At 67.4% G+C, this 43588-nt stretch carries 33 protein-coding genes (1 of these 33 running past the window's edge); 21 read left to right on the forward strand and 12 right to left on the reverse strand.

Annotated features, from left to right (window positions below):
- Positions 1-1223, forward strand: the 3' portion of a protein-coding gene (locus J0J10_RS21570; RefSeq protein ID WP_291649048.1) for a metallophosphoesterase family protein. It extends 529 nt beyond the left edge of the window; 1223 of the gene's 1752 nt are visible here — the last part of the coding sequence; its start codon lies off the left edge, out of view; its stop codon occupies positions 1221-1223.
- Here J0J10_RS21570 and J0J10_RS21575 read toward each other — a convergent pair.
- The 11 genes from J0J10_RS21575 to J0J10_RS21625 all read right to left on the reverse strand — a co-directional run bounded on the left by J0J10_RS21575 (position 1213) and on the right by J0J10_RS21625 (position 16461).
- Positions 1213-2274, reverse strand: a complete 1062-nt coding sequence (locus tag J0J10_RS21575) for an AI-2E family transporter (RefSeq protein ID WP_291638052.1) — start codon at positions 2272-2274, stop codon at positions 1213-1215. The two genes, J0J10_RS21570 and J0J10_RS21575, sit on opposite strands and share 11 nt — an antisense overlap.
- Before the next feature lie 64 nt (positions 2275-2338).
- Positions 2339-3406, reverse strand: coding sequence for a patatin-like phospholipase family protein (locus J0J10_RS21580; RefSeq protein WP_291649049.1), 1068 nt, complete (start codon positions 3404-3406; stop codon positions 2339-2341).
- A gap of 37 nt (positions 3407-3443) precedes the next feature.
- Positions 3444-5180, reverse strand: coding sequence for a hypothetical protein (locus J0J10_RS21585; protein WP_291649051.1), 1737 nt, complete (start codon positions 5178-5180; stop codon positions 3444-3446).
- Entirely contained in the window at positions 5177-5695 is a 519-nt protein-coding gene (locus tag J0J10_RS21590; protein WP_291638055.1) for a DUF1269 domain-containing protein, read from the reverse strand. The genes J0J10_RS21585 and J0J10_RS21590 overlap by 4 nt, the downstream gene beginning before the upstream one ends.
- Complete coding sequence (locus tag J0J10_RS21595) at positions 5695-7251, reverse strand: leucyl aminopeptidase (protein ID WP_291649053.1); 1557 nt, start codon at positions 7249-7251, stop codon at positions 5695-5697. The genes J0J10_RS21590 and J0J10_RS21595 overlap by 1 nt, the downstream gene beginning before the upstream one ends.
- Positions 7252-7337: 86 nt before the next feature.
- Positions 7338-8480 carry an efflux RND transporter periplasmic adaptor subunit gene (locus J0J10_RS21600; protein ID WP_291649055.1) on the reverse strand — a complete coding sequence of 381 codons (1143 nt, stop codon included), beginning with the start codon at positions 8478-8480 and terminating at the stop codon, positions 7338-7340.
- Positions 8477-11560 (reverse strand): efflux RND transporter permease subunit, encoded by a 3084-nt coding sequence (locus J0J10_RS21605; RefSeq protein WP_291649056.1) that lies wholly within the window; start codon positions 11558-11560, stop codon positions 8477-8479. The genes J0J10_RS21600 and J0J10_RS21605 overlap by 4 nt, the downstream gene beginning before the upstream one ends.
- Positions 11557-12663 (reverse strand): efflux RND transporter periplasmic adaptor subunit, encoded by a 1107-nt coding sequence (locus tag J0J10_RS21610; protein ID WP_291649057.1) that lies wholly within the window; start codon positions 12661-12663, stop codon positions 11557-11559. Before J0J10_RS21610 ends, J0J10_RS21605 begins: the two co-directional genes overlap by 4 nt.
- A gap of 247 nt (positions 12664-12910) precedes the next feature.
- The gene (locus J0J10_RS21615; protein WP_291649058.1) at positions 12911-14119 is read right to left on the reverse strand and encodes an MFS transporter; all 1209 of its coding nucleotides are present in this window, start codon (positions 14117-14119) and stop codon (positions 12911-12913) included.
- Positions 14116-15156, reverse strand: coding sequence for a helix-turn-helix transcriptional regulator (locus J0J10_RS21620; RefSeq protein ID WP_291649059.1), 1041 nt, complete (start codon positions 15154-15156; stop codon positions 14116-14118). The genes J0J10_RS21615 and J0J10_RS21620 overlap by 4 nt, the downstream gene beginning before the upstream one ends.
- A 192-nt stretch (positions 15157-15348) precedes the next feature.
- Positions 15349-16461 (reverse strand): alpha/beta hydrolase, encoded by a 1113-nt coding sequence (locus tag J0J10_RS21625; RefSeq protein WP_291649061.1) that lies wholly within the window; start codon positions 16459-16461, stop codon positions 15349-15351.
- 418 nt (positions 16462-16879) lie between these two features.
- Between J0J10_RS21625 and J0J10_RS21630 the strand changes: the two genes are divergently transcribed.
- From J0J10_RS21630 to fabI, 19 genes are all read left to right on the forward strand, one after another.
- On the forward strand, positions 16880-18430 hold the full coding sequence (locus J0J10_RS21630) for an AbgT family transporter (protein WP_291649063.1): 1551 nt from the start codon (positions 16880-16882) through the stop codon (positions 18428-18430).
- 47 nt (positions 18431-18477) lie between these two features.
- Positions 18478-19689, forward strand: coding sequence for a M20/M25/M40 family metallo-hydrolase (locus J0J10_RS21635; protein WP_291649064.1), 1212 nt, complete (start codon positions 18478-18480; stop codon positions 19687-19689).
- A 54-nt stretch (positions 19690-19743) separates the two neighbouring features.
- Positions 19744-21582: an SLC13 family permease gene (locus J0J10_RS21640; RefSeq protein WP_291649066.1), complete on the forward strand. Its 1839-nt coding sequence runs from the start codon at positions 19744-19746 to the stop codon at positions 21580-21582.
- Positions 21583-21840: 258 nt separating this feature from the next.
- Positions 21841-22629: an enoyl-CoA hydratase-related protein gene (locus tag J0J10_RS21645; RefSeq protein ID WP_291649068.1), complete on the forward strand. Its 789-nt coding sequence runs from the start codon at positions 21841-21843 to the stop codon at positions 22627-22629.
- Position 22630: 1 nt separating this feature from the next.
- Entirely contained in the window at positions 22631-23470 is an 840-nt protein-coding gene (locus J0J10_RS21650) for an ABC transporter ATP-binding protein (RefSeq protein ID WP_291649070.1), read from the forward strand.
- Positions 23470-24348 carry a branched-chain amino acid ABC transporter permease gene (locus J0J10_RS21655; RefSeq protein ID WP_291649072.1) on the forward strand — a complete coding sequence of 293 codons (879 nt, stop codon included), beginning with the start codon at positions 23470-23472 and terminating at the stop codon, positions 24346-24348. The genes J0J10_RS21650 and J0J10_RS21655 overlap by 1 nt, the downstream gene beginning before the upstream one ends.
- A 4-nt stretch (positions 24349-24352) precedes the next feature.
- Positions 24353-25393, forward strand: a complete 1041-nt coding sequence (locus J0J10_RS21660) for a branched-chain amino acid ABC transporter permease (RefSeq protein WP_291649074.1) — start codon at positions 24353-24355, stop codon at positions 25391-25393.
- A 71-nt stretch (positions 25394-25464) separates the two neighbouring features.
- Positions 25465-26646: an ABC transporter substrate-binding protein gene (locus J0J10_RS21665; protein WP_291638070.1), complete on the forward strand. Its 1182-nt coding sequence runs from the start codon at positions 25465-25467 to the stop codon at positions 26644-26646.
- 30 nt (positions 26647-26676) lie between these two features.
- Positions 26677-27486 carry an ABC transporter ATP-binding protein gene (locus tag J0J10_RS21670; protein WP_291638071.1) on the forward strand — a complete coding sequence of 270 codons (810 nt, stop codon included), beginning with the start codon at positions 26677-26679 and terminating at the stop codon, positions 27484-27486.
- Between the two features lie 11 nt (positions 27487-27497).
- On the forward strand, positions 27498-29321 hold the full coding sequence (locus tag J0J10_RS21675) for an AMP-dependent synthetase/ligase (protein WP_291649076.1): 1824 nt from the start codon (positions 27498-27500) through the stop codon (positions 29319-29321).
- A 12-nt stretch (positions 29322-29333) separates the two neighbouring features.
- Complete coding sequence (bktB, locus tag J0J10_RS21680) at positions 29334-30515, forward strand: beta-ketothiolase BktB (RefSeq protein WP_291649077.1); 1182 nt, start codon at positions 29334-29336, stop codon at positions 30513-30515.
- Positions 30516-30520: 5 nt separating this feature from the next.
- On the forward strand, positions 30521-31189 hold the full coding sequence (locus J0J10_RS21685; RefSeq protein ID WP_291649079.1) for a TetR/AcrR family transcriptional regulator: 669 nt from the start codon (positions 30521-30523) through the stop codon (positions 31187-31189).
- 247 nt (positions 31190-31436) lie between these two features.
- The gene (locus J0J10_RS21690; protein WP_291649081.1) at positions 31437-33737 is read left to right on the forward strand and encodes a DUF3141 domain-containing protein; all 2301 of its coding nucleotides are present in this window, start codon (positions 31437-31439) and stop codon (positions 33735-33737) included.
- Between the two features lie 8 nt (positions 33738-33745).
- On the forward strand, positions 33746-34732 hold the full coding sequence (locus J0J10_RS21695; protein ID WP_291649083.1) for a phosphate acetyltransferase: 987 nt from the start codon (positions 33746-33748) through the stop codon (positions 34730-34732).
- Positions 34733-34735: 3 nt separating this feature from the next.
- A complete protein-coding gene (locus tag J0J10_RS21700; RefSeq protein ID WP_291649085.1) occupies positions 34736-35977 on the forward strand; it encodes an acetate/propionate family kinase in 1242 nt (413 codons plus the stop codon).
- Positions 35977-37023, forward strand: a complete 1047-nt coding sequence (locus J0J10_RS21705) for an HlyD family secretion protein (protein WP_465247235.1) — start codon at positions 35977-35979, stop codon at positions 37021-37023. The genes J0J10_RS21700 and J0J10_RS21705 overlap by 1 nt, the downstream gene beginning before the upstream one ends.
- A complete protein-coding gene (gene rbbA, locus J0J10_RS21710; RefSeq protein WP_291649087.1) occupies positions 37023-39761 on the forward strand; it encodes a ribosome-associated ATPase/putative transporter RbbA in 2739 nt (912 codons plus the stop codon). Before J0J10_RS21705 ends, rbbA begins: the two co-directional genes overlap by 1 nt.
- Position 39762: 1 nt before the next feature.
- A complete protein-coding gene (locus tag J0J10_RS21715; RefSeq protein WP_291649089.1) occupies positions 39763-40947 on the forward strand; it encodes an ABC transporter permease in 1185 nt (394 codons plus the stop codon).
- 4 nt (positions 40948-40951) lie between these two features.
- Positions 40952-41728, forward strand: coding sequence for an enoyl-ACP reductase FabI (fabI, locus tag J0J10_RS21720; protein ID WP_291649091.1), 777 nt, complete (start codon positions 40952-40954; stop codon positions 41726-41728).
- Positions 41729-41745: 17 nt separating this feature from the next.
- Here the strand turns inward: fabI and J0J10_RS21725 are convergent, their stop codons facing one another.
- Positions 41746-43158, reverse strand: coding sequence for a short-chain fatty acyl-CoA regulator family protein (locus tag J0J10_RS21725; protein WP_291649093.1), 1413 nt, complete (start codon positions 43156-43158; stop codon positions 41746-41748).
- Positions 43159-43262: 104 nt separating this feature from the next.
- Here J0J10_RS21725 and J0J10_RS21730 point away from each other — a divergent pair.
- Positions 43263-43588: carboxyl transferase domain-containing protein (locus J0J10_RS21730; protein WP_291649094.1), on the forward strand; the 326-nt coding region annotated here is incomplete at its 3' end.

The raw sequence follows: 43588 nt of genomic DNA on the forward strand, positions 1-43588 counted from the left end.
GCGAGTTCGCCGATCTCGTCCATCCCCTGCGTCTGCTCGTGCCGGCGCTCGCCAATACGGTCGCGGTCATGGCGGCCTATCTCGCGCTCGCCTCGCTCGCCTGGGGCCTGGCCGACGGGCTGATGGACCAGCCGCGCGATCTCGGCGGCTTCGACGAGGCTCCCGAGCAGGCGCGGCGCTGGCGGGTGGTGCACCTGTCCGACATCCATATCGTCGGCGAGCGCTACGGCTTCCGGATCGAGAGCGGCCGCGCGGGGCCGCGCGGCAATGAGCGCCTGGGCCAGGTGCTCGACAGGCTGGACGAGATCCATGCCGCGGAGCCGCTCGACCTCCTGCTGATCACCGGCGACATGACCGATGCCGGGCGCTCGGCCGAATGGGCGGAATTCCTCGATCTGATGGCGCGCCATCCGGCGCTGGCGGAGCGCTGCCTGATCCTCCCCGGCAACCATGATCTCAACATCGTCGATCGGGCCAATCCGGCCCGGCTCGAACTGCCGACGAGCCCGGGCAAGCGTCTGCGCCAGATGCGGACGCTCTCGGCCATGGCGGCGATCCAGGGCGAGCGCGTCCAGGTGCTCGATCGCGAGCGGGCGGGGCTGGCGGGCACCCTGGCGGCGGCGCTGGAGCCGCATCGCGAGGCGATCGGCGTCTTCGCCGATGCCGGCACGCTGCGGCTGTCGGCCGGGCTTTCCACGGTCTGGGCCGATGTCTTCCCGATGGTGCTGCCGCCCGCCGAGGCGGACGGGCTCGGCGTAATCCTGCTCAACTCCAATGCCGAGACGCATTTCTCCTTCACCAATGCGCTCGGCCTGGTGGCGGAGGAGGATCTGCAGGCGATGCTCGCCGTGCTGCGGCGCTTCCCGAAGGCGCGCTGGATCATCGGCCTGCACCATCACCCGGTCGAATACCCGCAGCCCGCCAAGGCCTTCTCAGAGCGGATCGGCACCGCACTGATCAATGGCAGCCGCTTCGTGCGCCAGCTCAAGCCGATGGCGCATCGGCTGGTGGCGATGCACGGGCATCGCCATGTCGACTGGATCGGGCGCTGCGGGCCGCTGAAGATCGTCTCGGCCCCGTCCCCGGTGATGGAGGCGACGGACGACATGCCGACGGGCTTCTACATCCACACTCTGGCGGCCGCCGCCGATGGCGGGCTTGCCTTGCTCGCGCCGGAGCGGATCGAGATCGCGCCCCGGCCGCCGGCCGCTCTCAGTTCCTGAGGGCGGCGGCAGCTTCTTCCGGCACCGCGTCCTTCTCCGGCGATCCGAACAGCTCGGCGAGCCAGAGGCTCGAGGGATGCTGGGCGCAGAAGGTCAGGAAGGCGATGGTGATCGGCACGCCGATGAAGGCGCCGAAGACGCCCCAGAGATAGCTCCAGAAGAACACCGAGAACAGCACCATCGCCGGCGAGATCGAGAGCGCGCTGCCGGCGACGCGCGGCTCGATATAGCTGCCGACGGTGAACTGGATCAGGTTGAGGCAGGCGAAGACGCCGATCATCGCCTGCCAGGAGCCGAACTGCGTCATCGCGAACAGGGTCGGGAAGACCGTGGCGACGAGCGGGCCGAGGAAGGGGATGTAGTTCAGCAGGAAGGCGATGAAGCCCCATTCCTCGGCGAGCTGCAGACCGATGAGCTTGGCGAAGGCCCAGACCAGGACGCCGGTGATCAGGCTCATCCAGGTCCGAACCAGCATGTAGCGGCGGATCTTGCGGGCGGTCGCCATGGCGCCGCCGAGCAGGACCTGGCTGGTTTCGCGGTTGCGCATGCCGCGCAGCTTGCGTCCGAAATCGTCGACCTCGAGCAGGCCGAGGATCACATAGACCATCACGACGATCCAGAAGCTCATCGTGGTGTTGAGGCGCCCGGTGATCGTCTGGGCGGTGCGCAGCATCCAGGAGACGTTGAAGTTCTCCGACCAGACGCCGGCGACCGCGATGCCGTGGCCTTCGAGCCAGACCACGCCCTGGTCGTAGAACATCTGGAAACGCGCGGCGTCGTTGACGATCCAGCGGCCGACGCGGCCGAAGGCCCAGGCGATCAGCCAGCCGAAGGCGAAGAAGACGACGACCATGACGGCGATGCTGATCACCAGCGCCAGCATCCGCGGCAGCACGGATTGCAGGCGCTTCTGCAGCGGCCAGACCAGCGCGATGATGAAGAGCGCGAAGGCGACCGGGGCGAAGACCGAGCTCGCGATCGAGAGCGCGGCGACCGCCAGTATCGTGGCGATCAGGATCTGCGAACCGTGAAAGATCTTGCCGGTCGTCATCTCTTGTCCTGGTCAGGCTGGGCGTTGAGGCGGGAGGGCGGTTCTGTTGGCGAGGCGTGTTGTCTCAGACGCCGTCGGTCAGCTCGTCGAGATCGAGCGTCGAACTCTTGCCGATAGCATCGCGATGCTCGCGATAGAAGGCTTCGGCGGAATGCCGGCCTTCATTGTGGAGCATGGTCAGGAACTCCCATTCGGCGTTCAGCTTGGAGGAGTAGCCGAGCTCCGCCATGGCGGAGCTGGTGATGCGGTGCAGGCGCATCCGGGCCCAGCGCGCGCTCTCGCCGGTCGCGGCCTGGGCGCTCTGGCGCAGCAGCGCCATCATCCGCAGCTCTTTCAGCAGCACGGCGTTGAACGAGACCTCGTTGAGCCGGTTCAGGATGTCGCGGGCGGTGCGCGGCGTGCCGGGACGCTCGACCGGGTTGATCTGGACCAGGATGGTGTCGAGCGCGTCGCTCTCCCTGATCAGCGGAGTCATGGTCGGATTGCCGGAATAGCCGCCGTCCCAATAGCTCTCGCCATCGATCTCGACGGCCTGGAACAGGGTCGGCAGGCAGGCCGAGGCGAGCAATACGTCGGGCGTGATCTCGGCATTGCGGAAGACGCGCCCGCGGCCGGTGCGCACATTGGTGGCGGTGATGAAGAGCTTGATCGGGCTTTTCGCGAGGCCGTCGAAATCGATGACCTCGGCGAGGATGTCGGTCAGCGGATTGGTCCCGGCCGGATTGAGGCTGTAGGGTGAAACCACCCTCGACATCATGTCCATGGCGACGAAGAGCGGCGAATTGTCGAGCGTCCAGCGGCCGAGCAGGATGTCGAGCGGGCTGCGCTGGAAGGGGCTGAAGCGCGCCGCCTCCGAGACCTTGCGCCAGAACAGGTCGAGCGCCTCGCGCGCGCCGGGCCGGCCTCCTCTGGCGAAGCCGGAAGCCAGCACCGCCGCATTCATGGCGCCGGCCGAGGTGCCCGAGATCGCCTCGATCTCGAGCCATTCCTCCTCGAGAATGCGGCAGAGCACGCCCCAGGTGAAGGCGCCATGTGCTCCGCCACCCTGGAGAGCGAGGTCGATGCGCAGCGAGGGGCGCTCCGCGGGCTTGCCGTTCTTGCCGGCGCGTAGCGGTGAAGGGGTGCTGGTCACGTCGTAGCCATCCTGATTGCGAGGCGTGCCGGGGACGTCATGCCGACTTCACCAGGCCGGAGAACCCGGCGACGGCGAGCAGGCTCAACGCCCAGCCGACCAGCGACTGGAAGTAGAAATAGGTGATCGCGACGCGCCCGCCCGGCTTGGCGGGGTTCGGCCGCCAGAAGGTCCGCTGGCCCATGTCGAGCACGGGCAGCAGCGTGTCGAGCGAATACATCCACGGGCTGAAGGCCGGATAGCTCGAGGCCTCCCAGCGTTCGCGGAAACAGGCGAGCTGGGTCTGGCCGGGGGCGGCCAGCCCCTGCGACTGGTTGCTGGCGAGGAGCGTGCGCTGCTCGCTGGTCTCGATGCCGCAGAGCGTCCATTCGGGGGCGCGCAGCACCACGGCGCTGTTCGGCATCACGGCGCCCTGTCGTTCGGCATAGGCGAAGATGCCGACGCCGAGGACCCAGAACAGCAGGAGCCAGACGAAGGCGAGCAGCGGCTGGCGGCCATAGGCCAGGGTCATGCCGAGAATGCCGTCGGTCGCGGTCAGGAGTGCGCGCAGGACCGGCTTTTTGGCGCGCTTGCGCCTGGCCTGGCGCTGCAGGCGCTCCTTGACGATGAGCACGGCGCGAGCGTCCTCGCCATGGCCCATTTCGCGGAAGACCGAGGCCAGTTGCTCATAGGGTTGCGGCCAGAAATCCTCGCCCCAGCGCTCGGGCTCCTGGCGCGCCAGCCAGTCGAGCCGGCTTGCGGCATCGACCGGTCCATCGATGAAGGCGCCGTAGCGGCAGCGATTCAGCAGCAGGTCGCCGGGCGCCGGCCAGCAAGCGGCTTCGTCATGGATGGTGCCGATGGTGGCGCCGGTCAGGGCCAGCGTGCCGTTCACCTTGGCGCCCCGGCGCAGGAAGAAGGCGCCCTTGATCACGCTGCGTGCCAATTCGAGCGCAATGCCGCCGGGCACGCCGAGGACCGCACCGGATGCGTCGACATCGCCGCCGATCTGTGCGGCGCTGAGGCGTGCTTCGCCTTCGAGCCGAGCGCTGCGGAGCACGACGCTGCCGCGAATTTCGGCCTCGCTGGCCTCGATCGCCGTCCCTTCATCACGGGTGATCGCGGCGCCGGCGCAGTCGAGATCGGCCGTCAGGACCGCGCCGGAGAGATTGATCCCGCCGCGCATCGTCGTGCCGCGGGCAAGGACATTGCGGACTTCGAGGCTCGGCGCGAGCAGGGCATAGCCGTCGGAGACGCGCAGGGTCGCGCCATCGCATTCGAGATTGCCGCCGAGGCGCGCCTGGACGAGATTGACCTCGCCGCCGATCTCGGCGCCACGCAGATAGATGCCGCCGCGCGCTTCCAGACGCTCGGCCTGCAGGCCGGGCAGCTGCGAGCCGTCGAGGAACAGCCGGTTGATGATCGCCGCCCTCAGGACCGGCGTTTCCTCGAAATGACAGTCGTTCAGGCCGATGTCGCGGAAGACGCGGCAGGCCTCGAGATCGAGAATGCCGCTGATCCAGGCGCCGCTGATCCGGACGCCCTTCTCATGCGGCCGGCAGCCCTCCTCGCCGCCCAGCATGAGGAAGCGCAGGAAACCGGCGCGGACGACCCGCGCCGGAGCGGGCTCGGGCGGGCGCGAGCCGTCGCCCAGCCGGTCGAAATTGCCGGAAAGCAGCTTGGCGACGACTTCCTCCTCCGCCGGGAGGAGTGGCCGGAAGTCGTCGAGGCGCGCGGTCGGATTGGCCCATTGGGCCAGTTCGCCTCCCGCTCCGGCGCCCCATTCCAGCGTCATGGGGTGGCGGGCGCGGCCGTCTCGGTCGCGGCATGCGCGGACAGCGCCTCGCGCAGCGCCGCTTCCTTGGTCTCGTCGAAGGAGGTGCGCATCAGCGTGCCGCCGACGCCCTTGAGATCGGCGAGGACCTTGTCGGTGGTCATCTTGCGGATCAGGAGGAAGAGCCCGGCCGAGTTCGGCTGCAGCGCGCCGGCGGCATCCTTCATGAACTGGTCGTTGATGCCGACATCGCTGAGCTTGCCGCCGAGCGCGCCCGAGGCGGCGCCGATCGCGGTGCCGAGCAGGGGCGCCAGGAAGATGAAGCCGATCAGCGTGCCCCAGAGCGCGCCCGAAGCGGCGCCCGCGGTGGTGAGGTTGAGCATCTGGTTGAGCTTGACCTGGCCTTTCTCGTCCTTGGTGACGACGACGGCGTCGCCGAGCTCGATCAGATATTCGCGCTGGAGGGAGAGGACCTTCTGGCGGACCTCCTCGGCCTTCTGCTCGGAGGGGAAGGCGATGAAGACGAGATCGCTCATCAGTGCAGCTCCATGTTTGCACGGGGGGCTCGGCCTTGCGTCGCCACTCCGGCGCGGCCAATGAGAAATTCCGCCAGCAGCGGGACGGGGCGACCGGTGGAAGCCTTGGCGGCGCCCGCGGTCGAGGCGGTGCCGGCAATGTCGAGATGCGCCCAGGGATAGGCCCTGGCGAAGCGGGAGAGGAAACAGGCCGCGGTGATCGCGCCCGCCGCGCGTCCGCCGAGACTGCCGGCGTCGGGCAGACTGCCGCCGGGCTGGCCGAAATAATCGTCCCAGAGCGGAAGCTGCCAAGCGCGATCGCCGGACATGCCTCCGCAGTGCAGCAGTTCGGCGGCCAGGGTCTCGTCATTGGCGAACAGGCCGCTCGCATGCGAACCCAGCGCCGCGACGCAGGCCTCGGTCAGGGTGGCGACGTCGATCACGCAGGCCGGCTTGAAGCGCTCGGCATAGGTCAGCACGTCACAGAGCAGCAGCCGGCCTTCGGTGTCATCGGACCCCATCTCGATGGTCTGGCCGGACATCGAAGTCACCACGTCGCCGGGTCTGCCGCCATGGCCGCCGGGCATGTTCTCGGCTGCAGCGATCAGGCCGACGACGTCGAGCGGCAGACCAAGCCGGGCGACCGTGCGCAGCGCGCCGAGCACGCTGCCGGCACCGCTCATGTTGAACCGCGCATCCGCGCCCTCGGCGCCCGGCGGCGGGGAGAGGTGGGCGGGACCAGCACTCATGCCCTTGCCGACGAGCACGATCGGCTTGCGTGAGGCCTTGCGGCCCTGGGGCTGCATCACGATGAGCTTGCAGGGATTGGCGGCGCCCGTGCCGGCCTGGAGGAAGGCTTCCATTCCGAGGGCTTCGAGGGCCTGGCGCTCCAGAACTTCGACCGCGAAGCCGAATTCTTCGCCCATGTCGCGGGCGGTCCTGGCCAGGAAGTCCGGGGTGCAGACATCGCTCGGCAGGTTGCCGAGCTCCTTTGCCAGGGCGACTCCTTCGGCGACGGCGATGCCTTGCCGCAGGGCCAGGACGAGTTCCAGGGTCAGGGTCTGCGGGAGGAGCAGCATGATGCTGCGCATCGGCCGGCTCCGCGCCTTTCGAGCCTGAGCCGAGGCCGGAGGGAAGAAGTTGTAGCTGCCAGAGGCGAGGTGCTGGCCGGCCTGCCGGACGCGCCAGCTCAGCGAGCGTCCGGGCACTTCATTCTCGGCCAGCGTCACGACTGCTTCCGAAACGGCGCCCTCGGCGATGGCTTTCGCCGTCGCGGCCAGAGCCCGCCAATAGGCGCTGTCGGAAAAGGCCTCGCGCTGGCCGAGGCTGACCAGCAGCGTCCGGGGTGCGGGCGAGCCTGGCAGATGATGCAGCAGGACGGTGGCGCCGGGCATCTCGGCGAGCTCGCCATGCGCCATGATCTGGGAGAGTCGGCCTGCGGTGCTGGCATCGAGGCGAGCGGCGGAGCCGCTCACCGGCCCGGTGCTGAACAGGCCGATGACGAGCAACTCGGTCCGGAGTCTTTCGGCATCGCCGACCACCGGCATGATTTCCAGAGAATGTCTCCAGGAAGGCATCGTCGCATCGCTTGGTTGAGGAGGATTCTGCCGGATGGCGGGCGGAATACAGCTCTCCACGAGCCGCGGAGCGAAGGACGCTCCGCTTATGAGGGGGGTAAGGTCGGGCGGCCCTCCGGGCTTCCAAGCGCGGCGGTACGGTCAGGAGCCGTCGGCAACTGGCGGATGCGCTGTCCCGGCAGCAGCGCCTGGATCCCGCCGCTGACCACGATTTCGCCGGGGGTGAGGCCCTGCGAGACGATGACCTGGTTCGGGTCGAAGCGCATCACGTCGATGTTGCGCAGGGAGACGGTCGATTTTGCGGGATCGACGACCCAGACCGCCGGCGAGGAGCCTTGCTGGGTCAGGGCGCTCGCCGGAACGGCGATGATCGCGGCAGACGCGGTCTCGACTGTGCCGACGACGGTCGATCCGAGCCGCATCGCCTCCGGCGGGTCACTCAGCCCGACCCGGATGGCGAAGGTGCGCGTGACGGGGTCGGCCTGCGGCGCAATCTCGCGGACGCGGCCGAGCGCGGTGACACCGGGAGCATCGGCAAGAGCGACGCGGACCATGGTCTCGCCCGACTTCTTCTCGAGCAGGCTGGCGGGAATGTTGAAGACGGCGTCGCGGCCGTCATCGCGGGCGAGCTGGGCGATGACCTGGCCGGGCTGAACGACCTCGCCGGGCTCGACATTGCGGACGGTCACCGTGCCGGCGACTGAGGCCCGCAGCTCGGTGAAGCCGAGCCGGTCCTGCGCCAGTTCGAGCTGGGCCTCGGCATTCTCGAGCTGGGCCTGGGCCGCCTCCTGCGCCTTGAGCGCCTGGTCGAAGCGCGGCCGGGTGGTGAAGCCCTGGGCCATCAGCCGTTCCTGGCGCTCGAAAGTGCTGCGCGCGGTGCTGACCTCGCCCCTGGCCGCATCCAGCGCCGCCTTGGCCGCGGTCAAGGCGTTGCGCTCCAGCGTCGGGTCGAGGCGGGCGACGAGCTGCCCGGCGGCGACGCGATCGCCGACATTGACCGGCCGTTCGGTGACGCGGCCGCCGATGCGGAAGGCGAGGCCGACATTCTTCTCGGCCTGGATCTCGCCGCTGAGCTGGATTTCGTTGGCGAGCTTGCCGGCCTCGACGGTGACGACGCGGACGAAGCGCCCTTCCGCCGGCGCGGCCGGCTCGTTCTGGCAGGCGGCCAGTGCGAGCAGCAGTAGCGCTGCGGCCGCGGGACGAAGGCGAAATGCCGAAGGATGGGTCATGGCGCAGCAGCTCCCGCGACAGCCTTGGCACCGGGCTCGGCCGCCTTGGGCGCGGCGGAGCCACGGGCGAAGACGGTGACATAGAGGACCGGCAGCAGGATCAGGGTCAGCACGGTCGCGACCAGCAGCCCGCCCATGATGGCGAAGGCCATCGGTCCCCAGAACACCGTCGGCGCGATCGGGATCATGCCCAGAACCGTCGAGACGGCGGTCAGCATGATCGGCCGGAAGCGGGTCGAGGCTGCATCGAGCGCCGCATCTGTGATGCTCTTGCCACTCTCGCGCTCGCTCTCGATCTGGCCAATCAGGATAACCGCGTTCTTGGTGATGATGCCGATCAGCGCGAGGATGCCGAGCAGGGCGACGAAGCCGAGCGGCATGCGCGAGAGCAGCAGGGCGCTGACCACGCCGATCATGCCGAGAGGCGCGATGCTGAGCACGATCGCCAACAGGCGGAAGCTGCGGAGCTGCAGCATCAGCACCGTGAACATGATCAGCAGCATCACCGGCACGACCGCGATGACCGAAGCCTGCGAGATCGCGCTTTCCTCGACCGTGCCGCCGAGCGCGATGCCGTAGCCGGCGGGCAGGGTCTTGCGCAGCTCCTCGATGCCGGAGGCGAGCCCGCTGACGACGGTTTCGGGCAGGACGCCCGGCTTGACGTCGGCGGCGACCGTCAGGGTCGGGATGCGATCGCGCCGCCAGATCAGCGGCGAATCGAGCCCGTAGCTAAAGGTCGCGAACTGCGAGAGCGGCACCTGCCGCCCGCTCGGCAGCGCGACCTGCATGGTCCGCAGCGTGTCGAGCGAGAGGCGGTCGGCGTCCTGGGCCCGCACGACCACGTCGACGAGATAGATGCCGTCGCGGATCTGGGTCACCACCGTGCCGGAGACGACCGCGTTGACGATGCTCGCCAGGGCCTGCGAGCTCAGGCCGAGCCGACGGGCCTCGTCCTGGTCGACCCGCAGGCGCAGCTCGCGCATCGGCTCGATCCAGTTGAAGTTGACCATCTCGGTCTTCGGATTGGCGGCGATGACCTGCCCGACCTTCATCGCGATATTGCGAACTTCGGCGAGGTCCGGGCCGCTGACACGGTACTGCACCGGCCAGCCGACGGGGGGGCCGAGCTCGAGCGGATAGACGCGCGAGACGACGTTCGGGAAATCCTTGGCGAGCAGCGCCTCCAGCTTCTTATGCAGGCGTTCGCGTGCGGCGATGTCCTTGGCGACGACGACGGCCTGGCTGAAGAATTCATTCGGCAGCTGGGCGTTGAGCGGCAGGTAGAAGCGGATCGCGCCACGCCCGACATAGGTGCTCCAGCGCTCCACATCGGGATCGCCCTTGAGCGCGGCGTCGAGCCGGTGCGCGATGGTCTCGCTGGCATAGATCGAGGCGTTCTGCGGCGCGGTGAGATCGACCAGAAGCTCGGGCCGGTCCGAAGCGGGGAAAAACTGGCGCGGCACCAGAGCCAGCGCCAGGATCGAGGCGGCGAAGAGCCCGATGGTGACGGCGATGGTGAGCCAGCGCAGGCGGATCGCTCCTGCGAGCAGGCTGCGGAAGCCGCGTTCGACACGGCCGGGCCCCGGGGCCGCGGCCTTTGGTGCCTTCAGCATGGCGAGGCCGAGGACCGGGGCGAAGACGACCGCGATGAAGAATGAGACGATGAGTGCGATCGTCACCACCGCGAAGAGCGAGAAGGTGTACTCGCCGGCCGAGCTCGCGGCGAAGCCGATCGGCACGAAGCCGGCGATCGTGACGAGCGTGCCCGCCGCCATGGCGGTGGCGTAGCGCTCGAAGGCGAAGGTCGCCGCCTTCGCTTTGTCCTCGCCGGCTGCGAGCCGTGTCACCATCGCGTCGGTCGTCGTCATGGCGTCGTCGACGAGGAGTGCCAGCGCGATGATCAGCGCGCCCAGCGAGATGCGCTGCATGTCGATGCCGATGATCAGCATGCAGGCGAAGACGACGGCGAGGGTCAGCGGAATCGAAAGCGCGACGACGAGGCCCGGCCTGACGCCGAGGCTGATGAAGCTCACGACGAGGATGATCGCGATCGACTGCCAGAGCGACGTCATGAAGTCGTGGATGGCCTCGTCGACCGTGACGGCCTGATCTGCGACCAGATGCGGCTCGATGCCGTGCGGTAGGTCGGCGGTGATCTTCGCCATCGCCGTCTTGATGTTGGCGCCCAGCGCCAGGATGTCGCCGCCCTCGCGCATGGCGATGCCCAGGCCGATCGCCTCCTGGCCGTTGACGCGGAACATCGGCTGCGGCGGGTCGGCATGGCCGCGGCGCACGGTCGCTATGTCGGCGAGGCGGACCATGCGGTCGCCGACCGGGAAATTGACCTGGAGCAGGTCGGCCTCTGACTGGAAGGCACCCGAGACGCGCAGCGAAATTCGCTCCTCCGGCGTCTGGATCATGCCCGAGGGACGCACGATGTTCTGGGCCTGCAGCGCGGCCAGGAGCGCGCCGCGGTCGACGCCGAGATTGGCGAGCTCGCGCACCGAGAATTCGACGAAGATGCGCTCGTCCTGCGCGCCGATGATCTCGATCTTGGAGACGTCCGGCACCAAGAGCAGACGCGAGCGCGCCGCCTCGACATGGTCGCGCAATTCACGGCCGGTGAAGCCGTCGGCCGTGAAGCCGTAGATGATGCCGAAAGTGTCGCCGAAACGGTCGTTGAAGACCGGTCCGAGCGTGCCGGCCGGCAGGGTATGGCGCATGTCGGCGACGAGATTGCGCACACGGTACCAGGTGTCCTGCACCTCGTGACCGGGCACGGACTGCTTCAGATTGACGAAGATCGTGGTGACGCCCGGCGTTGTGTAGCTGCGGACGTTGTCGAGCCCGGGGGTCTCCTCGATCTGCCGTTCCAGGCGCTCGGTCACTTGGCTCAGCATGTCTTCCATCGTCGCGCCGGGCCAGGCTGCGGAGACGACCATGGACTTGATGACGAAGGACGGGTCCTCGTTACGGCCGAGGCGGATGAAGGCGAAGATGCCGGCCAGCACCGAGACGATCATGAGGTAGATCACGACCGAGCGGTTCTTGAGCGCCCATTCCGAGAGGTTGAAGCTCATCGCGATTCCGTCCCGGCCAGCCGCACCTGCTGGCCTTCCTTCAACTGGCTCACCCCGGCGGTGACGACGATGTCCCCGAGTGCGAGGCCCTTGCCGACCAGTGCCGTGGCGGGGTCGGCGCTGATCACTTCGAGCTTGCGCAGCGACACGGTGAACTTGGTGGGGTCGACCACCCAGACGCCCGAATCCTGCCCTTGCCGCGCCAGCGCCGTGGCCGGAATGGCGATGGCCGAGGTCTCGGCGCTGCGGATCGCGCCCGAAACCGCCGTGCCCAGCCGGAAGGATTGCGGCGGTTCGGCAAGGCCGACCCTGACCCTGAAGGTCCGCGTCACCGGATCGGCCTGGGGCGCGACCTCGCGGACGCGGCCGGTGGCGGTCACGGCCGGATCGCCGGCGAGCGCGATATGGACGCGCGCATCGGGCGGCAGAGCGCGCACGACATCCGCCGGCACCTCGAAGACGGCATCGCGTCCCTCGCGCCGGGCGAGCTGGACGATCATGCGGGCGGGAGCGACGACCTCGCCGGGCTCCGCGCCGATGCGGGTGACCACGCCCGGCGCATCGGCCTTCAGGTTGGTGAAGCCGACGATGTCCTGCGCCGAGCGGACGCTTGCCTGGGCCGCGTCGACCTGGGCCCGGGCGGCGGTGCGGCCCTGCTCCGCCGCCTCGAAATCGGCGCGCGTGGTGACGTTGCGCTCGAGCAGATGGCTCTGGCGTTCGAACTGGTTCTCGGCCTTGCGCAGCAGGCCCTGGGCCGCGGTGAGGGCGGCGCGGGCCGAGCGCAGCTCGTTGAGCTCGTTCTCCGGATCGAGCCGGGCGACGATCTCGCCCTCGCGCACGGTCGCGCCGACGCCGACGCTCCGCTCGGCCAGTCGCCCGCCGATCCGGAAGGACAGGGCGGCCTGGTCCTGCGCCTCGATATGCCCGGTGAAACTGATGTCACGGGTCTCGCGCGGCGTCTCGACCGTGATTGTGCGCACGGTCCGGACCGGCGGTGCCGGGGCGGCCTCCTCGCTCCGGCAGCCCGCGACGGCGAGCGCGATCGCAGCGAGCGCCGCGCCTTGCAGCGAGCGGGCCGTGCGGAACCTGTCGGGCTTGCCCATGCTAACCACCCGTGTGCCGAAACGGCCGCACGCTGCGCAAGAATCGCATCGGCGTCAGCGCGCAAGCAGACTGGATGTCCTGCAAGCCGTTCAAAGGCATGATCTCAATCCTCTGGCAACCGCAAGGCGACGGCGCGGAACCTTGCGCCGAGCAAAATCCGCCGCACCGTACGCTTCGGGTGACGGCAGGAACGCTACCAACAGACCGGCGGAGGCGGATGAGCTCAGAATCCCAACTCTGCGCTGGTCATCCCAATCTTTGGAGGGGCTGCTCGGCTTCGCTCGCGAGGGCCTGTGCGAGCGAGGACCTGCCCCTGAAGCCGAGCGCGACCGGGATCAGCAGCAGGAAGCCGGCCGCCGAGACGGTGGCCATCAGGCAGTAAACATGTTCGCCCCATTCACCATAGAGATGGCCCGCCAGCGTGGTCAGGACAGCCATGATCCCGGCCCAGCTCGCCGCCAGCCAGGCCTGCCCCTGGGCCAGCAGCCCGGCAGGCGCGATCCGTGCGAGCAGGAAGACGCTGCTCAGATGCGTCGCTCCGAAGGTCAGCCCGTGGGTGAACTGGAGCAGGACCAGGAAGCCGATCTGCGGATCCTGCGCCATCCCGACCCAGCGCAGGGTCGCGATCACCGCGCTGGCGGCGAGCAGAGCGGCGGCGCCGGCAGAGCCCCTCACGACATAGCCGAGCAGGCTGAAGAAGGCCATTTCCGAGACGATGCCCGCGGCCCAGAGCGCGCCCATGGTTCCGCCGGACATGCCGAGGCTCTGCCAGTGCAAGGTGCTGAAGCCGTAGACCGCGGCATGGCTGGCCTGGACGAGCGCGGCGCCGGCGATGGTGAGGACGAGCAGATGCGGCGAAGCGAGCTTCCCGGCCGGTCGCGTGGCGGCGGCGGGGCGTTCCGGGACGCGAATGACCGCCACGGCCCACGCCGCAAGCGTGGTCGCAAGGGCCGACAGAAGCAGCATTCCGATGATCGAGCTGGCAGGGAGCCAGTCCAGCATCCAGCCGGCGGAGAGGTTCGCGATCGCGAAACCCGCCGAGCCCCAGAGGCGGATACGGCCATAGCGCAATTCCGGGGTCCGCAGTTCGTTCAGGCTTCGCAAGGTGACGGCGTCGGTGAGGGCGATCAGCGGCCCCTGGGCGAGCGCGATGGCGACGACCAGCAGGAGGATCGGCAGGAAGCCGCCGGCGAAGGCGAGCAGCCCCGTGCCGATGGTGACCGCGGCCGAGCAGATGACGAGCGCCGCCCTCGCGCCTCCGCTGCGGTCGGCCAGCGCGCCGACGACCGGGTTCGCGATGATGCGGGCCAGGAGCGGCGCGGCCAGTATGATCCCGATGGCTTCGTCGCTGAGCGACTGTGCGCGCAGCCAGAGCGGAAAAAACGGCAGGTTGACGCCGAGCTCGAAGAACAGGGCGGCGTAGAGAAAGGAAAGCCGCCCGGTCGGCGCCTTCATGCCTCATGCCCGGCGTCGGCCGGGCCGGCTTCGGGCGTGCGGAGGTCGAAAGGGGCTGCTGAGAGCTGCGCCAGGCTGCGCTCGCGCGCTTCGCTCGGGCTGTGACCGAATTCGCGCCGGAAGGCCCGGCTGAAGGTGGAGTGGTCGACGAAGCCGACCTCGTTGCCGATGATGTGGATCGACGGGGAAACGCGATGCGAGCTCAGGCGGCGGTAGGCCTCGCGCAATCTTTCGCGGTTGATGAAATGGGCGACGCCGCCAGTGCTCTCGAACAGGCGGTAGAGCTTGGAGCGTGACATCGCCATCAGACGGGCCAGTTGCTCGGGGCCGAATTCGGGGGAGGCCATGTTCTGCCGGACCACCAGGCGGGCCCGGTCGATCAGCAGGGAGGCCAGAGAGGCTTCCGCCGCTTCCGCGCGGGCGGCGCGCGGGACGACGCAGGCGGCGACGAGGGCGCGCGTCGCCGCAGCGAGATCCTGAGCATGGGCCGGCGGGATATGGGGCAGTTGCCGGGCCAGGTTGTCCATATAGCCTGCGAGCAAGGCGCCAAGCTGGGGATTGATGTCGAGCGCATGCGCCTGTTCGAAATCGTCGCGCTCGTTGCGGCAGAAATCCCTCGGCAGGAACAGGGTCAGGACCTCGGTATCCTCGGCCTGGCCTTCGAATGGCAGGGCGAGCGACCGAAAGCTGATGTTCGGCCGCGCGGCCGCGAGATAGTCGCCGCCCCGTCTCGGATAGGAACGTGCGGACACCACGCACCAATGGTCCAGGAAGGAGCGGGGGCGGTGCCGCCAGTGTCGGGCCGGCGTGTTGGAATACAAGGTTCGCGTGAGGATGATGTTGCCGAAGGTCCAGGAGGAGAATTCGACGGCGAAGGATTCCGAGGTTGCGGGTGTCGGCAGGAGGTCGATCGTGTCAGAAAGCAGCGAGCGCCACGCTTCGAACTGATCGCGCGCAGGCAGATCCCTCGTCGAGAAACTCTGGACGAAGACGGGCCCGGTCGGCGCATGCGGAGTGCTGTGAGTGGAAGTTGTCACGCCGCCTTCCTTTTTAATGGTGCCAGTTGGGACTTCCAGGATTGCAGTCAACGTGCGCCCGATTCCAGTTCATCTTGGATGATTTCGTCAACCTGTATTCGGTCTGATTAGATTTCTTTTGTTTTGGATCAATTCTGAATTTCGATCTGAAGGTCTGATCCGGCTTTGCGCTTTCCGGGCCGGACGTTTCCTCTAGCGCAGGGATGCGGCATCGAAGATGCGGATCGGGGCGGTGACGAAGAGGCTGGCCGCCGAACCGAGCGCATCCGCAGCCGCCAGCGGCGGGGATATGTCCGTGTCCGTGATGACCTGGCCCTGCAGCAGCCGGTCTCCGATCAGACGGACGGCATCGGGGCTGGCGGCATAGAGATCGTGGTTGATGCGGTCGCCGGCGTTGATGGCGCTGAGATCTAGCACGGTGATGCCCGACAGTCCGGCAAACTGCTGCTGGTACTCGTCGCGGGTCAGGTCGATGCCGCCGAGGCGCGTCGCCCCCCTGGAGATGAAGCGCGAGAGCTGCAGCGCCCGATCATGCTGGGCGACGAACAGGGTGATCTGCGGCCGGCGCTTGCCCATATCCTCGACCTGGCGCCGGAACACGCCGACATCGAGGTCGGGCGAGGCGAGGATCAGATTGCTGATCTTGCGCGGCACGCCGCCCTGCTCGAGCGCGAGCTGGCGGACAGCCTCGACGGCCGGCCAGCTGCCCATGGAATGGGCGAGGATGACGATGTCGCTGACGGACGGGCTGTTCGCCGCGGCCTTCAAGAGATAGGCGAGGTCCGAGCGCGAATAGGAGGCGTTGTCGAAATCGCGGGCATAGTCGAGCAAATGGCCGCGCGATGGCCAGGAGAACAGGGCCGGCAGCGCATTCGCATCGGCATCGTGTGCGAGTTGCGCAAAGCGGAAGACCGCCCGGTCGAACGGCGTGTTGAAGCCGTGCACGAAGACGAAGACGCGACGCTTCCGGCCATTCGCCTTGTTGAACCAGGACGCCAGCTGCGGCTTGGCGATCGGCGTCACCGAGCTGACGGTGAAATCCGTCTCCGGATTGCCGGGGACAGAACGCGGCAATTGGATGGTGCCGACCTCGCGGTCGCGCGGGATCGAGACGACGATGTTGGAGAAGGAGACGGCGTCTCCGCGATCGCCGCTGAACAGGACGCCCGGCTCGGCCGAAGGCGCGCGCGTCGTCGCGGTGAGCATGTCGACCCGGTCGGTGCCCGGAACAGCGGGCACAATCTGCAGCATGCCGGTCGGTGCGGAGGCGCAGGCGCCGAGGCCGAGCGCGCAGGCCAGCGCCATGACGGCATGTCGCCAAGGACCGCGGTTTCGATTCGCAGTCACCACCGGACTCCAGAATGTGAACGCCGGGCCGCCGGAGCGTGAGATGGACAGCACAAGAGAGATTCGCTTCGATTTCCGCGCAATCGGTGTCACTTTGGCCATCCGCGCTGCGGCTGTGAATCGGAGGCTCACTCAAGGTCATGACAGGATAAAGAAGCCACCCGGTAGCAGCAAGCTCGCGGTCGCCGGGCTTTGATAGGCTTCGGAGGTAACTTTGGGACAGGCGGCCCACTTTTTGGGATTCTGTGCCGATGCCCATTCCGCAAGGCGATCTAAGTTTCCGAGAATACGCACCGGCTCTGTGCCCGGTCATCACATTTGTACCGACGCAGTCCTTCCAGGGTGCGCCAATGCCAGGCTCGGGGGAGAAGGCACTATGACTGTCGAGAGCACGGCGCCGAAGACGACGATGCAGCGATTTCTCGATACCGTCGAGAAAGTCGGGAACATGGTTCCCCATCCGGTCATCATCTTCCTGATCCTGATCGGTATCGTCATCGTCCTTTCCGCCGTGCTGAGCCTGTTCGGCGCAGCCGTCACCTTCGAGCGGATCAATCCCGACACGCACAAGGTCGAGACGGCCTCCACGGCGATCCGGAGCCTTCTGAACGTCGAAGGCATCCGCTTCATGTATTCCTCGCTGATCCCCAACTTCATGAGCTTCACCGCGGTGGGGCTGATGATCGTCGCGATGATCGGCGCCGGCGTCGCCGAGGAATCGGGGCTCGTCACCGCGCTGATCCGCAAGCTCGTGATCGTCTCGCCGGCCTGGGCGCTGACCTATATCCTCGCCTTCGTCGGCATCCTCGCCTCGATCGCCGCCGATGCGGGCTATCTCGTGCTGATTCCGCTCGCCGGCATCGCCTATCTCGCGGTCGGGCGGAATCCGCTGGCGGGCCTGGCACTCGGCTTCGCGGCGGTCGCCGGCGCCTTCACCGTCAACATGCTGATCAAGCCGCTGGACGCGGTGCTGGTCGAGTTCACCAATGACGCTGCGCGCCTCGTCGATCCCAATCGCTCGATCGGCCTCGCCTCCAATCTCTGGTTCTCGATCGCCTCGGTGATCTTCCTTACCGTCGTCGTCGCCTTCATCACCGACAAGATGATCGCGCCGCGCCTGGGCGCCTACGACCCGTCCAAGGCGGCAGAGGGCACCACCACCGAGCAGGGCGCCGTGCTGTCGGAATCGGAGACGCGCGGGCTGCGCTATGCCGGGTTCGGCATGCTCGGGCTGATCGCTGTCTTCCTCGTGCTCACCGTCCCGTCCTGGGCGCCGTTGCGCAATCCGACCACCGGTGAGCTGATCGGCAACTCGCCCTTCATGAACGGGCTGATCGCCCTGATCATGCTGATGTTCCTGGTCAGCGGCTGGTGCTACGGCATCGGCGCCGGGACGCTGCGGACTCTGACCGAGGTGATCGCGGCGATCGAGAAGTCGATCAAGAGCATGGGCGGCACGATCTTCCTGTTCTTCGTGCTCAGCCAGTTCGTCGCCTATTTCACCTATACCAATATCGGCACGGTGATGGCGCTCAGCCTGTCGGGCGTCCTGCAGGCGGCCAATATCGGCGCGCTGCCGCTGCTGCTCGGCTTCATCGTGGTGGTCGCGATCATCGACCTCCTGCTCACCGGCGCCATCGCAAAATGGGCGATCTTCGCCCCGGTCTTCGTGCCGCTGCTGATGAAGCTCGGCGTCGAGCCCGAGGCGGTGCTGGCAGCCTATCGCGTCGGCGATTCCCCGATGAACGCGATCACCCCGCTCAACGCCTATTTCGCCCTCGTCGTCGGCTTCGCCCAGAAATACGACCGCAATGCCGGCGTCGGCACCATCGTCTCGCTGATGCTGCCCTATGTCGTGTGGATGTTCGTGCTGTGGACCGCGCTCTTCGCGGTCTGGAAGATGCTGGGCCTGCCTTGGGGCCTCTGATCGACCGCCGGATCCACATTTAAAATCAATCCAGACCCAACCCTCGGATGGATGTCATGAGCACTGCCAATATCCCCCTCGATGTCGAAGGCGCGATCGACCACCTGATGAACTTCCTCTCGGTCGAGGGCGTCACCGGCGAGGAGGCTGCGATCGCTGCCGCGGTCAGCGAAGCCCTGAAGAAGGCCGGCGTGCCCGCTTCCGCGATCCGCTTCGACGATGCCAATGCGCGCATCCCGGTGCCGACCCAGACCGGCAACCTGATCGTCGACCTGCCCGGCACCAAGCCCGGCCCGCGGCTGATGTTCTCGACCCATCTCGACACGGTGCCGCTTTGCGCCGGCGCCAAGCCGAAGCGCGAGGGCGACCGGATCGTCTCCGACGGCACGACCGCGCTCGGCGGCGATGCCCGCACCGGTGTCGCGCTGCTCGTGGTGCTGGCCGAGACGCTGCTCAAGCACAAGCTGCCGCATCCGCCGATCACGCTGCTCTTCACGGTTCGCGAGGAGAGCGGCCTGCACGGTGCCCGCGAGCTCAACCCGGCCGAACTCGGCAGGCCGGTGATGTGCATCAATGTCGACGGTCAGCTCGCCTCCGAGCTGATCATCGGCGCGGTCGGCCAGGAGAACTGGGAAGTCGAGATCAAGGGCAAGGCCTCCCATGCCGGCGTCGCGCCGGATAGAGGCATCTCGGCGACCCTGGTCGGCGCGCTCGGCCTCGCCGAGGCGAAGCGCACCGGCTGGTTCGGCAAGGTCGTCAAGGGCGACGAGTTCGGCACCAGCAATATCGGCATCTTCGGCGGCAAGAACGGCAAGCCGGCCGGCGACGCCACCAATGTCGTCACCGACTACGCCTTCCTGAAGGGCGAGGCGCGCAGCCCCGAGCTGAGCTTCGCCACCAAGATCGTCGATGGCTACGAGGCGGCCTTCGCCAAGGCCAAGGCCGAGGTCACGGACCATGAGGGCGAGACCGCGGAGGTGACCTTCCGCCGGGCCGCCGCCTATCCGCCCTTCAAGCTCGCCGACGACGCCAAGGTCGTAAAGCGTGCGACCAAGGCGCTCGAGCTGCTCGGCATCAAGCCGACCTATCTGTTCTCGAATGGCGGGCTCGATGCGAACTGGCTCGACAGGGCCGGCATCCCGACCATCACCATCGGCGCCGGCCAGGCCGAGATCCATACGATCAAAGAGTTCGTGAAGCTCGACGAATATGAGAAGGGCTGCCGGCTCGGCATCCTGATGGCGACGCTCGAAGACTAAAGACAAAATCGAGCGGGCGGTGACGGCCCGAGCAGACGCAACAAGGAGCTGAGCGTGAGCCCGATAGCCTATACCGCCCTCATCATCGCAGTCGCGGTCGTCCTGTTCGTCACGAACAAGGTGCCCGTTGTGCTGGTGGCGATGGGCACGGCGCTCTCGCTTTGGGCGACCGGCGTGCTCACTCTGCCGCAATCGCTCGGCGGGCTCGGCGATCCCGCCGTGATCTTCATCGCCTCGCTGTTCATCATCAGCTCGGCGCTCGAGGTCACCGGCGTCACGGCCTGGGCGGGGCAACTGCTGATCAAGGGCGCGGGCGAGGAGAGCCGCACGCGCCTGCTCCTGCTGACCATGACGCTCGTCGCCTTGCTGACCGCCCTGATCAGCGTCAACGGCGCCGTCGCGGCGCTGATGCCTGTCGTCGTGGTGATCGCGGTGCGGCTGCGGCGGAACTCGTCGCAGCTCTTGATGCCGCTGGTCTTCGCGGCCCATGCCGGCTCGCTGCTGGCGCTGACCGGCACGCCCGTCAACGTGCTCGTCTCCGAGGCGGCGGCGGATGCCGGCGTCGGCGGTTTCGGCTTCTTCGAGTTCGCGCTCGCGGGCATTCCGCTGCTGCTCGGCTCGATGGCGATCATGATCCTGTTCGGCGAGAAGCTGCTGCCCCAGCGCAACGGCGCGACCATGCCAGCCGATTTCAGCCGGCATGCGCGAACGCTGGTCGAGCAGTATGGGCTCGCCAGCGGCGTCTTCCAGCTGCGCGTGCGTCCGACCTGTCCTTATATCGGCCAGCCTGCGACCGCGGTCGATGTCAGCGGCTATCCGGGCCTGCAATTCGTCGCGATCCAGGAGGGCGAGAGCGGCGGCCCGCTGCGCCGCGGGACGATCGCCGAGGGCGACTACATCCTCCTGCGTGGCGAGGCCGAGGCGGCCGCGAACCTGTCGGTCAAGATGCATCTCGCCTTCCGCGACGAGGGCGCCGCGGCCGGCGAGGGCGAGGAGACGCTGTTTAACCGCCGCTCCGGTCTCGCCGAGGTGGTGATCCCGCCGCGCTCCGGCCTGATCGGCCAGAGCGTGTTCCCGGGCATGGTCACCGAAAGCGGCGACCTGATCATCCTCGCCGTCCAGCGCGCCGGCAATGAGGTCGCCGCCGCGAGCGCGACCAGCGATGGCGGCGGCATCGTGCTGCAGACCGGCGACACCATGCTGCTGCAGGGCACCTGGAAGGCGCTCGACACGCATCTCGATGATCCCGACGTGCTGGTCGTCAGCTCGCCCGAACTCGTCCGGCGCCAGGCGGTGCCGATGGGGCCGGGGGCGAAGCAGGCGATCGTCATCCTGTTCGCGATGGTGCTGATGCTGGCGACCGGCATCGTGCCGCCGGCGGTGGCCGGGCTGCTCGCGGCGGGCGCCGTCATCCTCTGCGGCATCATGAATGTCGAGCAGTCCTACCGCGCGATCTCGTGGACGACGGTGATCCTGGTCGGCGCGATGATGCCGCTCTCGACCGCGATGGTCGAGACCGGCGCCGCCAAGATGCTGGCTGAGCGGCTGGTCTACATGGTCGGCGATGCCGGGCCGATGGCGCTGCTCGCCGGGCTGTTCGTGCTGACCGCGGTCATGGGCCAGCTGATCAGCAATACCGCGACCGCGCTGATAGTCATCCCGATCGGCGTCGCAGCGGCGGCCAGCATGGGCATCTCGCCGCGTCCGGTGCTGATGAGCACGGCGGTGGCGGCCGCCGGCGCCTTCCTGACGCCGATCGCGACGCCGACCAATCTGATGGTGATGGGGCCGGGCGGCTACGCCTTCAGCGATTACTGGAAGCTCGGTTTGCCGCTGTTGATCTGGTTCTTCGTGGTCGCGGTCTTCATCGTGCCCCTGATCTGGCGCTTCTGACGCGCCGCCACCGCGGCATTCGCGATCTGTTTTCGGTACCGGTCGGCGCGGACCATCGCGCCGGCCTTTTTGCCGTCTGACGTAGGACCATGAAGTTGACCTTCGGCTCGTTCCCATTCGACAATCTTCGTCGTGCGGAAATGCGCATAGCGCATCGCGTATCGCTGTTGCTTACTCGTGAGTAAGGTCATGAACAGCGAGTACGAACGCTGGAGATACCGCGACGATCAATGATCGCGGGCTCGACGGGAGGATCAGATGAACGAAGCCGGGGCTCCTGTGCTCCTGGCGGTCGAGGGGGCCGTTGCGGTCATCACCCTCAATCGCCCGCAAGTGCTCAACGCGATCGACGCGGCGACCGCGCGCGCCTTTGGCGAGGCCGTGGCTGATATCGCCGGCAATCCCGCCGTGCGCTGCGTGTTGTTGCGCGGCGAGGGCCGGGCCTTCTGCGCCGGCGGCGATGTCTCCCGTTTCGTCGATGGTGACCCGCTCGGTGCGGTCGAGGCGATCATCGATCCGCTCCACGCCGCGTTGAAGCAGCTCGATTCCCTCTCCGTGCCCACGGTCGCGGCGGTGCAGGGCGCCGCCGCTGGCGCCGGCTTCAGCCTCGCCCTGGCCTGCGATCTCGCGCTCGCCGCCGACGATGCGGTGTTCACCCTGGCCTATGCCCGCATCGGGGCGAGCCCGGACGGCTCGGCGACCTACCGGTTGCCGCGGTTGGTCGGGCCGCGCAAGGCGCTCGAACTCGCCATGCTGGCCGAGCCGGTCAGGGCGCCCGAGGCGCTCGCGCTCGGTCTGGTCAATCGCGTCGTGCCCGCAGCGGCGCTGCAGGACGAGGCGCTGGTGCTGGCGAAGCGGCTCGCCGCCGGTCCGACCGGAGCCTATGGCCGGATCAAGGACCTGATCGGCCATTCGCTCGACAACGCGCTCCCCGCGCAGCTCGATCGCGAGCGCGAAGCGTTTCTCGCCGGTGTGCGCACCGCCGACTTCAAGGAGGGCGCCAGCGCCTTCCTGGCGAAGCGGCCGGCCCGGTTCGAGGGGCGCTGAGATGGCGGCAGCGATGCCCGCCGGTGTGCCGGCCCGGCCGATCCTGGAGGTCGCGGGTGTCTCGCTCGCCTTTGGCGGCGTGCGCGCTTTGACCGACGTCTCCTTCGAGGTGCCGGAAGGCTCGATCACCGCGGTGATCGGGCCCAATGGCGCCGGCAAGACCTCGCTGTTCAACACGATCTCCGGCTTCTACCGGCCGCAGGCCGGGAAGATCAGCTTTGCCAGCGAGAGCCTGACCGGTGTGCGTGCGCCGGAACGGGCGGCGCGGGGCCTCGCCCGTACCTTCCAGAACATCGCCCTGTTCCGCGGCATGACCGTGCTCGACAACATCAAGCTCGGCCGCCACGCGCATCTGCGCACCGGCGTACTCGACGCTCTGTTTTACTGGGGCAGGGCGCAGAAGGAGGAGCTGGAGCTGCGGGCCGAGATCGAGGAGCGGATCATTGACTTCCTCGAGATCCAGCACATCCGCAACGCCTCGGTCGCGACCCTGTCCTATGGCCTGCAGAAGCGCGTCGAGCTCGCCCGGGCGCTGGCCATGCGCCCGCGCATCCTGATGCTCGACGAACCGGTCGCCGGTATGAACCGCGAAGAGACCGAGGACATGGCCCGCTTCATCCTCGATGTGAAGGAGGAATGGGGCGTCACCATCCTGATGGTCGAGCACGACATGGGCATGGTTATGGACATCTCCGACCATGTCGTCGTGCTGAATTTTGGCCAGGTCATCGCCAGCGGCACGCCGCGGGAGGTCCAGGGCAACGAGGCGGTGATCGCGGCCTATCTCGGTGCCGGCGATGTCGGCGAGCTCTCGCGCCGGATCAAGGCGGAGGCGGTGTGATGGACGCGCTCTTCCTCTTCGAAGTCACCCTGGCCGGGCTCGGTGCCGGCGCGCTCTATTCGCTGACCGGCGTCGCCTTCGTGCTGATCTACAAGGCGACCCGCGTGGTCAATCTCGCCATCGGCGAGATCCTGATGCTGGGCGGTTATGCCTTTCTCGGCTTCGCCGCCGGGCTCGGCCTCTCGCCCTGGCTTGCTTTGCCGCTCGCGGTCGCGGCTGGCGGCGTGCTCGGCTGGCTGGTCGAGCGCACCATGATCCGGCCGATGCTGGGCGAGAGCCCGATCTCGGTGTTCATGGTGACGATCGGGCTCGGCTCGATCCTCGCCGGCGTCGTGCAGCTCGGCTGGGGCGCCGATCCGCTACGCCTGCCCGAATTCATGCCGTCGACACCGGTTTTCATCGGCGAGGCCTATCTCGCGCCGAAGGTCGCGATCGGCTTCGTGGCGGCGGCCGTGGTGATCGGGCTCTTTCTCGCCCTGTTCCGGTTCTCGCGCGGTGGCGTCGCGCTGAAAGCGACGGCGGCCGACCAGGGCGCCGCCTATTCGGTCGGCATCGACGTGCCGCGTGTCTTCTCCGTCGCCTGGATCCTCGCCTGTGCCACCGCCGCGGGCGCGGGCGTTCTGGTCGGGGCGATCGGCGGGATCTCTCCGACCATGGGTGTGTTCGGCCTTTCGGTGCTGGTCGTCGTGATCATCGGCGGGCTCGATTCGATCGCCGGGGCGCTGGTCGGCGGCCTCTTGATCGGGCTGGTTGAGGCGCTGGCCGGGGCCTTTCTCGGCGGCGAGTTCAAGCTCGTCGTCACCTTCGCTTTGCTGCTCGTGCTGCTGATGGTCCGGCCCTACGGCCTGTTCGGCACCCACGAGATCGAGAGGCTTTAGAGCCATGCGGATCGGCACGCTCAAGACCAGCTACGCCGCCGACGAGGCGCTGTTCGATAGCTCCGTGCAGCGCACGCTGCTGGTGCTGCTCGCACTCGCTGCGGTCGCCTTCCCCTTCGTGGCGAGTCCGTACTGGCTCTTCCTCGCCTGCCTCTGTGCCATCAATGTCGCGAGCGCGACGGGGCTGAACCTGCTCACCGGCTATACCGGGCTGGTCAGCCTCGGCCAGGCCGCGTTCATGAGCGTCGGCGCCTATACCGTCGCGGTGCTGGAGATCCGGCTCGGCACGCCCTTCCTGCTCAACCTGCTGAGCGGCGCCGGCCTCGCCGCGATGATCGGCATCCTCGTCGGCATTCCCAGTCTCAAGGTGAAGGGGCTCTATCTCGCCATCGCGACGATCGCGGCCTCGGTCATCCTGCACTTCCTGTTCTCGCACTGGTCGCTGACCGGCGAGGCGCGGGGCCTGTCGATGCCGCCGGCACGGCTGTTCGGGATCAGCCTCGACCAGCCCTTCTCGCTCTACTGGCTGATCATGCCGGTGACCTGCCTGATGGTGCTTGGCGCCGCCAACCTGCTGCGCACCCGCATCGGGCGCGCCTTCATCGCGATCCGCGACCGCGACATCTCGGCCGAGGTGCTCGGCATCCCGCTGCTCCGCTACAAGCTGACCAGCTTTGCGATCTCGTCCTTCTATGCCGGCCTCGCCGGCGGGCTCTGGGCCTATTTCTTCCGAGTCGTGACGCCGGAGAGCTTTCCGCTGGTCAACTCGATCTTCTACCTCGCCGCGATCATCGTCGGCGGCATGGGGACGATCCTCGGCGGCATCCTCGGCGCGGTCTTCATGACACTCGTCCCCGAACTCCTGAAATTCGTCGCGAACTGGGCGACGCCGATCTATCCGGACGCACTCGCGGCGCTGGCGCCGGTACGCACCATCGTCTTCGGTGGGCTGATTGTCGGCTTCCTGATCTTCGAACCGCGCGGCCTCGCCGAGATCTGGCGGCGGGTGCGGCGCTTCTTCCATCTCTGGCCCTTCAGGACATGAAGGCGCACGGGACACGTGCCTTTGACGAAACGGCCGTCGCCAAGAGCGGCCATATCAGCGGGAGGACGAGCATGAGCAAGATGAGGTTGAACCGGCGGGAGCTTCTGGCCGGGACGGCGGCAACCGCCGCGATGGCGTTCGGGATGGGGCCGCTCGCGGCGCAGGAAGGCGGCGACATCGTGCTCGGCGGCTCGATCCCGCTGACCGGCGTCTTCGCCTTCGCGGGCGTCGGCATCCATGCCGGCATCCAGGACTATCTCAAGATCCTGAACGATGGCGGCGGCATCAAGGGCCGCAAGATCAAATATGTCGCCGAGGATACCGCCTACAAGGTCGACGCCTCGGTCGCCGCCTTCAACAAGATCACCAGCCAGGAGAAGGTTTCGCTCTACTATGGCGATTCGACCGGCTTCTCGAAAACGATCAATCCCGAGCTCGAGCGCCGCGGCACCATGATCATGGCCGGCGCCTCCTTCGCGACCGAGCTTAACGACCCCAAGAAGTTCCCGCTGCAGTTCATGGCGGGGCCGGACTATACCGAGATGTTCGGCATCCTCCTGCGCTACATCGCCAAGGAGAAGCCGGGCGCGCGCGTCGCCTTCGTCTATTCCGACACCGAATTTGGCCGCGACCCGATCGTACCGGGCGAGGCGGTCGCCAAGGAGCTGAAGCTCAACGTCGTCGAGAAGATCGTGACCCCGCCCGGCAGCGTCGACGTCTCGACCGAGGTGCTGAAGCTGCGCCGCGCCAATCCCGACTTCACGATCTTCCACGGCTATGTGCTGGCGCCGATCCCGGAATTCGTCACGCAGGCGAAGCAGATGGGCATGAAGAGCCAGTTCATGGGCACGTTCTGGACCATGGACAATTCGACGGTGCAGCGCATGGGCGACGCCGCCGACGGCTTCATGGGCGTGATGCCGTACCGCTACTATTACGACAAGGACGGTACCGCGCCGATGCTGGAGAAGATCCGGCAGATGCGCACCGAGTACCAGTCGACCGGCTACCTGCAAGGCTTCGTCACCGCCATGCTGATGGCCGAGGCGGTGAAGCGGACGCTCGATGCCGGCAAGGAGCTGACCGGCGCCAATCTCAAGGCCGGGCTAAACAGCATCAAGGACTTCGACACCGGCGGCCTGTTCGGCGTGCCGATCTCGATCCCCGGCAATTCCGTGCCGGTCGGCCGGATCTATCGCTTCGACAGCAAGGCCAAGCAGATGCTGCCGGCCTCCGACTGGATCAAGCTTTGATCCTCAGGCGCAGGGCGAGGGGCTGAAGGCATGGCCGGGACCGCGGTGCTCGACGTCAACAATGTCGAGGTCGTCTACAACAGGACGGTGCAGGTGCTGCGCGGCCTGTCGCTGCGCGTGCCGCAGGGGCAGATCGTCGCCCTGCTCGGCTCGAACGGTGCCGGCAAGTCGACGCTGCTCAAGGCCGTCTCGAACCTGCTCGCGCTCGAGGATGGCGCCGTCACTGGCGGCGCCATCCATTTCCAGGGCGACGATATCGCGAGCCTTGCCCCGCACGGCCTCGTCCGGCGCGGCCTGTTCCATGTCATGGAGGGGCGGCGCATCTTCGAGGACCTGACGGTCGAGGAGAACCTGACCGCCGCGACCTTCGCGCTGACCGGGCGCAAGCTGCCGGCGGCGGATTTCGATCTGGTCTACAGCTATTTCCCGCGCCTGCACGAGCGCCGCAAGGGGCTGGCGGGCTATCTCTCCGGCGGAGAGCAGCAGATGCTCGCCATCGGGCGGGCGCTGATCGCGCGACCCTCGTTGATCCTGCTCGACGAGCCCTCGCTCGGCCTCGCGCCGAAGCTGGTCGAGGAGATCTTCACGATCATCGCCAGGATCAATGCCGAGCAGGGCGTCTCGATGCTGCTCGTCGAGCAGAACGCCGCGGTCGCCTTCGCGGTCGCCAATTACGGCTACATCCTCGAAATGGGCAAGGTGGTGATCGACGGCCCGGTCGAGAAGCTGGTCCGCGACCAGGACGTGCGCGAATTCTATCTCGGCCTCGGCGGCGCCGGGGGCGAGCGCAGCTATCGCGACATCAAGCACTACAAGCGCCGCAAGCGCTGGCTTTCGTGAGGTCGGCAACGATGCGCGAGCTTCCCAATCTCACCCTGCCGCAGATGCTGCGCGAGAATGCGCGGACGATGCCCGAGCGCGTCGCCCTGAGGCAGAAGGATTTCGGCATCTGGCTGCCGATCAGCTGGGCCGAGTATGATCGCCGCGCCCGGCATTTCGGCCTCGGTCTGCGGGCGCTCGGCCTCGGCGAAGGCGGGCATGTCGGTATCCTCTCCGAGAACCGCGCCGAATGGGTGGTCGCCCAGCTCGGTGCCGGCATGGTCGGGGCGGTGGCGATCGGCGTCTATGCGACCAGCCCGGCCAATGAGGTCGCCTATGTGCTCGGGCATGCGGAAGTCGAGATCGTGGTCTGCGAGGACCAGGAGCAGGCCGACAAGGTGCTGGAGCGCATCGCCGAACTGCCGCGGCTGAAGCGGATCGTGGTGATCGATCCCAAGGGCCTGCGGCACTACGGTCCGGAGCTGATCATCTCCTTCGCCGATGTGCTGAAGAGCGGCGCCGAATACGAGCTCGCGCATCCCGGCCTGGTCGAGGGCTGCCTCGCCGCCCAGATCCCGGCCGATATCGGCCTGATGGTCTACACCTCCGGCTCGACCGGCAAGCCCAAGGGCGCGATGCTGAGCTATCGCAACATGCGGGCCCAGGCGGCCGGCGTGATCGAACGGCTCGGCTACGACGCCGACACCACCAACCTGTCCTATCTGCCGCTCTGCCATGTCGCCGAGCAGATGCTGAGCACCATGGCGCCGATCTATGTCGGTTCCTGCGTCTCCTTCGGCGAGTCGATCCGCACCGTGCAGGAAGATCTGCGCGAGATCGCGCCGACGCTTTTCCTCGGCGTGCCGCGGATCTGGGAGAAGCTGCACGCCGCGATCCACATCAAGCTGATGGAGGCCGGCGGCTGGCGCCGGCGTCTGTTCGAGGCGGGTCTCGCCGCCTGCGAGCCCTTCGCCACCAAGCCACCGGCGGCGCGCAGCCTGCGCGAGAAGGCAGTCGCCGGCTTCTACCATCTCGTCATCTTCCGGGCGCTGCAGAACTTCATCGGCCTGCGCAAGGTCAAGGTCGCGCTTACCGGTGCAGCCCCGATCCCGCCGCGCATCGTGCAGTTCTTCCGCACGCTCGGCGTGCCTCTCGTCGAGGTCTACGGCCTCACCGAGACCTCCGGAATGTCCGTCGGTCAGCGTCTCCAGCGCCTGCTGCCTGCTTCAGTCGGCGAGGCTGTCGCCGGCGCCGAGCTCAAGCTGGGCGCCCAGGGCGAGCTCCTGCTGCGCGGCGACATCGTCTTCGAGGGCTATTTCCGCAATCCCGAGGCGACGGCGGCCGTGCTGCGCGATGGCTGGCTGCACACCGGCGACGTTGCCGCGATCGAGGATGGTCAGACAAGGATCGTCGACCGGCTGAAGGACATCATGATCACGGCCGGGGGCAAGAATCTCAGCCCCTCCGAGATCGAGAACACGGTGAAGGGCAGCGCCTTCATCAAGGAGTGCATCGTCGTCGCCGATGGCCGGCGCTATCCCTCGGCACTGATCCAGATCGATGCCGAGACCGTCGGCAAATGGGCCGAGGAGAACCGCATCGCCTTCACCCATTTCCGCAGCCTCGCCGAGCACAGCCGCGTGCGCGAGCTGGTCGCCGCCGAGATCGAGCGAGCCAATGCCCAGCTCGCCCCCGTCGCGCAGCTCAAGCGCTTCCACCTCCTCGTCAAGGAACTCGACCATGACGATGACGAGGTCACCGCGACGATGAAGGTGCGCCGGGCCAACATCGCAAAGAAATACGCCGCCGAGATCGAAGGGCTGTACAAGCCCGAGCGGCAGGCCGAATCCGCCTGAAGGAGCAGTTTCATGAGCCGACATGTCGTCATCACCGCGGGCGTCCGCACTGCCATCGGCACCTTTGGCGGGGCGCTGTCCGGCCACGCGCCGTCGGAGCTCGGGGCGCTCGTCGTCGGCGAGGCGCTGAGCCGCGCCGGCTTGCCCGCTGCCGAGGTTGGCCATGTCGTCTTCGGCAATGTCATCCTGACCGAGTCGAAAGATGCCTATCTCGCCCGCGTCGCGGCGATCGAGGCCGGGATTCCGGTTGAGGTGCCCGCGATGACGCTGAACCGGCTCTGCGGTTCCGGCGTGCAGGCGATCGTCTCGGCGGCGCAGGCGATCATGCTCGGCGATTGCGACACCGCGGTCGCCGGCGGCGCCGAGACGATGAGCCGCGCGCCGCATCTGCTCGCCACGGCCCGCTTCGGCCAGCGCATGGGCGATGCCGTCGTCGCCGACCATCTGACCGGCGTACTGACCGACCCGTTCGGCAACGGCATCATGGGCATCACCGCCGAGAACGTCGCCGAGCGCTATGGCATCGACCGCGAGGCGCAGGACGCCTTCGCCGCCGAGAGCCAGCGCCGCGCCGCCGAGGCGATCGCCGCCGGCCGCTTCAAGGAGCAGATTCTGCCGGTCGATGTCCGCAAGGGCCGCGACACCAACAGCTTCGATACCGACGAGCACCCCAAGCCGGCGACGACGGCGGAGACGCTGAAGGGCCTGCGCCCGACCTTCAAGAAGGACGGAACGGTCACGCCCGGCAACGCCTCCGGCATCAATGACGGCGCCGCCGCCATGGTGCTGATGGAGGAAGGCCGTGCCAGCCGCGAGGGCAAGCCGATGCTGGCGCGCCTCGTCGGCTACGCCCATGCCGGCGTCGAGCCCGGCGTGATGGGCATCGGCCCGGTGCCGGCTGTGCAGGCTCTGCTCAAGCGCACCGGGCTCTCGCTCGGCGATTTCGACGTGATCGAGTCGAACGAGGCCTTTGCCGCCCAGGCCTGCGCGGTCGCCAAGGAACTCGGCTTCGATCCGGCCAGGGTCAATCCGAATGGCGGGGCGATCGCGCTCGGCCATCCCGTCGGCGCGACGGGCGCGATCATCACCCTCAAGGCGGCCTATGAGCTTCAGCGCAGCGGTGGCCGCTACGGGCTCATCACGATGTGCATCGGCGGCGGTCAGGGCATCGCGCTCGCGATCGAGCGGGCCTGAGCCGGATGGCGGCGCCACTCTGGAAGACGCAGGCGCAGCGCGAGCAGGAGCGCGCGCTGAAGCGCGAGGCCGTGCTGCGGGCTGCGGCGCGCGCCTTCAGCGAGCAGGGCTTTCACCGGACCTCGCTCGACGATGTCGCGGAACGGCTGAATGTCACCAAGCCGACGATCTACCACTATGTCCGCAGCAAGGACGAGATCCTGTTCGAATGCGTGCGGATCGGACTGGAGCGGCTCGATTCGGCGTCAGCCCAGGCCGAGGCGCAGCGCGGTCGCGGGCGCGGTCTCGAGCGGCTGATCGTGCTCTGGACCGAATATGCGCGGATCGTCACCGAGGATTTCGGGCGCTGCCTCATCCTGGTCGGCGAGGACCCCTTGCCGGCGGAGACGCGCAAGGAGCTGCGTGCCCTCAAGGGCAAGATCGACAAGCGCTTCCGCGGCCTGATCGAGCAGGGCATCGCCGACGGCTCGATCCAGCCCTGCGACCCCAAGCTGCTCGCCTTCGCGGCCGCCGGCGCGCTGAGCTGGATCGCGCGCTGGCATGACCCGGCGGGCTCGCTGCCGGTCGACGAGATCGCCCGGCAGACGATCGGCTTCTTCGTCCACGGCATCGGAGCGAATGGCGCAGGAGCAGGGGACAGTCGCCATGCCGGAGAGCATGTGAGCGCGGTGTAAGCCGGTCCTCCCGCCTGTCGGAATCGCGGATTTTCCGAACCGCGCGCAGGCCGAGGCAGCGACACGCGCGCCCGGCTGCTAAAATTTGCGATTGATTGACATCAATTACGCGTGTTCCCGAACACCGCATTGAGGCGGGCAGCGGCCAGGGTCGTTGCTAAAGCGTCTTACGCTGGCGATAGTGCAGTGCGGCAAGCCGCTGCGACGCTCCGACGTACAAGCCCCGTGGCGTGTAGGGAAAAGCGATATGATCGGTCCCTTCTCGGTGAACCCATCCGCCGGTGCAAAGGCGGAAGCCCTGTTTCGCAGTGATCTCGGCGATTATCTGGTCGATGTCGCGCAGCGCAATCTGCTGATGCTCGACGTGCTGCGCCGGCGCGGCGACAATTATCTTGAGCATATGGCGATGATCGCCCCGCATGTCCTGGGCTTCAGCTTCGAGCCCGTGATGAGCGGCCGCAGCCTGCCGCGCCCGGTGAACTACTGGCTGGTCCGGATCATTCCACCGGAGGGCGTCGTCACCAACGAGGCAGCGCGCCCCTTCATCGTCGTCGATCCGCGCGCCGGCCATGGCCCGGGAATCGGCGGGATGAAGCCGGACAGCGAGATCGGCGCGGCGCTCGCCGCCGGCCATCCCTGCTATTTCATCGGCTTCCTCCCCGATCCGGTGCCGGGGCAGACGATCGAGGATGTCGGCTGTGCCGAGGCCGCCTTCATCGAAGCCGTGATCAAGCGCCATCCCGACTACCCCGGCAAACCCTGCGTGATCGGCAATTGCCAGGCCGGCTGGGCCGTGCTCGGGCTCGCCGCCGCAAGACCCGATCTGATGGGGCCGATCATGGCGGCGGGTGCGCCGCTGGCCTATTGGAACGGCAAGGACGGCCTCAACCCGATGCGCTATTCGGGCGGCATGCTCGGCGGCTCCTGGCTGGCCTCGCTGACGGGCGATCTCGGCGCCGGCATCTTCGACGGGGCCTATCTCGTCCAGAATTTCGAGAAGCTGAACCCGGCCAATACCTGGTGGGGCAAGCTCTACGATGTCTGGTCTCAGGTCGACACGGAAGCCGAGCGCTTCCTCTCCTTCGAGAAATGGTGGGGCGGGCATGTGCTGCTCAACCGCGAGGAGATCGAGTTCATCGTCGAGGAGCTCTTCGTCGGCAACAAGCTGACCAAGGGCGAGGTCAGGCTGTCCTCCGGCAAGGCGATCGATCTGCGCGAGGTCACCTCGCCGATCGTGGTGTTCTGCTCCTGGGGCGACAACATCACCCCGCCGCAGCAGGCGCTGGGCTGGATCACCGATCTCTATGCCAGCGATCTCGCTCTGATCGCGGCCGAGCAGACCATCGTCTACTGCATTCATCCGCAGGCCGGCCATCTCGGCGTGTTCGTCTCGAGTTCGGTGGCAAAGAAGGAGCACACTGAACTCACCGAGAACATGGACCTGATCGACATCCTGCCTCCCGGCCTGTGGGAAGCGGTGATCACGCCGCGCGAGCCGGGGCAGGACTATGCCGACCTCGCCGCCGGCAAGCATGTGCTGCGCTTCGAGCCGCGCAAGCTCGACGACATCCGGGCGCTCGGGCTGAACAGCGCCGAGGACGACCGGCGTTTCGCGACCGTCGCCAGGCTTTCCGAGATCAATTCCGATCTCTACAAGACTTGGCTACGTCCCTGGGTGAACGCCGTCGCCAATGCACCCGTCGCGGAATTGTCGCGCCGGCTCAATCCGCTGCGCTCGCAATTCGAAGCGTTCTCGCACAATAACCCGTTTCTGCGTGGCGTGCCGGTCTTGGCGGAGCAGGTTCGCCGTAACCGCCGCCCGGCAGCCCCGGGCAATCCGTTCCTGGCCTGGCAGCAGATGGCTTCGCAGAACATCGCCGCCTCGCTCGACCTGTTCCGCGACATTCGCGATTCCGCCACCGAACTCCTGTTCAAGCAGGTCTATGGCTCTCCTGCGCTGCAGCAGGCGCTCGGCGTCACCGATGAGACGGCGCGCCCCGTACCCGCCGATCGTGAGCGTGGAGTCGCCGAGCTGGAGGCCGGGCTCGCCGGTCTGCGCCAGCGGGTCAGCGAGATCAACGCGAACATCGCCGTGCTGCGAGCCTTCATGTTCGTCCTGGCAGCAGGCAAGAGCCTCGACGAGCGCATCTTCGCTGCGCTCCGGCGGCTGCAGAAAAAGCATCAGAGCCTCGAAGGCACGACGCTCTGGCAATTCAAGGCCAAGGTCCGGGAGCAGCTCTTCATGCTGCGCTTCGACCGGGACGAGGCCGTCGCCGCGATCGAGCGTGTTCTGCAAACGCAGGCGCCGCCGATCTCGCTGGAGGAGTTCCACGGCATCCTGACCGCGGCCGGCCCGCTCGAAGGCGAGGCGCTCACCCGCTACGAACGCGTCAGCAGGATGTTCCCGGATCATGCGCCGGAGCGCGAGCCGCCGGCGCCGGGCGTCGGGACGTCCGCTGCGACTGTCCGCGCAGCCACGCCCAAGCCGGCAGCGCAGCGGCGCCTGCCCGGCGCCGGAACGCGCCGCCGCACCGCCCCGCAGAAGTGACCCCGAACATGGCTCAGACCTCCACGCTCGCCGCCGAAATCGGCCATCCTCGGCGTACCGCTGCCAATGGCGACAAATATGAGCGCCTGATCGCCAAGGCCCGCGAAATCCCGCCGGCGCTGACGGCGGTCGCGCATCCCTGTGACGAATCCTCGCTGAGGGGCGCGCTCGACGCGGCGGCGCAAGGCTTGATCACGCCGATCCTGGTCGGCCCCAGCGCTCGGATCGTCGCGACGGCGAAGCAGGCCGGGCTCGACATTGCCGGGCTGGAGATCGTCGATACCCCGCACAGCCATGCCTCGGCGGCCAAGGCGGTCGAGCTGGTGCATGCCGGCAAGGCGGCGCTGCTGATGAAGGGCAGCCTGCACACCGACGAATTGCTGGCCGAGGTCACCAACAAGGAGACCGGGCTGCGCACCGGCCGGCGCGTCAGCCATGTCTTCATCATGGACGTGCCGACCTATCCCGAGCCGCTGTTCATCACCGATGCCGCGGTCAACATCTTCCCCGACCTCGAAGCCAAGCGCGACATCATCCAGAATGCGATCGACCTTCATATCGGGCTCGGCCTGGGCACGCCGCGGGTCGCGATCCTCTCGGCGGTCGAGACCGTGACGACCAAGATCCCGAGCACATTGGAGGCGGCGGCGCTCTGCAAGATGGCCGATCGTGGCCAGATCTGCGGCGGCCTGCTGGACGGGCCGCTGGCGCTCGACAATGCGATCAGCCCGGAAGCCGCCAGCATCAAGGGCATCGTCTCGCCGGTCGCGGGCAGGGCGCAGATCCTGGTGGTACCGGATCTCGAAGCCGGCAACATGCTGGCGAAGAACCTGACCTTCCTGTCGGGCGCCGATGCCGCCGGCATCGTGCTCGGCGCGCGCGTGCCGATCATCCTGACCAGCCGCGCCGACAATGTCCGCACGCGGCTTGCCTCCTGCGCCGTCGCCGGGCTCTATGCCCATGCGCTGGCCCAGTCGCGCCCGATCGGAGGCTAGGCGGTGAGCGAGGTCCTGTTCGTCGTCAATGCCGGCAGTTCGAGCATCAAGTTCAAGCTCTATCGCGTCGTCGGCGAGGATATCGCGTTGATCTTCGGCGGCGCCGTCGACGGCATCGGCACAAGGCCGCGGCTCAAGGCGAAGGACCATGCCGGCGAGACGCTGATCGAGCGCAGTTTCGGCGCGGAGGAGGTCGCGAATTCCTCACAGGCGCAGCGCATCATCGCCGACTGGGTCGGCGGGCAGATGAAGGACGCGCAGCTCATCGGCATCGGCCATCGTGTCGTCCATGGCGGGCCGGTCTATTCGGCTCCGGTCCTGGTCGACGACGCGGTGATGCGGACGCTCGAGACCTTCATCCCGCTGGCGCCGCTGCACCAGCTCAGCAATCTCGACCCGATCCGCGTGCTGCGCGAGCGCCGGCCCGATCTGCCGCAGATCGCCTGTTTCGACACCGCCTTCCATCGCGGCCATCCCGAATTGTCGGACCGCTTCGCCCTGCCGCGCGAACTCTATGACGAGGGCGTCCGGCGCTACGGCTTCCACGGCCTGTCCTATGAATATGTTTCGCAGGCGCTGCGCGGCATCGCGCCGGAGATCGCCGAGAAGCGCGTGATCATCGCCCATCTCGGCTCCGGCGCCTCGGTCTGCGCCCTGGAAGGCGGCCGCAGCATCGAGACGACCATGGGCTTCACCGCGCTGGACGGGCTGCCGATGGGGACACGCTCCGGCTCGCTCGACCCGGGCGTCGTGCTGCACCTGATCGAGCAGAAGGGCATGAGTCCGGCCAAGGTCGGGCATATGCTCTATCATGAGAGCGGGCTGCGCGGCCTGTCCGGGATCAGCAACGATGTCCGGGCCCTGCTGGAGAGCGACAGGCCCGAGGCTGCGATGGCGATCGACTTCTTCAGCCTGCGCGTGGCGCAGGCTTTTGCCAGCCTGTCGGTCTCGCTCGGCGGGCTGGATGCTCTCGTCTTCACCGCCGGCGTCGGCGAGAATGCCCATCAGGTCCGGCGCAATGTGGTCGATCGCCTGCGCTGGGCCGGGTTCGCGCTCGATGAAGAGGCCAACAGCCGCAATGACCGCCGGATCGAGGCACCCGGCAGCCGCGTACCGATCCTCGTCGTGCCCACGGATGAGGAACGCATGATCGGCCAGCACACGCTGCGCCTGCTGCGCCGGCCACAGGATTGCATCGCGAAGCAGGCCGGGGCCCCGCACCGGCCCGAGCTCGGAGAAAGATGATGAATTTCGCCCGCTTATCGACCGCGACGGCCCTGGCGGCGACGCTCCTGACCTTCGGCAGCGTCATGACCCCGGTCTCTCGCGACGTTTCGCTCAGCACTCCGGCGCAGGCCCAGTCGCGGATCAAGGAATTCCTGCAGCGCCTGCGCAGTGGCAACCTGCCCGCCGGCATCGCCAAATCGAACGGACGGATCGAGGCGACGCAGATCGATGTCGCGGCGAAATATGCCGGGCGGCTGTCGCAGGTCCTGGTCAATGAGGGCGACGATGTCACGGCCGGGCAGGTCATCGCGAAGATCTCCTCGCCGGAATACGAGGCGCAATTGCGCGGCGCCCAGTCTCAGGTCCTCAAGGCCAAGCAGGGGCTCGCCGAGGCGAACGCCCTGATCGTCCAGCGCAAGAGCGAGATCACCCTGACCCAGGCCGAGCTGGAGCGCGGCCAACAGCTCGTCGACAAGGGCTATCTGACCCGCCAGACCTTCGATCAGCGCGTCGCCAAGGCCGATACGGCGAAGGCCGCGCTGGTCGCCGCCGAGGCCCAGCGCGAGCAGGCTGCTTTCGCCATCAAGAGCGCCGAGGCCGAGGTCGATCGGATCGAGGCCGTGCTGGTCGACATGACCCTGGTCGCGCCCCGCAGCGGGCGGGTGCAGTATCAGCTCGCCCGGGCAGGCGAGGTCGTCGGCGCCGGCTCGCGCATCCTGACGCTGCTCGATCTCAGCGATGTCTACATGACGATCTATCTGCCGGCCGCCCAGGCCGGGCTGCTGGCGCTCGGCGACGAGGCGCGGATCACCGTCGACCCGCTGCCGAACTACGTCATTCCCGCCAATGTCAGCTTCGTCGCAGCCGATGCCCAGTTCACGCCGAAGAGCGTCGAAACCGCTGATGAGCGCGAGAAGCTGATGTTCCGCGTCAAGCTGCAGATCGACCCGCGCGTCCTGAAGAAATACCACCGCCAGGCCAAGACCGGCGTGCGCGGCATGGGCTTCGTGCGCACCAGCGCCTCGATCCAGTGGCCCGAAGACCTCAGCGTAAAGCTCCCCTGATGAGCGACGGTTACATTGCCAGGGTCGAGAACGTCTCGCACCGCTACGGCAAGACGGTCGCGCTCGACGACGTCTCGATCGCGTTCCCGGCGCGCCGGATGGTCGGGGTGATCGGTCCGGACGGGGTCGGCAAATCGGCCCTGCTCGCTCTGGTCGCCGGGGTCCGCCAGATCCAGACCGGCGTGGTCACGGTCTTCGATGGCGACATGGCCGACAAGGCGCATCGCGAGAAGCATGGCGCCCGCATCGCCTATATGCCGCAGGGGCTCGGCCGCAATCTCTACCCGACGCTGAGCGTCTTCGAGAATATCGACTTTCACGGGCGGCTGTTCGGTCAGGGCGAGGCCGAGCGGCGACGGCGCATCGACGAATTGCTGCAGGCGACGGGGCTCGACCCGTTCGAGGACCGCCCGGCCGGCAAGCTCTCGGGCGGCATGAAGCAGAAGCTCAGCCTGTGCTGCGCCCTGATCCACGACCCCGATCTCCTGATCCTCGACGAGCCGACGACGGGCGTCGATCCGCTCTCGCGCGGCCAGTTCTGGGATTTGATCAACACGATCCGCAGCCGGCGCCCGCAGATGAGCGTCATCGTCGCCACCGCCTACATGGATGAGGCGGAGCGCTTCGACTGGCTCGCCGCCATGGATGACGGCAAGGTGATCGCCTCCGGGCCGGTCGCCGAAATCCTGGCGAAGACCGGGCAGAGATCGCTGGAGGCGGCGTTCATCGCGCTGCTGCCGGAAGCCAAGCGGGCGCACCATCAGGAGGTGGTCGTGCGGCCGCGCCCGGCCAGCGACAGCGCCGTGCCGGCGATCGAGGCCGAGGGGCTGACCCGCCGCTTCGGCAATTTCACCGCCGTCGACCATGTCAGCTTCCGCATCGAGCGCGGCGAGATCTTCGGCTTCCTCGGTTCGAATGGCTGCGGCAAGTCGACGGTGATGAAGATGCTCACCGGCCTGCTGCCGGCGAGCGAGGGCACGGCCAAATTGTTCGGCAAGCCGATGGGCTCGAACGACATGGAGACGCGCCGCAATGTCGGCTACATGTCGCAGGCCTTCTCGCTCTATACCGAGCTGACCGTCCGGCAGAACCTCGAGCTGCACGCCAAGCTCTATCATCTGCCGAGCGAGGAGATCGAAGGTCGCATCGCCGAGCTGCTCGAGCGCTACGATCTGAAGGACGTGGTCGATGCCCGTCCCGACAGCCTGCCGCTCGGCATCAAGCAACGCCTGCAGCTTGCTGTCGCGGTGCTGCACCGGCCGGCCATGCTGATCCTCGACGAGCCGACCTCGGGCGTCGACCCGATCGCGCGCGACGCCTTCTGGCGCACGCTGATCGATCTCTCGCGCGATGACGGCGTCACGATCTTCCTCTCGACCCATTTCATGAACGAGGCGGAGCGCTGCGACCGGATCTCGCTGATGCATGCGGGCAAGGTGCTCGCCGTCGGCACACCGGAGGAACTGGTCAAGGAACGGGGCAGCGCCTCGCTGGAGGACACCTTCGTCGACTATCTCGCTGAGGCGGCCGGGATCGACCGCGAGGCCAGGACCGAGGCGCCCGATCCGAACGCGGCGGCGCCGGCCCCGGAGCCGATCCGCCCGCCGCGCCGCTTCGACCCGAAGCGGCTCTGGGCCTATTCGCGGCGTGAGACGATGGAGCTGCTGCGCGACCCGATCCGGCTCGCCTTCGCCTTTCTCGGCCCGCTGGTGCTGATGATCGCTTTCGGCTTCGGCATCTCCTTCGACGTCGAGAATCTGCGCTTCTCGGCGCTCGACCACGACAACACGCCCGAAAGCCGGCAATTGGTCGAAGCCTTCTCGGGCTCGCGCTATTTCGAGGAGCGCCCGCCGTTGCGAAGTTCCGGCGAACTCGACCAGCGCCTGCGCACCGGCGAACTCCAGCTCGCCATCGAGATCCCGCCGGGCTTCGGCCGCGACCTGCAATCGGGCCGGAAGCCCGAGGTCGCGGTCTGGCTCGACGGTGCCATGCCGTTCCGCGCCGAGACGACCAAGGGCTATGTCACCGGGCTCGCTGCGCAATACGCCAAGGAATGGCTGGTCCAGAACAGCACCGGCACGAGCGCCGCCAGCCTGATCAATATCGAGACGCGCTTCCGTTACAATCAGGCCTTCAAGAGCGTCAACGCCATGGTGCCGAGCGTGATCATGCTGATGCTGATCCTGATTCCGGCGATCATGTCGGCGATTGCCGTCGTGCGCGAGAAGGAGACCGGCTCTATCGCCAATTTCCAGTCGACGCCGATCACCAAATTCGAGTTCCTGTTCGGCAAGCAGTTGCCCTATATCGCGATCGCGATGATCAGCTTCGTGCTGCTGGTGCTGCTGGCGCTTTTCCTGTTCGGCGTGCCGATCAAGGGCTCGGCGGCGCTGCTGGCCCTGGGAACCCTGCTCTATGTCACGGCGACGACCGGCTTCGGCCAGCTGATCTCGACCTTCACCAAGACGCAGGTCTCGGCGGTGTTCGCCACCGCGATCCTCTCGATCATCCCGGCGGTGAACTTCTCCGGACTGCTCGTTCCGGTCGCCTCGCTCTCCGGCGGCGCGCGCTTGATCGGGCTCGGCTTTCCCACGGCCTGGTACCAGCCGATCAGCGTCGGCACTTTCACCAAGGGGCTCGGCTTCGACGATCTTTCCTTCAACCTCGTGATGCTCGCCGGCTTTTCACTGCTCTTCCTCGCCCTGGCGCAGCTTCTGCTGCGCAAGCAGGAACTCTGAGATGAGCGCCGAGACTTCTGCCACCACTCAGGGCCGTTCAGGCCAACGCCTGTCCGGGCTGCGCATCCATCTGCAGAACATCGTCCAGCTCGTGATCAAGGAGCTGCGCAGCATCCGCGCCGATCCGGTGATGCTGATCCTGCTGGTCTACTCCTTCTCGATCGCCGTCTACACGGTGGCGACAGGCGCCTCGACCGAAGCCAAGAACCTCTCGGTCGGTATCGTCGACGAGGACCGCTCGGACCTGTCCCGTCAGATCCGGAACGCGCTGAACCCGCCGCTGTTCAAGAGCGCGGTGCCGATCAACGCCGGCGAGATCGACGAGGAGATGGACCATGGCAGGCTGGTCTTCGTGCTGGAGATCCCGCCTTCCTTCCAGGCCGACCTGCTCTCCGGCCGGCGCGCTTCGGTGCAGCTCAATGTCGACGCCACCGCGATGACGCAGGCCGGCAATGGCGCGGTCTATATCCAGTCGATCATCGCGCAGGAGGTGACGAATTTCCTGGCCGGCCGCGAGACGGTGACCAGCGCCCCGGTCAATGTGGTGATCCGCGCCAAGTTCAATCCGAACTTGGATTCGGCCTGGTTCACCTCGGTGATGCAGGTGATCAACAGCATCACCCTGCTGACGGTGATCCTGACCGGCGCAGCCCTGATCCGCGAGCGCGAGCAGGGCACGGTCGAGCATCTCCTGGTGATGCCGGTGGTGCCGACCGAGATCATGCTGGCCAAGATCATCGCCAACGGGCTCGTCATTCTGGTCGCGGCCGGGCTGTCGCTGGCGCTCGTCGTGCAATGGTGGCTGCAGGTGCCGATCGCCGGCTCGCTGGTGCTCTTCCTCGCCGGAGCAGGGCTCTATGTCTTCGCCGTCGCGGCGCTCGGCATCATGCTCGGCACGCTCGCCACCACCATGGGGCAGTTCGGGCTCCTCGCCATTCCGATCCTGGTGCTGATGCAGCTGCTCTCGGGTTCGAGCACGCCGATGGAGAGCATGCCGGTCTGGCTGCAATACACCATGCAGGTGATCAGCCCGACGCCGCATTTCGTGGCTTTCGCGCAGGCGGTGCTCTATCGCGGCGCCGGATTTTCGGTGGTCTGGCTGCAACTCGTCGCGCTGATCGTCATCGGTGGCGTCTATTTCAGCTACGCCCTCAGCCGCTTCCGCCGCGTGATCTTCGGAGATTGACCCCATGACGCCGATCGGTGAACTCGTCCGTGGCAAGAAGGGTTTGATCGTCGGTATCGCCAATGAAGGCAGCATCGCCTTCGGCTGCGGAAGGGTGCTGCACCGGCTCGGCGCGGAACTGGCCGTGACCTATCTCAACGCCAAGGCCGAGAAATGGGTGCGCCCGCTCGCCGAGGAGCTCGCCAGTCCGATCATCATGCCGCTCGATGTCGAGGTCCCCGGCGAGCTCGAAGCGGTGTTCGCGGCGATCGCCCGGCACTGGGGCAAGCTCGACTTCGTTATCCATTCGATCGCCTTCGCGCCGCGCGACGATCTGCATGGCCGCGTCGTCGACGTCTCGCGCGAGGGCTTCGAGCAGGCGATGCGGGTGTCCTGCTACTCGCTGATCGAGATGACGCGCGCCGCCGAGCCGCTGATGGCGGAAGGCGGCACGATCCTGACCATGAGCTATTACGGCGCCGAGAAGGTGCTCGATAACTACAACATCATGGGGCCGGTGAAGGCGGCGCTCGAGAGCACGACGCGCTATCTCGCCCATGAACTCGGCCAGAAAGGTATCCGCTTGCACGCGCTTTCGCCGGGCCCGCTGAAGACGCGGGCTGCCGGCGGCATCGCCGGTTTCGACGAATTGCTGTCACAGGCCGCCGCGCGGGCGCCGCAGGGACGCGTTGTCACCATCGACGAGGTCGGGCAGGTCGCCGCCTTCCTGATCAGCGACGCGGCCACGGGCATGACCGGCAACACGATCTATGTCGATGCCGGCTACCATATCATGGGGTAGGACGCCGGGCTGGAGGTTCAGCCGAGCCGGTAGGGCAGGATGCCGCGCTCCCAGGGGTCGACGATCACGGCGCGGTCGAGCGGCGGCACGGCACGCTGCGGGCAGTCCGGCCGCTCGCAGAGCCGACAATTGATCCCGATCTCGGCGATCTTGCCGCTGCTGCGGATGGCGTCGGCGTAGATCAGCTCGTCGGCATAGGCCATCTCGCAACCGATGCCGATGGCATAGCGCGAGCGCACGGCGTCGAAGCGCGACTCGCCCTTGCTGATCGCCCGCGCGATTGAGAGGTACTGCCGGCCATCCGGCATTTCCGCCCGCTGCACCAGGAAGCGGTCCGGCATCTCGAAGGCCTCGTGGATGTTCCAGATCGGGCAGGCGCCGCCATAGCGGGCGAACTGAAAGCGCGTCGCGCTATGACGCTTGGTGATGTTGCCGGCGCGGTCGACGCGCAGGAAGTACATCGGCACGCCTTCCTGCCCGGAGCGCTGCAAGGTCGAGAGCCGGTGGCAGACCTGTTCAAGGCTGGCACCGAAGCGGATGGCGAGGCGCTCGACATCGTGCCGCATCCGGCGTGCCTCGTCGCGAAAAGCGCCATAAGGCATGGTCAGCGCGCCGGCGAAATAGTTCGAGAGCGCGGCCGAGCAGAGGAGCGCGCTGTCGCGGTTGAGGAAGCCGGCTTGCGCCACGATCGCGTCGGCCGTTTCGCCATGGGTGAGCCGGGCGACATGGCGGGCGAGGGCGAAGACCTGGCTGGAGACCGGCAGCGCCTCGTTCAGCGTGATCCTGCCGGCCGCGCGCTCCAGCCGGCTCTGGGCGGGATGGCTGTCGGGCGGGCATTCGACGACGCTAAGCCCGTGCTCGCTGGCGAGATAGATTTCCATGCGCTGGCGGGGGTCGCCGGGGATTTCCGAGATGCGCGTCGCCAGGGCTTCGGCGGCGAGGTCGAGTTCATCGACGTAATTGCCGATGAAATGGAAGAAGTCGCGGACCTCGTCGAAGGCCGAGATCGGCCGGCGCGGCTGCGAGGGCTCGGGATGGACGGCCTCGTCGAGGGCGCGATAGCGCGCCTCGAGGCTCTGATATTGCGCGTGCAGGTCGAGCAGCGCCCGGCCGATCTGCGGCATCTGGACGGCGGCGGTGCGCAATTCGCGCGGATTGACCTCGATCGTCCCGAACAGCGGATCGGCGAGGGTCTCGCGCAGATTGGCGGCGAGGCGGTCGCCGAGATCGTCGGTGAAGATCGAGAGATTGACCCGGAAGACGCGGGCGAGATCGACCACCATCGTGCCCGAAAGGCTGCGCTGACTCGCCTCGATCTGGCTGAGATAGCTCGGCGAGATATTGAGGCGCCGCGCCAGTTCGAGCTGGGTCCAGTCGCGTTCCTCGCGCAATCTGCGAATGGTCGCGCCGGCGAAGAGCTTGCGTCTCAACTTTTCTGTTGGCGAATTTGTTAATTTTGCCATTTTGCAATTTTGCACAAAATCCCTTGCCGCCACAAGGCGCGCGGCGGATAGGGCAGGCGAGGGAGACGGCCATGCAAGACATCCTGAACGATCTCGAATCGCGTCGCGCGGGTGCTCGGCTCGGCGGTGGCGAGCGGCGGATTTCGGCGCAGCATGGGCGCGGCAAGCTCACGGCGCGCGAGCGGATCGAGCTGCTGCTCGACAAGGACTCCTTCGAGGAGTTCGACATGTTCGTGCAGCATCGCTGCGTCGATTTCGGCATGGACAAGGCCGAGAAGATCCCCGGCGACGGCGTCGTCACCGGCTGGGGCACGGTCAATGGCCGCACCGTCTTCGTCTTCTCCAAGGATTTCACCGTCTTCGGCGGCTCGCTCTCCGAGACCCATGCCCAGAAGAT

It is taken from the genome of Allobosea sp., assembly GCF_017308075.1.
Taxonomy (GTDB): domain Bacteria; phylum Pseudomonadota; class Alphaproteobacteria; order Rhizobiales; family Beijerinckiaceae; genus Allobosea.

What these genes read in the sequence shown, in the direction of transcription:
- J0J10_RS21665 (WP_291638070.1), top strand. Translation starts at nt 25,465, where the DNA reads ATGAGCAAGATGAGGTTGAACCGGCGGGAGCTTCTGGCCGGGACGGCG.
- J0J10_RS21705 (WP_465247235.1), top strand. Translation starts at nt 35,977, where the DNA reads ATGAATTTCGCCCGCTTATCGACCGCGACGGCCCTGGCGGCGACGCTC.
- J0J10_RS21575 (WP_291638052.1), bottom strand. Translation starts at nt 2,274, where the DNA reads ATGACGACCGGCAAGATCTTTCACGGTTCGCAGATCCTGATCGCCACG.
- J0J10_RS21630 (WP_291649063.1), top strand. Translation starts at nt 16,880, where the DNA reads ATGACTGTCGAGAGCACGGCGCCGAAGACGACGATGCAGCGATTTCTC.
- rbbA (WP_291649087.1), top strand. Translation starts at nt 37,023, where the DNA reads ATGAGCGACGGTTACATTGCCAGGGTCGAGAACGTCTCGCACCGCTAC.
- J0J10_RS21585 (WP_291649051.1), bottom strand. Translation starts at nt 5,180, where the DNA reads ATGACGCTGGAATGGGGCGCCGGAGCGGGAGGCGAACTGGCCCAATGG.
- J0J10_RS21650 (WP_291649070.1), top strand. Translation starts at nt 22,631, where the DNA reads ATGGCGGCAGCGATGCCCGCCGGTGTGCCGGCCCGGCCGATCCTGGAG.
- J0J10_RS21595 (WP_291649053.1), bottom strand. Translation starts at nt 7,251, where the DNA reads ATGCCTTCCTGGAGACATTCTCTGGAAATCATGCCGGTGGTCGGCGAT.
- J0J10_RS21670 (WP_291638071.1), top strand. Translation starts at nt 26,677, where the DNA reads ATGGCCGGGACCGCGGTGCTCGACGTCAACAATGTCGAGGTCGTCTAC.
- J0J10_RS21655 (WP_291649072.1), top strand. Translation starts at nt 23,470, where the DNA reads ATGGACGCGCTCTTCCTCTTCGAAGTCACCCTGGCCGGGCTCGGTGCC.
- J0J10_RS21645 (WP_291649068.1), top strand. Translation starts at nt 21,841, where the DNA reads ATGAACGAAGCCGGGGCTCCTGTGCTCCTGGCGGTCGAGGGGGCCGTT.
- J0J10_RS21675 (WP_291649076.1), top strand. Translation starts at nt 27,498, where the DNA reads ATGCGCGAGCTTCCCAATCTCACCCTGCCGCAGATGCTGCGCGAGAAT.
- J0J10_RS21610 (WP_291649057.1), bottom strand. Translation starts at nt 12,663, where the DNA reads ATGGGCAAGCCCGACAGGTTCCGCACGGCCCGCTCGCTGCAAGGCGCG.
- J0J10_RS21590 (WP_291638055.1), bottom strand. Translation starts at nt 5,695, where the DNA reads ATGAGCGATCTCGTCTTCATCGCCTTCCCCTCCGAGCAGAAGGCCGAG.
- J0J10_RS21600 (WP_291649055.1), bottom strand. Translation starts at nt 8,480, where the DNA reads ATGACCCATCCTTCGGCATTTCGCCTTCGTCCCGCGGCCGCAGCGCTA.
- J0J10_RS21635 (WP_291649064.1), top strand. Translation starts at nt 18,478, where the DNA reads ATGGATGTCATGAGCACTGCCAATATCCCCCTCGATGTCGAAGGCGCG.
- fabI (WP_291649091.1), top strand. Translation starts at nt 40,952, where the DNA reads ATGACGCCGATCGGTGAACTCGTCCGTGGCAAGAAGGGTTTGATCGTC.
- J0J10_RS21690 (WP_291649081.1), top strand. Translation starts at nt 31,437, where the DNA reads ATGATCGGTCCCTTCTCGGTGAACCCATCCGCCGGTGCAAAGGCGGAA.
- bktB (WP_291649077.1), top strand. Translation starts at nt 29,334, where the DNA reads ATGAGCCGACATGTCGTCATCACCGCGGGCGTCCGCACTGCCATCGGC.
- J0J10_RS21695 (WP_291649083.1), top strand. Translation starts at nt 33,746, where the DNA reads ATGGCTCAGACCTCCACGCTCGCCGCCGAAATCGGCCATCCTCGGCGT.
- J0J10_RS21625 (WP_291649061.1), bottom strand. Translation starts at nt 16,461, where the DNA reads ATGGCGCTGGCCTGCGCGCTCGGCCTCGGCGCCTGCGCCTCCGCACCG.
- J0J10_RS21660 (WP_291649074.1), top strand. Translation starts at nt 24,353, where the DNA reads ATGCGGATCGGCACGCTCAAGACCAGCTACGCCGCCGACGAGGCGCTG.
- J0J10_RS21715 (WP_291649089.1), top strand. Translation starts at nt 39,763, where the DNA reads ATGAGCGCCGAGACTTCTGCCACCACTCAGGGCCGTTCAGGCCAACGC.
- J0J10_RS21685 (WP_291649079.1), top strand. Translation starts at nt 30,521, where the DNA reads ATGGCGGCGCCACTCTGGAAGACGCAGGCGCAGCGCGAGCAGGAGCGC.
- J0J10_RS21615 (WP_291649058.1), bottom strand. Translation starts at nt 14,119, where the DNA reads ATGAAGGCGCCGACCGGGCGGCTTTCCTTTCTCTACGCCGCCCTGTTC.
- J0J10_RS21605 (WP_291649056.1), bottom strand. Translation starts at nt 11,560, where the DNA reads ATGAGCTTCAACCTCTCGGAATGGGCGCTCAAGAACCGCTCGGTCGTG.